A 57,204-nucleotide genomic window follows, 5' to 3' on the forward strand; every position below is an offset into this window, starting at 1 on the left:
GGTTGCTGGAGAACCCCAACCTGCTGGAGCACGATGAGTTCACCGACCTGCTCTGGGCGGTGTTCCACCTGGTGGATGAGCTGATGGCGCGCACGAATCTCGCCGAGCTGAGCCAGCCCGACCTCGATCACCTGGCCGGCGACATGCGGCGGGCTTTCGGCCACCTGTTGCGCGAGTGGGTGATCTACATGACCCATCTGAAAGCCGACTACCCGTATCTCTTTTCGCTGGCGGTCAGGATGAATCCGCTCGATCCCGAGGCCCATGCCGAGGTCGACTGATCGGCGGTGGCGGTCAGAGGTTCAGCCGGGCGGCGGCCTCTTCGAGCAGGGCACGAATTGCCCCGGCACTCTCCAGGGCGACGACCTGGCGGGCGATTTCTTGCGCGGTCGCGGAGTCGACCAGGCGGAACGCCCGTTTGACTGCGGGAATGGAAGGTGCGGCCAGACTGAATTCATCGATGCCCATGCCGAAGAGGAGGATGGCGTTGATTGGCTCCGCGGCCATCTCGCCGCAGATGCAGACCGGTTTCCCTGCCGCATGGGCAACGTCAGCCACCCGCTTGATCGAGTGGATGACCGCCGGCTGGTAGGGGTCGTAATACTTGCGGACCTTGGGATTATTGCGATCGGCGGCCATCGTGTACTGGATCAGGTCGTTGGTGCCGATACTGAAGAAATCCACCTCCTTGATCAGGATGTGGGCGGTCTGCACGGCGGCGGGCAGTTCCACCATGATACCGAACTGGATGTCGTCGGCGACCGGTTGCCCCTCGCGGATCAGTTCTTCCCGGACTTCGCCGAGAATGTTCTTGATCTGCCAGATTTCGCCGATGCTCGAAACCATCGGGAACATCAATCGCATCTTCCCGTAGGGGGAGGCCAGCAGCACGCCCGCCAGCTGGACCCGGAAGATATCTTCCCGTTCGAGCGATACCCGGATGGAACGCCAGCCCATGAACGGGTTGTCTTCTTTGGGAGTGGTGAAATAGGGGAGCGTCTTATCGCCGCCGATGTCGAGGGTCCTGATGGTCACCGATTGGGGGGCAAAACCTTCGAGGACCTTCCGGTAGAGGGAGAAGAGTTCTTCGCGCGTTGGGAAACAGGCCCTGGCCATGTATGGGAACTCGGACCGGTAGAGGCCAACCCCGTCCGCGCCGTTGGCATGGGCGATGCGGATGTCGCTCAACAGCCCGATGTTGGCCCGCAGAATCACCTTGTGGCCATCATGGGTGACCGCCGGCAGATCGCGCAGTTCCTCCAGTTCCCGCTGCTTGATGCTGAAATCCGCCTCCAGCCGTTCGTATTCCCCCTTTACCTTGGCCGTCGGATTGATCAGCACGTGCCCCGAATTGCCATCGACAATCACTTCGTCCTTCATGCCGATGTTCTGGAATAGGCCGTTGACGCCGACGATGGCTGGAATGCCGAGCGACTTGGCCATGATGGCGCCGTGGGAGTTGACGTCCCCCTTTTCGGTGATGATGGCGAGAATCTTGTCGTGTTCGAGGGTAGCCATGTCGGAGGGGAGGATCTCCCGGGCGACGATGATCCTCTTCTCCCGCAGCTTTCGCTGGTTCAGCTTTGCCCCGTCAAGGCAATCGATGAGCCGGCGGCGGATATCTTCCATATCGGCGGAGCGCTGGCGAAGGTAGGGGTCTTCCATTCGGGCGAAGGCTTCCACGTAGTGGGCAACCGTTTCGTTGGTGGCGCGCACCGCGCCGTAATCCTGGTCGATCAGGTCGAGGACCCGGCCGGTGAAGCCGCGATCTTCCAAGATCATCAGGTGGGTGTGGAAAATGGCGGCGTCTTCCTTAGAGAGAATTTCCGCTACCCGTTTTTCCATGCAGAGGGTCTCGATCTTTGCTTTTTCCAGGGCGATCAGGAACCGGTTCCGCTCTTCGTGGCGCGGCATCACTTTGGTCATTTCGATCCGGTCGTCCGGCGACCGGCGATTGACAATAATTGGCTTGCCGATAGAGAAACCGGGGGAAACGGCTATCCCCATCAGCATCAGTGAGCGTTTTCCCTTGCGGCGTGAGGGACGGTCGGCGGTCTCTTCGGCAGGGGCGCCGAGCGATTTGAGCTTTTCGAGCTCCCGTTCCAGGTTGGCGCGTTCTTCCTCTTTCTGACGCACCGAATCGAGCAGCTTGGCATTGATGACAATGCTCGAGATCTGATAGGCGATGGTGGAGAGGGTGCTGACCTCGTCATGACGAAACATCCGCGGCTCCCTCGTCTGGATGACGATCACCCCGATCGGGTCATCGCGCTGCATCAGCGGCATGCCGAGGAAAGAGTGAAACCGTTCTTCGCGGGTCTCGGGGAAATATTTGTAGCGGGGATGAAGCGGGGCGTTGTCGGTGGAAACGATCCCCTTCTGCTCGATGACCATCCCGGCAAGCCCTTCAGAGATCTTCATGGTGATCCGGCCGACCGAGCTCTTCAGCAACCCTTTGGTGGCGGCCAGCCGCAAGGTTTTACCATCGTCTTCGAGCAGGTAGATGGAACAGACGTCGGTGCCGATCCGCCGGGAGACCAGATGAACTATGTTGTCGAGGGTCTCGTTAAGGTCATGGGAATGGAGGATGAGATCGCTGATATCCTCCAGGATTCTCAAACCGGTGGTTTCCAGATGTTCTTCAACCATGCGTGACGGTGCCCCAGGGAAATTTCACTCATTATAGTGTATCAACCGGTCAAAGGAAAGGGTGATTGTCTATTTTTTCCGCAGCCAGCCTGTTATGCTGGCGGGAGCAAGCTCTTTCTGCTATAGTTTTTGGCAAAAAAGCGACAAAGAGGAGGTGGTATGGCAGAGCATTTCAAGGAACTGCTGATGAAGGGGATGGGACTTGCCGAAGCCGGCGACTTTGCGGCGGCTGCCGAGCAGTTCGGTCGCTGTGTCGAACTTGAGCCGGACAATCCGGAAGGATATTTCTACCGTGGCGAGGCGTTCGTCGAGCAGGGCAAGCTGGTGGATGCCGAACGGAGCTATCAGCAGGGACTCGAGCGCGCTCCCGAAGATCTGGACGCCCTGATGGCGCTCGGCGATATCTGTTTCGAACGCGGCAAACACAAGGAAGCCCTGAAGCTCTACGCGAAGGTGGTGGAGATCGATCCGCGCAGTTCGGACGGCTATGTCAGTATCGGCCTTGTTTATAACAACATGGAACGGGCCGACGATGCCATCAAGTCGTTTGAAAGGGCGATTGAGATCGACCCGGAGAACGTCTTTGCCTATAACGGCCTCGGCGATGCCTGGTATGGCCTTGGGGAGCGCGATAAGGCGATTGCCGCATTTCGCAAGGGTATCGAGCTGGACCCGGACGATGCGGCTGCTCACTTTAATCTGGGCGAACTGTACTACGACCTCGGTGAATTTGATGAGGCGGAGAAGGAGTGTCTGGAGGCGATCCGTCTCGATCCGACCTTCACGATGTCGTATTTGACGCTTGGTAGCCTCTACATGGATGACGAGCGGGTTGCCGACGCCATCAAGTACCTGGAACTTTACCTGAAATACGAAACGTCTCCCCAGGCCCGGGAAACGGTGGATGAAGTGAAAGCGATCCTTGCCGGGCTGAAGGAGGAAACCACCGCCAAACACTGATTCTCGTTGCCGCTCCTTTTCTTTGCCGGCGAGTGCGGTATCATTGGAATGAATGATGAGAAAGGAGGGTGATGCTCATGTCAGACGAGAAAAACAACACAGTAGTGGTGGGTGCCCTGATGCTGATCGCCGGTGGGATCATGGGGGCGGGCGCCGCCCTGCTCTTCGCTCCCCAGTCGGGGAAGAAGACCCGGCGAGATCTTCGCAAGCACCTGCGCCGGGCCCGAAACGATGCGGAGGAACTGGTGGAAGATTTTTCCGACAAGGTTTCCGACCTCGTCGAGGCGATGGGTGGCAAAACCGAAGCGATCCTGGAAAAGGGGAAGGAAATTTCCACGGACGTGAAGAAGGATATTCTCAAGGCGTTCGAAGAAGGGAAGGCGCGCCTGGAAAAAGAGCGGTCGCGGGTTGCCAAGATTCTTGGTTAGCCGGCCGGCGGCCGGCCGCATCCTTGGCGTCGGACAACGGGAAAGGGGGGTCGCAGGAGCGGCGCCCCTTTTTTGTTCCATGTCAGCGGGGATCGAAGAAGATATCGCCGTACCAGGCGGTTGCCTCGCTGCCGGTGTTGTCGGTATCGGTCATTATTGCTACCGCCCCCACTTTCGGCGGTTCTTCGCCGAACAGTCTGACGTAGTCCTCGTAAACGTTTCGCTGCTCGGTCACCCATTTTCCCACCAGGGCGCTGCCGCTCTCTACCGCCACCATCATCACGTTAGCGGTATACGCGTTGGGAGTGGAGCTCCCCTTGGGCAGATGGTTGGCCCAGATATAACTGATCGCCTTGGTTCGCCAGAAAAATGTCCGGGGAAACACCACGTATATCCGGGCCGGGTAGTCGTCGCCCGCCTTGGTCCGGGCATTGCCGTTCCTGATGATGGCGCCGACTTTCCATGACCAGCGGAGAATCGGTACCTCCTTCGCTTCGATGTCGACCTTTTTCAGCAGGCCCGATGCCGCCCGGACGCTGGTTGCCCTGACGACGGAGCGATTCCCGTCCGGTACGAGCGCATAGGCGGTCTTCTGCTTGCCTCTGAAGGTCTGCTCTTCCCAGCCCGTCAAGTCACCGGCACTGAACCGACCGATGGTTATCCCGGCGGCGCCGGCCGAGGTGGCAACGAATAACAGCATCATCACGACAACTTGCATCTTCATTGTCAGTTCCTTTCACTGGTCGAGTGTAGCAGCCCTGGCCGGCCAAGGGAAGCCCGTAGCAACAATTATCTGCTACAATTGGATGACATTCCTGGATTGCAGGAGGTGCGAAGTGAATGAGCAGGGCGTTCCACCGGGGGAAGAGGGGCGGCTGGCACGGATTCTGGCGGTCGATCGTCAGGCGCTTCCGGCAGATGGCGGCGATGAGTTCAACCGGTTGATCTTTGCCTCCAGTCCCTATCTATTGCAACATGCCGACAATCCGGTTGACTGGTATCCTTGGGGCGACGAAGCTTTTGCCCGCGCCAGGAGCGAAGACCGGCCAATCTTCCTCTCGATCGGTTACGCCACCTGCCACTGGTGCCATGTGATGGCCCGTGAATCGTTTGTCGACCGGGCGGTGGCGGCAGTGATCAACCGGCATTTCGTCGCCATCAAGGTGGACCGGGAAGAGCGTCCCGACATCGATGCCCTCTATATGCGGGTGGCGCAGATGATGAACGGCAGCGGCGGCTGGCCCTTGACGATCATCATGACACCCGACCGGCAACCATTTTTCGCCGCCACTTACCTGCCGAAGGAGCCGCGGGAGGGGATGCCGGGACTGACCGAGATTCTCGACCGGATCGCAGCCGTCTGGCGTGACCACCGGGAACTGGTGCGGCAGAACTGTGCCGCCATCATGGCGGGGGTGCAGCGCGTAGCCGAGCGGCCGGCGGCTTCCGGGGCAGGAGGTGAACCGGCTTTGCACGAGGCGCGGCGCCAGCTGGCCGCCATCTGCGATCGCGAATACGGTGGCTTCGGTGCGGCGCCAAAGTTTCCCATGGCGCTTTCGGTTTCGCTGCTACTTCGCTATGCGGCACGATTTGCCGACGACGATGCCGCCGCCATGGCGGCCACTTCCCTGACCGCGATGCGCCGGGGCGGAATCTGGGACCAACTCGGCGGTGGGATCCATCGTTACTGCGTCGACCGGCAATGGCTTATTCCCCATTTCGAAAAAATGCTGTACGACCAGGCTCTCTGTGCCATGGCTTACCTGGAGATGTTCCAGTACTCCGGCCGAGTCGGGTATCGGGAGGCTGCGGTTGCCATCGGCGATTTCGTCCTTCGGGAGCTGGCGGCACCCGGGGGGGGATTTTACAGTGCCCTCGATGCCGACAGCAACGGCGAGGAAGGAGGGTATTACCTCTGGACGCCGGCCGGGATCCGCGAGGTACTGGGGACTGTCGACGGGGACCGCTGCTGCCGGCTTTTCGGGGTAACGGCACAGGGAAATTTTGCCGGCAAGAACGTGTTGCACCTTCCATTGCCGTTCGACGAAGCGGCCCGGCGGGAAGGGCTGGCGCCGGAAGCCTTTGCGGCGGCGGCCGAGGAGTGGCGACGGACTTTGCTGGCCCGACGGGAAGAGCGGCGGCGGCCCTTCCGCGACGAAAAACTGATCACCGGCTGGAACGGCCTGATGATTGGCGCTCTTGCCAGGACTTTCCTCGTGAGCGGCGATGAGCGTTTTCTTCGCGCTGCCGAGGTGGCGCTCGCGGTTATCCGGACCGAGCTGACGACGCAGTCGGGGCGGTTGCTCAGGAGCAAGCACCGGGGCGCTGGGGATGTCCCGGCGTTCCTCGATGACTACGCGGCAGTGATTTTCGGTCTTCTCGAACTGTCCGAGGCTACCCTTGACCCTGCCCGGCTGGGGGAGGCGGGCCGCCTTGCCGACGAGATGCTACGCCTGTTCGGCGGCGGTCCTGCCGGGCTTTACGATACGGGAGACGACACCGAAACGGTGCTCTTCCGGCGGGCGGATCTCTATGATGGCGCAATCCCGGCCGGCAACTCGCTGGCGGCCACCGTCCTGGTCAGGCTGGGCCGCCTTAGCGGTGAAACGCGGTTCGAAACAACCGGCTGCGGGATCGTCACGGCGTTGCTCAGTGATGCCAGCCGGCAGCCGCTCGCCTTTTCACAGTTGCTTATCGCCTCGGATATCCTTGATGGCGAGCCGATGGAATGTACCGTCGAAGGGGAGGGAGACCCCGGCGGCTTGCGGGATATGCTCCGCGTGCTGGGGGGGCGCTATCTTCCGGGACGAATTGTCCGGTTGGCCGATGCCGCCACCGGGAGTGCGCCGGGCGGCCGCAAAGCTGCCGTTCGGGTCTGCGCCCGGGGGGCCTGCCATCCAGCGGTGGAAAGCGCCGCGGAGCTGGAAGCGCTGCTCGATCGGCTGGCCGGCTGGCGCCATGTCCCCTGAACCGCCGGTTTCCCGCCTCCTGCGCCGGCCGGGCTACGGCAAAAACTTTAGCCAAAGCCGCCGGATTATGGTAAAACCCTCCCCTTGAAGAATATCGCGGGGAGGCTGCATGTCGGAGAAAAAACATATTGCCCGGGCTGCCGGAGTGCTCGGGTCGGCGACCATTATCTCCCGGATCATGGGGATGGTGCGGGATATGGTCGTTTCCCGCCTGTTCGGCGCCGGGTTCGCCACCGACGCCTTCTTTGCCGCCTTCCAGATTCCCAACATGCTGCGGCGTTTCTTTGCCGAGGGGGCGCTGACCTCCGCCTTCGTGCCGACTTTCTCCGAAAGCTACACGCTCCGCGGGGAAGATGAAGCTCGGGAACTGGCCAATATCTGTTTCACCCTGTTGACCATCGTCATGGCAGGGGTGACCCTGGCCGGGATCATCCTGTCGCCGTTGATCGTCTCGTTGATGTTTCCCGGGTTTCGCGCCGCTCCCGCCAAACTGGAGCTGACCATCTTTCTCAACCGGCTGATGTTCCCCTACATCTTTTTCATCAGCCTCGTTGCCCTTTGCATGGGGATTCTCAATACCGTCCGCCATTTCTTCACCCCTGCCATCTCCACCGTCTTTCTCAATATCTCGATGATTCTTTGTGCCGTGCTGCTGCACGACCGTTTCCAGGTACCGATCACTGCCCTGGCGTTCGGGGTCCTTCTGGGAGGAGTGCTGCAACTGCTCCTGCAACTGCCGGTCCTGGCCCGGAAAGGGTTCGTTCTCCGGCCGCGGTTCCGCTTCGACCACCCGGCGGTGCGGAAAATCGCCCTGCTGATGGGGCCGTCGGTCTTCGGCGTTGGTGTGTACTACCTGAACATTACCGTCGGCAATATCCTCGCCTCGTTCCTCCCCCAGGGGAGTGTCTCCTACCTCTATTACGCCCAAAGGCTCTTCGAGTTTCCCCAGGGTATTTTCACCGTGTCGGTGGCCCAGGCGGTCCTTCCGTCTATGAGTCGCCAGGCGGCGGCCGGCGAACTGGAGGCGCTCAAAGAGTCCCTAACCTTCGGTCTGCGCCTGACCCTCTTCGTGACCATCCCGGCCACTGTCGGCCTGATGGTCTGTTCGACCGCGATTTTCAGTCTTATTTTCATGGGGGGGGAATTCAGCTACGCCAAAGCGGTCAGTTCGGCGGAAGCCCTCTTCTATTATGCGCTCGGCCTGTCGCTGGTGGCTCTTGTTCGGGTACTTGTCCCGGCGTTCTACGCTCTGAAGGATACCAGAACCCCGGTGCTCATCGCCCTTGCCGCCTTCATTCTCAATTTTCTTTTCAGCCTCGTTCTGATGGGGCCGCTCAAACATGCCGGCCTGGCGCTTGCCTCGACCATCTCGGCGGGGGGCAACATGCTGCTGCTGCTCTACTTCCTGCGGCGCAAAATCGGCCGGTTTGGCGGGCGGGGAGTGATCGTCTGCGCGATCAAGGCCATTCTGGCTGCCTTGCCGATGGCGGTCATCGTGAACTGGGCAGTGGGGCTGGTCGACTGGTCGCTTGCCGGGCACAAGGCTGAAAAAGCAGGGGTGCTGCTCGGGGCGGTCGGTGGCGGTGTCGTGGTGTTCATGCTGTTTGCCAGCCTTGTCCGCAGCGAGGAGGCTCGGGATATGGTAGCATTGGTGAAAAGGAGGTTCGGACGATGAGCGCAATTTTGCATGATGGCGTTGTCTGGTGGTCGATTTTCGCCACGGCAGTCGGCTTCGGCGGTGTCGTGGCCAATGAAGCCGGGCTGGTCGAGGTCGATCTTCCTTTTCTGGTCCCCGATCGCGATACCATGGCGCGGCGTCTTGCGGCGCGTTATCCGGCCGCTGGCGGAGAAAATCCGCTGACGCGACAGGCGGCGCAATTGCTGGCAGATTATTTTTCCGGCAGGCCGGTCCGCTTCGACGTACCGTTGGCCGAGCGGCGCTTTACGGTATTCCAGCGTGAAGTGTATGGTTTGGTACGGCAGATTCCCCGGGGCGAAGTCCGCACTTATGGCGAAATCGCTGCGGCGCTCGGCCGGCCGGCCGCCGCCAGGGGGGTAGGGCAGGCGATGGCCCGCAATCCGTTGCCGATCATAATCCCCTGCCATCGGGTGGTCGGCGCTGCCGGGCAGCTGACCGGCTATTCCGGGGCAGGAGGGGTAGATTCGAAACGGTGGCTCCTGGCTTTGGAACGATCGGCCCCGGCAAAGGACGATAAGGGAATTCAGTAGGTTATGCACAGGCGGCGGATTCGTCCCGGCCGTTTTTGCCCCAGTGACGATATCCGGCCTTTGGGTGGGCAGATAGTAGAGGTGGGAGTGCTAAAGTTTAATAAAAACAGCATGTTGAAGTCTGGCTAAAAAATAGGCAGAAGGTAAAAACCCCCTAATCCCGTATCTGTTTGATTTTTTATCCACACTGTTATGCACAGGTTTTCCACAAGATTTGTGGAAAATTGGTTACAGTATTGAAAAGTTTCGTGGATTACCTCGCCTCCCCACTCAACCCTCCAGCCGTTCGAGCCCTTTTGCCTCCTCCCAGAGTCGCTCCATCTCCTCCAGCGATGCCTCTTTCATGGTCGTGCCACGGTTGTGCAACGCTTGTTCAATGTGGGTGAACCGCCGGGTGAAGCGCGCAATCGTTTTGCGCAATGCCTCCTCGGGGTCGATGGAAAGAAACCGGCCGAGGTTGACGAGCGCAAAGAGCAGATCGCCGAGTTCCGCCTCCATCCGTTCCTGATCGCCAGCGAGCATTGTTTCCTCGAACTCTCGCAGTTCCTCCATTACTTTGGCAAAGACTTCATCGACATGGGCCCAGTCGAAGCCAACCCGGGCGGCCTTTTCGGTAATTTTTTGGGCTTTCATCAGCGCGGGGAGGTGTGGTGGGATGCCGGCCAGGGCGGATTTACGCTCGTTTGCCTTTTCCTGTTGTTTGAGCCGTTCCCAGTTTTCCGACTGCTCGTCGCTGGTCCTGATGATCTGTTCGCCGAAGACGTGGGGGTGCCGGCTGACCAATTTCCCCGCCAGCGCTGCCAGTACCTCGTCCATCGAGAATGCGTGCTGCTCTTCGGCAATCACCGCATGGAACACCGGTTGAAGGAGCAGGTCCCCCAACTCTTCCTTGAGCATTGCCGGTGACCGGGCGTCGATCGCCTCGATCACCTCATACGCCTCTTCAAGCAGGTAGCGCTTCAGACTGTCGTGGGTCTGCTCTGCATCCCACGGACAACCGCCCGGACCCCGCAGACGGCGCATTATCGCCATGATTCGGTCGAAACCTTGTTGCTCATTGTTCATTGGATCGCCTCCGGGCGGTAGTGGCGGCCGGCGTCGGATATCACCCGGTCGGCGCAGGCGCCTTGTGCCAGTGTTATTTCCCCTTCAGATACGAATCGAGAAATGTCCGTTTGTATTCGGAAAAGCGCTCTTCCTCGATCGCGCGGCGGATTTCAGCCATCATGTTCAGATAAAAATGAACATTGTGGATGCTGGACAGGATGGCGGAGAGGACCTCATTGGCGTTGAAAAGATGGTGCAGATAGGCGCGGGTAAAATTGCGGCAGGTGTAACAACTGCAGTTGGGGTCAACGGGGTAGAAATCGCGACGATATTTCCGGTTGGTCAGCCTGATTCTGCCGCGATTGGTGAAGAGCGTGGCGCTCCGGGCATAGCGGGTTGGGATTACGCAGTCGAACATGTCGATGCCCCGTTCGACGCTTTCGAGGATATCCTCCGGCAAGCCTACGCCCATCAGGTAGCGAGGCTTATCGTCGGGAAGGAAAGGAGCGGTGTATTCGACAACCCGCTTGAGCAGTTCGAGCCCTTCGCCGACCGACACCCCGCCGATAGCGTAGCCCGGAAAGTCCATCTGGACGAGTTCCTTGGCGCACAGTGCCCGCAGGTCCTCGAAAACGCTTCCCTGGACAATGCCGAAGAGCGCTTGGTCTTTTCTGGTATGGGCTTTCTTGCACAGTTCCGCCCAGCGGAGGGTTTTCCGGGTCGAGATGGCGGCGTATTTCCGGTCGCACGGATAGGGGATGCACTCGTCAAACGCCATGATGATATCGGCGCCGAGCGCTTCCTGGATCGCCATCGCCCGGGCCGGATCGAGGAAAATTTCCTCGCCGGTGATTTCGTGGCGGAAATAAGCCCCGTCGTCGGTGATCCGCTTGTTGGGGAGTGAGAATACCTGGAAGCCGCCGGAATCGGTCAGTATCGGCCCGTCCCACGCCATGAAGGCGTGAAGGCCGCCGGCTTTGGCAACAAGATCTTCGCCGGGGCGAAGGTGGAGGTGATACGTGTTGCTGAGGATGATCTGCGCCCCGGTTTCCCTCACCTGGGTGGGGGTCATCGCTTTCATGGCGGCGTGGGTGCCGACCGGCATGAAGATTGGGGTTTCGATCACCCCGTGGGGGGTGACGAGCGTCCCCCGACGGGCACTGGTGTTTCGCTCCCTTTTCTTGAGAGTAAATTTCATATTGCCTTTTCGGGACGGGTGGATTACAACAATCGGAAAATATTAAAAACGACTTAGACGACGTCCCGCCTTCCCGCATGTTTGGCCACGGTTTTAACAGAACGGGTGTGAAAAAGCAACCTTGCAGACAGAACAGAACTGCAGCGCCTCCTTGGCGCTCCGGTCCTGAAGCCCTGTCGGCAGATATCTATCCACTGCTGTTAATGAGACGATGGCTGTCTGACTCTGCCACTAGAAAAATATTGTAGGAAAAGTACCGATCGAGCGGTCGGACAAACGGAAGCCTCTGCGATGGAGGTGATGTGCCGAATGCGGATGGATGCCGGATTTGCGCCTCATCCCGTGTGAAATTTTTATTGCAATTTCCTAAAACGATGTTTAGTATACAGTATACAGTATGAAATCTTAGAAAATATTCATTACTCGTGGTGTTTGACTGCTGCTGATGGCTGGAAATAAATCCTTGCAGGGAGGGAACTATGGACAATTGTAAGGAGTGGCGGGCGCCGCCCGTGAGAGAGCTGAGTTTTCCCGTAAGGTTGTCATGAGCCGGCTGCTGTCGCGGTGACAGCGGCGGTCCATAGCCCAGTGACCAAGCCTGTATCCTAGAAAACACGACTTCACGTAAAGGGACACCATTATGCAATTGTTAACGAGCAATGTGGGAAGAAAAGTTTTGATGGCGATTACGGGACAGTTCCTCGTACTGTTCATCGTCATCCATATGCTTGGGAATTCTTCCATCTTCATCCCGGGGGGGATCAACGCGTATGCCGAGCATCTGCATAGCCTGCCGCCTCTCGTGTGGGGGTTCCGCGGCATCATCCTTGTTGTTGCGGCAATCCACATTATTTTCGGTGTGCAGCTGAGCCTCGAGAACCGGGCCGCTAATGCCGACAGCTATGCGGTGAAGAACCTGAAACGGGCCACGCTGTCCAGCCTGAGCATGCTCTATACCGGGCTGCTGCTGCTTACCTTCATCATCTATCACTTGCTCCAGTTTACCATCCATGCTACTCCCGATGTCGTTATGGGGATTGATGCACAGGGCCGCCCCGACGTCTTCCATATGGTGGTCGGCAGCTTCCAGCATGGCATCATCGCCTTCATCTACATTGCTGCCATGGTGACGTTGTTCATGCATCTTGCCCACGGCATCCAGAGCTTCTTTCAGACGATGGGGTGGAACAACGACAAGACACTTCCGGTTATCGGCAAGATCGGCAAGGTTGTGGCGGTAGTCCTGCTGCTGGGCTATGCGTCGATCCCGCTCTTCATCGTTTCCGGCATTCTGAAAGGTTAGGGGGTTCATAGTGATACTCGACGGTAAATGTCCGACAGGACCAATTGAGAAAACGTGGGATAAGCACCGCTTTGACATGAAGCTGGTAAACCCCGCGAACAAGCGTAAGTATAAAATCATCGTCGTTGGTACCGGCCTTGCCGGTGGCGCTGCCGCTGCATCCCTCGGGGAGCTCGGCTACAACGTCGAAGCTTTCTGCTATCAGGACAGCCCGCGGCGTGCCCACAGTATCGCCGCCCAGGGTGGGATCAACGCCGCCAAGAACTATCCCAATGACGGTGACAGCATCTACCGGTTGTTCTACGACACGATCAAGGGTGGCGACTTCCGCGCCCGTGAGGCTGACGTCTGGCGTCTGGCCCAGGTGTCGAACAACATTATCGACCAATGCGTCGCCCAGGGTGTTCCCTTCGCCCGCGATTATGCCGGTTACCTCGATAACCGCTCCTTCGGTGGCGCTCAGGTGTCCCGGACGTTCTACGCCCGCGGGCAGACGGGCCAGCAGCTGCTGCTCGGCGCCTATTCGGCCCTGGCCCGCCAGATCAAGGCCGGAACGGTCAAGATGTTCCCCCGGACCGAGATGCTCGATCTGATCGTTGTCGATGGTGAGGCCAAAGGGATTACCATCCGCGACATGATCACCGGCGAAATCCGTACCCATGTTGCTGACGCCGTCGTACTCTGCACCGGCGGTTACGTCAACGTGTTCTACCTCTCCACCAACGCCATGGGGTGCAGCGTTACCGCCATCTGGAAAGCGCACAAGAAAGGGGCGTTCTTAGCCAACCCCTGCTACACCCAGATCCACCCGACCTGCATTCCGCAGCACGGCGAGCATCAGTCGAAACTGACGCTGATGTCCGAGTCGCTTCGGAACGACGGCCGTTGCTGGGTGCCGAAAAAGCATGGCGATCATCGGGCGCCGGGCGAAATCCCCGAAGAGGACCGCGACTACTATCTTGAGCGGAAGTATCCTTCCTTCGGTAACCTCGCACCTCGTGACATCGCCTCCCGGGCAGCTAAAGAGCAGTGCGACGACAACCGTGGTGTCGGACCGGGCGGCCGGGGCGTGTACCTCGACTTTGCCGCCTCCATCAAGCGCCTCAGCGAGGACACCATCCGCGAGCGGTACGGCAACCTGTTCGAAATGTATGAGAAGATCACCGACGAGAACGCCTACAAGGTGCCGATGCGCATTTACCCTGCACCGCACTACTCGATGGGTGGCCTCTGGGTCGACTACAACTGCGAAAGCAACGTCCCCGGTCTGTTCGTCCTCGGTGAGGCGAACTTCTCGGTCCACGGGGCGAACCGCCTCGGCGCCAGCGCCCTCATGCAGGGCCTTGCCGACGGTTACTTCGTCATTCCGTACACCATCGCCAACTATCTGGCGAAGACCTCTCCGGGCAAGGTGAAGGCCGATAATGCCGAGTGCAAGAAGTCGGTTGAGGATGTTAACAACAACCTCAAGAGACTGATGTCGATGAACGGCAAGCGGACCCCCAGCGATTTCCACCGTGAGCTGGGCAAGATCATGTGGGAAAACGTCGGGATGGCCCGTAGCGAGCAAAGCCTCAAGACCGCCCTGCAGGAGATTCCGAAACTCCGCGAAGAGTTCTGGAAGAACCTCAAGGTCAGCGGCAGCGGCGCCGACTTCAACCAGCAGCTGGAAAATGCCGGCCGGGTGGCGGATTTCTTCGAATTTGCCGAACTGATGACACGCGACGCGCTCCATCGCAACGAGTCGTGCGGCGGCCACTTCCGTGTCGAACACCAGATGCCTGATGGCGAAGCCAAGCGGGACGACGAGAACTACTGCTACGTCGGGGCCTGGGAGTTCAAAGGGGTCGACAAGGAGCCTGAACTGCACAAGGAGCCGCTGAAATTCGATAATGTCCATCTGGCGATAAGGAGCTACAAATAATGAGCCACGAAAATACAATGACTCTTACTCTCCATGTTTGGCGGCAGAAGGGGCCGAAGGAACCGGGAAAGTTCGAAACCTACGAGGCGAAGAACGTCAGCCCGGACCAGTCGTTCCTCGAAATGCTCGATGAGGTCAACGAAGAACTGATCCTGAAAGGCCAGGAGCCGATCGCGTTTGACCACGACTGCCGGGAAGGGATCTGCGGCATGTGTTCCCAGGTCATCAACGGCATCCCTCATGGCGGCCTGGAGCGGACCACGGTCTGCCAGCTGCACATGCGGATGTTCAAGAACGGTGATGCCATCTATATTGAGCCGTGGCGTGCCCGTGCCTTCCCCGTCATCAAGGACTTGGTCGTCGACCGGGGTGCCCTTGACAAGATCATCCAGGCTGGGGGCTACACCTCGGCGCATACGGGTGGTGTTGCCGACGGCAATGCACTGCTCATTCCGAAGGACGTGGCTGATTACGCCATGGACGCCGCCGAGTGCATCGGCTGCGGGGCCTGCGTTGCCGCCTGCCCCAACGGTTCGGCAATGCTCTTCACCTCGGCCAAGGTGGCCCAGCTTGCGGTGCAGCCGCAAGGGAAGGCCGAAGCTGCTCGCCGTGTAACGGCGATGACCGAGGAGCTCAAGGACCAGGGCTTCGGCAACTGTACGAACCACTATGAGTGCCAGGCTGCCTGCCCCAAAGGGGTTGACGTGAAGTTCATTGCTAAGTTGAACAGGGAATATCTGAAAGCATTGTTCAAATAGCATGGCTTCCCGAATGTTCGGAAAACATTCGGTACTGTGGTAGAGTGAATGGGGCGGATTTGTTGATCCGCCCCATTCTTCTTTTGGCGGTGCGCACCTCTAAACCGGTACCCCGTGCCGAGTTGTCGCGCCGCCTCTCTTCTGCGCGAGAGGTGAGGCGGTCGCTTGCAGCCGTGGCAAAGGACCGAAGGGGAGGGCGTCGCCAGGTCGACGGTCTGCTGTTCAGTCGGCAAGGGGAGCGCCGTGCCAATTTCGTTTGTCCGACTCCGCATTACTGCCACCCTCACCCAGGACATGGCTGACCCTTGGGCGTTGTTCCGCTGTCGAGAGCCGTTCGCTGAAGCGTTCCGCCGCTCTTCAGCCTGCGCCGGTATCGGGAGCTGTCCCTCCTGCGCCGCGGGCGGAGATTGTCCATATCCCCAGTTGTTCTCCCAGCAATTGAGTGCCGATCCCGCCGGAGTCAAGCGCCACCAAAAGCCTCCGCTTCCTTTTGCATTTTCTTTCCCGACCCTTCCCGCTACGCCAAATAAGAGTGCGATGTTCACGTTTGAGCTGGCAGTTCTCGGTGGGGCAATCCAACATCTCGATGCCTTTGTGGCTGCGCTGCATGCCCTCTTGCCGGGGCGCACGGAGCAGGAAGGCCGGGGCATCGCGCTGGAGAAAATCGTCACGGTCGGTTGTTCCGGGGAAGAGCAGGAGTTGGCTTGGGATAAGCTGGGAAGGCGTTTGCGGACCCCGCCGATACTCCTGACGCTGGCCGACCTCCTTGCTGCCCGAATTGGCGGCGGTGACCGCCTGCAACTTGAATGGCTGACGCCAGCGAAGCTGCAACACGAAGGAGCGGTATTGCGGGAGTTTGCCGTCTCAGTATTCTTCAGGGCCTTGCTGCGCCGAATTTCGTCTTTGGCTTTTCATTATTGCGACGGTGAGTTCGCTGTCGATTACAAGTGGCTTGCCGCGCAAAGTGCGAAGATCGTCGAGCGCGACGACACAATCCGCTGGACCGCTTGGGGCGGCGGGCGGGACGCAAAATTAAGCGGCCTGCTCGGTACTACGGTTCTGTGTGGAGAATTAGAGGAGTTCCTGCCTTTTCTCGTGGCCGGCGAGTTATTCCACCTCGGCAAAGGAGCGTCGTTCGGCCTCGGCCAGTACCGGCTCCGGGATTGCTCCCGGTAATGTGCTACACTAGTTTTCATGTGGGGATGCCGGATGGACAGCCGGCGGGCTCCGGCACGGCGGGGACGATGATTTTGTCCTGGCAGGAGCTCGGAGACTTGGAGTAGTTGTGCTTCAGCCCGTTGCCAATGTCGCTTGCCGGAATTGGTTACCGAATTGGCGCTGCCGGAGCAAAATGAACCTTCTTCAGCCGAAAACTGCATCTTGAGCGGATAACACACCATGTAATGGACACTGTGCCGGAACAAAAGCCGGCTGGTGCGCCGGAAGGAGCTGCTGATGGGACAGTCGGTCTGGAAACCGATGTTGTGGGTGTTCATCCTGATTCTGGCGTTTAATGTCATTTATGGCTATGTCGCACAACAGGGCACGGCGGAATCCTTGGCAATTTCCTACAGCCGGTTTCGCGATGAACTGGCCGCAGACAATGTCAAGAGCGTTACCCTGAAAGGGAACGCCCTCAGCGGCGAATTCAAGAACAAGATCAGCGTCGGCGGACCGCCGGAGGGAAAAGGTCCGGCACGGCAACTGAACCGTTTCACCACCGTTAAACCGAGCATTGATGACCCGACATTGATGGCCGATCTGCAGGCGAAAAAGGTGGAGGTGACTGCCCAGTCGACGGAGACATCGCCTTTTGTTAGCGGTTTGATCTATCTGCTTCCGTGGCTGCTGATCATCGGCATCTGGTGGTTTGCCATGCGTGGGGTAAAAGGTCAGGGGCCCGGTTCGGTAATGGGGAGTTTTTCCAAGTCGGGCGCCAAAATTTATGGGCAAACGGAAAAGATGTCGGTGACCTTCGACGATGTTGCCGGGATGGAAAATCCGAAAACCGAGCTACGGGAAATCGTCGACTACCTGCGCGATCCGAAGCGGTTCCAGCGCATCGGCGGCAAGGTACCGAAGGGGGTGTTGCTCGTCGGCCCGCCGGGAACGGGGAAGACACTCCTGGCCCGGGCGGTCGCCGGAGAGGCCGGCGTAATGTTCCTCAGTATTTCGGCCTCCCAGTTCATTGAAATGTTTGTCGGCGTCGGGGCGGGCCGGGTCCGCGACCTTTTTGCCACGGCCAAGAAATCGGCCCCGAGCATTATCTTCATCGACGAGCTGGATGCGGTCGGTCGGAGCCGGGGGGCCGGCCTCGGTGGCGGGCACGACGAGCGGGAGCAGACCCTCAATCAGCTCCTCTCCGAAATGGATGGCTTCGATTCCCATGACGAGGTGATCGTCATGGCGGCGACCAACCGCCCCGATGTCCTCGACCCTGCCCTGCTGCGACCCGGCCGCTTTGATCGGCACGTGGTCATTGATCGTCCCGATTGGCGCGACCGGGAGAAGATCCTGCAGGTCCATACGCGAAAAGTCCCCCTCGACAAGGATGTTGATCTGGCGGTGATTGCCCGGGGAACTCCGGGGATGACCGGCGCCGATCTGGAAAACCTCGTTAACGAGGCGGCGATCCTGGCGGCCAGGGAAAATGCCCCGACGGTCACCATGTTCCATATGGAGCAGGCCAAGGACAAGATCCTGATGGGCGGCGAGCGGAAGATGTACATTACCGATCAGGAAAAGCGGATCACTGCCTATCACGAGGCGGGGCACACCCTGGTTGCCAAATGTCTGCCGGGGACCGACCCGGTGCATAAGGTGACCATCATCCCGCGCGGCCAGGCACTCGGGGTTACCCAGCAACTTCCCGAGGACGACCGTTACCATTACTCCCGGACTTACCTGATGAACCGGCTTGCCGTCGCCCTCGGCGGCAGAATTGCCGAACGGCTCGTGTTCGGCGATCTGTCGACGGGGGCGCAGAACGACCTGAAAATGGTCAACGACTTGGCTGAGAAAATGGTTTGTCAGTGGGGAATGAGTGAAAAAATCGGCGCTATGACCTTCAGCCGGGGAGAAGAGCATCCTTTCCTCGGCCGCAAACTGGCCGAAGAAAAGACCTTTTCGGAACAGATGGCCTGGCTGATCGATCAGGAAATTGCCGCTATCATCAAGGAGGCCGAACTGAAGGCCGAAGAGGTGATCGCGGCAAACCGGCCAAAGCTCGACGCCCTGGTCGACGCTTTACTGGAGGAGGAAACCCTCGACGGTGCCCGGATCGATCAAGTGATCGACGCCACGCTCAATAAATGATGATGTAGCCGTGTTGCTGGGCGATCTTGGAGATTTCCAGGGTGTCCTGGATATGGTAGGTCTTCCCTTCGAGGGTGAAAGTGTAACCTCCGGTTTCGTCCGGGGTTGCGCTTTCAACAAGCGTCTCGAACAGCGCGGTCTTGATCGTTTCCATGGTAATGCTGCTCCTTGAATGGAATACGGTTGGTAGCGGCCCGCTGACCGGTCGCCGAACGATACCTGTATACACTATTTTCCCGTCCGGGGCTAACATTTTCCGTGTGGCCCTCTGCCTCGGTCCTGCTTTGCCGGGTGGACTTGCCGGCGCTCCCGGCAGAAAGAGAGTCGTTCATGAATCGCAATCGCCGGTGCGGCATTCTGCTGCATCCCACCTCGCTGCCCTGCCCCGGGGGGATCGGCACCCTGGGGCAGGAGTGCCGTTATTTTCTCGATTATCTCGAGCGGGCCGGCCAGCGCCTGTGGCAGGTACTGCCGCTTGGGCCGGCTGCCTATGGCAATTCACCCTATTCATGCTATTCGGCGTTTGCCGGCAATCCACTGCTGATCGACCTCGAACAGCTGGTGGCAGATGGCGATCTCGATGCGCTGGTCGATGACGTCGATTTCCCTGCCGGCCGGGTCGATTTCGCACTGGTTGAAGCCGGCAAACTGACGGCGCTGCGAACGGCGGCGGCCTGCTTCCACGGTCAGGCCGAACGCGAACGCAAGGAGGAATTCTGGCGTTTTTGCGATACGACGCCGTGGCTGCACGATTACGCCCTGTTCATGGCTCTCAAGGATCATTTCAAAGGAAAGAGCTGGAATGCTTGGCCCGCTGAAATCGCTCACCGGGAACCGGCCGCGCTGGAAAAGTACTCAATCAGGCTTGGGCCCGCCATTGGCGAGCAGAAGTACATGCAATGGCAGTTTTTTCGCCAATGGCAGAAGATCAGGGACTACGCGGCAGGCAAGGAGATCGAGATCCTCGGCGATATCCCGATCTTTGTCGCCTTCGATTCGGCTGATGTCTGGGCATATCCACAACTCTTCCATCTCGACGAGAAGGGGCGTCCAACGGTGGTAGCCGGCGTTCCTCCCGATTATTTCAGTGCGACGGGCCAGCGATGGGGAAATCCGCTCTACAACTGGGAGGCGTTGGCAAGCAGTGGTTACCGGTGGTGGATCGACCGTTTCCGGGGGGCATTCGAGCTGTACGATAGCGTGCGGGTCGACCATTTTCGGGGCTTTGCCGCCTACTGGGAGGTACCGGCCAAGGAAAAGACCGCGGTCAATGGTCGCTGGGTTCCCGGTCCGGGAGCACAGTTGTTCGATACCGTGATCGGCGAGCTCGGCCAATTGCCGCTCGTCGCCGAAGATCTGGGCCTGATTACCCCTGATGTGGAAGAGTTGCGGGACCGGTACCGCTTCCCGGGGATGAAGATTCTTCAGTTCGCCTTCGATTCCGGTGCCGGCAACCCTTACCTTCCCCATAATTATTGCCATGATTGTGTCGTTTATACTGGCACCCATGACAACGATACCTCGATAGGCTGGTTCTCTTCACTGGCCGCGCAGCAAAAGAAGAAAGTGCTCGCCTATACCGGCACCGCCGGCACCGATATCGCCTGGGAGATGATCCGGCTTGCTCTCTCGTCGGTTGCCGATATGGCGATCTTGCCGCTCCAGGATGTGTTGCGGCTCGACGGCTCGGCCCGCATGAACCTGCCGGGGACCCCGCAGGGAAACTGGTCATGGCGTTATGCCGGTGATCAGCTGACCGACAAGGGGGCCCATGCGCTGGCGGATCTTGTTAAGTTGTACGGCCGATAGGAGAACTTTTTTGCCGGATTGGAATAAACTTGACAGCCGAGGTAGTAAACAATATTCTTGTCTGAAAAATTCTTTACTATAGCCATGTGGTTTTGTGGCGTAGAAAGGAGCGTACCATGTCAGATCCGAAAACGGGTTTTGCTACCCAGGCGCTGCACGCGGGACAAGTTCCGGACCCGGCGACGCTGTCACGAGCGGTTCCCATCTATCAGACTTCATCCTATGTCTTCACCAGTTCCGACCACGCGGCCAACCTTTTTGGCCTCAAGGAATTCGGCAATATCTATACGAGGATCATGAACCCCACCTGCGATGTGCTGGAAAAGCGCCTGGCAGAGCTCGACGGCGGCGTCGGTGCGCTGGCCCTGGCGTCAGGGCAGGCGGCCATCACCTATGCGGTGCTCAATATCACCCGGGCGGGGCAGAATATTGTCTCGACCAACAGTCTTTACGGCGGCACCTATAACCTCTTCCACTACACGTTGCCAAAGCTCGGGATTACGGTGAAGTTCGTCGATACTGCCGATCCGGAGAACGTGCGCCGGGCCATCGACAGCGAGACCCGGCTCGTCTACCTGGAGACGATCGGCAACCCGAAAAACAACGTCGACGATTTTAAGGCGATCGCAGCAGTCGCCCATGGCGCCGGCGTGCCGTTCATGGTCGACAATACGGTGGCGACACCGTATCTGTTCAAGCCGCTTGACCATGGTGCCGACATTGTCATCTACTCGTTGACCAAGTTCATCGGCGGTCACGGGACGAGCATCGGCGGAGCAGTGGTCGATGGCGGCACCTTCCCGTGGAACAACGGCCGGTTTCCCGAGTTCACCGAGCCCGATCCCTCTTACCACGGCCTGCAGTACTGGGAGGCGCTGGGGAATCTTTCCTACATCCTCAAAATGCGGGTGACGCTGCTGCGGGATATGGGGGCTTGCCTGGCGCCGTTCAATGCCTTTCTCTTCCTCCAGGGACTGGAGACCCTGCCGGTCCGGATGGCGCGGCATGTCGAAAATGCCGCCGCTGTGGCAGCGTGGCTCGACAACCATCCGCTGGTCAGCTGGGTGAATTACCCCGGTTTGCCAAGTCATCCCGATTTCGTTCGGGCCAGCCAATACCTGCCCAAGGGAGCGGGGGCGATTGTGGGTTTTGGCATCAAGGGCGGGCTTGAAGCGGGGAAAAAATTCATCGACAACGTCAAACTGTTGTCGCACCTGGCAAATATCGGCGACGCCAAGTCACTGGTGATCCACCCGGCTTCCACTACCCACCAGCAGTTGAGCGAAGAGGAGCAGGCTTCGGCCGGGGTCTCGGCCGACTTTATCCGCCTGTCGGTCGGCATCGAAGACGTCGCAGACATTATTGCCGATATCGAGCAGGCGCTTAGCGCCTCCCAACGGTAGGCTACCGATCACTGCCTGCGGGAACGGGCGACCTTTGACGGTCGCCCGTTTTTTTTGCTGGCTATTGTACGGTAGGGATAAATGTATTACCTTTATTAGGCCGGCTGGCGGCCCGTGGTTTGCCGCGAGCGGGAATGAAAGGAGGGTTTCATGGTCAGACTGGGCGCGAAATTGATCGGTATCATTGTGGCGGCGGGATTCGGCCTGCTGGTTCTTATCCAGCTGGTGCCCTATGGGAGAAACCATGCCGATCCGTCGGTAATGAACGAGCTGCCGTTTAATTCGCCGGAGACGAAAGCGCTGGTCCGCCGGGCCTGTTTCAATTGTCACAGTAACGAAACAGTTTGGCCTTGGTACGCGTCGATAGCACCGGTTTCCTGGCTGGTCCAGCACGATGTGGACGAGGGGAGGAGCAAGCTGAATTTCTCCGATTGGCTGGGGACCAGGGAAGGGGAAAGGATCAACAAGATCAAGGACGAAGTTGAGGAGGGGGAAATGCCGCCTTTCGTCTACCGGCTCGCCCACCCCGAAGCACGCCTGAGCGACCGGGAACGGCAGCAGCTTCTTGATGGTCTGGCCGTGACGATCAGGCGGTAATTCTCCCGAGCGGCCGGCAGCGGGGCCGGTCGGGGAGGCGTCGATGCCGTGGCAACCCGAGCAGTATCTCAAATTTCAGGATGAGCGTTATTTGCCGTTCGAGGATCTCTTTCCCCTGATCCGGGTGCGTGCCGGCTTGTCGGTGGTCGATCTCGGCTGCGGCAACGGCGAGCTGACGCGTCGGCTGGCGGATCGCCTGCCGGAGAGTACGGTGCTCGGCGTTGACAGTTCGCCGACAATGCTGGGAAAAGCCCAACCGTTTGTCCGCCCCGGTCTTGATTTCGCCCTCCGGGAGATCGCCGCACTCCGGGGTACGTGGGACCTGGTTTTCTCGCATGCCGCGCTCCACTGGCTTGACGATCACCGGCGGCTGATTCCCCGTTTACTGGCGCTGGTCAGGCCCGGTGGGCAGGTGGCGGTCCAGGTCCCGTCCAATCACCGCCATCTCGCCCATCTGCTGATCATCGAGACGGCCAGCGAAGAGCCGTTCCGCAGCGCACTTGGCGGCTGGCTGCGCCATTCGCCGGTGCTGGAGATCGACCAGTATGCCGAACTGCTCCATCGGGCGGGCGGCACCGATCTGACCGTCTTTGAAAAGGTCTACCCCCACCGGTTGGCCGATGCCGATGCCATTGCCGAGTGGACGGCAGGGAGTACGCTGGTACCGTATTTCGAGCGGTTGCCGCAAGAGCTGCACGAGCCGTTCCGGGAGCGCTACCGTGGCAAACTGCGGCGGGCCTATCCTCCCGGTCCCGTCCTCTATACCTTTCGCCGCATCTTCTTTGCGGCCACGGTCAAGGGGCCCGACCGGTGAATTTTCTCGCCCACTTAGCGCTTTCCGGCAACGAGCCGGAAATCCTCGTCGGCAATCTGATGGGCGATTTCGTCAAGGGCCGGCTTGGTGGACGATATTCGGGCCGGCTGCTGGCGGGACTGGAACTGCACCGGAAGATCGACTCTTTTGCCGAGAATCATCCGGGCTTCGTCCGCAGCAAACGCCGCCTTGACTCGTCGCTCGGCCACTACCGGGGGATTCTGGTCGACCTGTTCTTCGACCATTTCCTTGCCAGTGAGTGGGATGCATGGTACGGCGAGCCGCTCCCTTCGTTTATCCGCGCCGCCGAGGAGACGGCTCGGCGATATACGGCGCTGCTCCCGGCGCGCCTTCAGCAGCTTCTGCCCGCCATTTTCGGCGAGTGGCTGCCGGTTTACGAACAACTCGCCGGAATCGACCTGGTACTCGCCCGGATGGCACGCCGGGTTGGGGGGAGCAATCCCCTCGCTGCGGGGAGTGCCGAGCTGCGCCGCCATTATCGCGAGCTGCAGGACGATTTCCGTTCGTTTTATCCGGATGCCTGTACCTTCGCTGCTGCCTTTATTGCCGAACGGGCAGCCCTCGACCGCGAACGATTGTTGTCGCCTGAGACGTGAAACGCCCCGGGCTGTGATATAATCTGAGCAGTGGGCGACGGCAGTCCGCTGAAGGCCCGGTTGCCCGGTGAGGGGCTTCGATGCGGTGGTTCCTCTGGTTATACGTGGCCAGTGTCGACGTGGCGCTGTTTTCGGTGATGTACCTGATCTTCCGGTCGATGCGGCCCAAATAGCGAGCCTGCATCTGCAGGCAGCAAAAAGGGACATTGAGCTTGTTCCAAATCAATGTCCCTTTTTGCTGCCTGCTGTCGTTGTATACGGTGTACTGCCGAACCTAGCGTTTGTAACCGATATTCCTGAGAAATTCCCGCCGCTGCCGTCGGTCTTCGTCTGTCTCCACTCCTTTTGGGGGAAAGCCGTCGATGACCCCGAGCACGCCCCACCCCTGATCGGTGGAGGCGACAATTACCTGCAACGGATTGGCGGTGGCACAGAAAATCCGGCAAACCTCCGGGCAGGCTTTGAGCTGGTTGAGGATGTTGATCGGGTACGCTTCACGGAGGAGGATGCAGAAAACATGGCCGGCACCGATGGCCTGCAGGTTCGAGACACAGTTCTGTACCAGTCCGTCGTCATTTCCTTCGGTGCGAATCAGGCACGGCCCCGATGCTTCGGTGAAGGCGATGCCGAACTGCGCCCGGGGGACGGTGGTGACGATGATCTCGTATAGATCTTCGGCCGTCTTGATGAAATGGGTCTGACCGAGAATGAGGTTGCATCCTTCGGGAATGGTTACGGAAATAGCATGGATCTCCAGGTTCATCACTCTCCCCTCCTGACGGTGGTGCCGGCTATTCGTCCTTTGGCCAGCGGTGCATACAGTAGGGGCATTCCTTCACGTCGGTGGGAATGGTATCCCGCAGTTGTTCCTTTTCACGGCTCGCCGTGCAGTTTGCTGAAGGGGGGAATGTGTGGATGGTGCCGTCTTTGACGAAGTAGAGCATGGGACAACTCCTTTCCTGGAATGGCTAGCGGCGAGTTGTGAGGGCGCTTGAAACACGAGTGCTGCTTTCGCCGTTTGATAGCTTACCCTCAAATATATGCTCCACAGAGAGCGTTTCGTCAAGAGCGAGGACCAAAATACAAAAAACCCGGAAAATCCGGGTTTTTTGTAAAGCGGGTGTCGCGTCGGGGTTCTTTATCCCAATCCGTCGGTGAAGGGGGCGCAGGCCTCGCTACCGCGCTCCTTGCGGGCCGCGGCACCTGGTGACTGTTTCCGCTTCCCTTTTTCAAGAGGTATTACGCTCCTGGCGGATGGAATCGACACGGCGTCTTCAGCGTGACCTCACGCGACACTCAAACTGTCAGAGAACATCTTTTGTAATTATAATACTCCTTTGTCGGCAAGCTGTCAAAAAGGCTGCCGCCGCCAAGTCGCATGGGGCGGGCGTTTAAAGCCGATTCGTCCGATGCGCTTTTCAGGGATGGCTGCCATCGCTTGCAGTGTTGCCCGTTCCACGGTAGGATACGCTCACCGGTGACGGCCAGCGCTCCATGAGCAGCATCGAGGCCCGGCGGTTCAATCCCTGCTGAGAGGACTTTCCATGACCGAAACCGAGCGTCGCTCGCTCCTTTGTCCCAACTGCCACCGACTTATCAGTCGCGATGAACCGCTTTGCCCCTACTGCGGGACCAAACGTCCCGGTTCGTGGTTGAAAAACAACCCGTTCACCCGGGCCGCCGGCAATGCCGACTGGCTCATTTCGGCGATTATTACCGTCAACGTGATCATGTACGTGATCTCGCTGGTTATCAGTCGCGGGCTTCCCGGACATGGCTACGGGCTGCTTTCCGCGCTTTCACCCGACGAATACAGCCTGTTGATCCTCGGCTCCACAGGGGTTGTGCCGATCGACCGTTACGATCGTCTCTGGACCCTTCTTACCGCCAATTACCTCCATGGCGGAATTTTTCATATCCTCTTCAACATGATGGCGCTGCGCCAGATTGCCCCGCTGGTCGCCCGGGAGTATGGGCCGTGGCGGATGTTCTCGATCTACACGATCGGCGGCGTCATCGGCTACCTGGTGTCCTACTGGGCCGGCGTGGGCTATACCATCGGCGCTTCGGCGGCCATCTGCGCCCTGATCGGCGCCATGCTCTACTATGGCAAAAGCCGGGGGGGGGTATATGGACAAGCAGTTTTTCGCGAGGTCGGAGGCTGGGTGGTCGGGTTGTTTCTCTTCGGGCTGATCGTTCCGGGAATCAATAACTGGGGGCACGGCGGCGGCATTGTCGGCGGGGTCCTGATCGGCTTGGCACTCGGCTACAGCGAAAAGCGGCGCGAAAATCTTTTTCACCGGTTCCTTGCCGGATTCTGCATCCTGGCAACCATCGCCGCACTGGTGCTCGGTCTTTTGAGCGCCTTCTACACCGTCAATGCCACAACCCTGTGAAATGCCGGCGAGGCTTCCGGCGTATCGCCTCGGCGGCGGGAAAGCAGGGGCCGCCATCGTCGGGGCAGATCAATCGAGCGCCCGGCGGCTGCAGCTGCGCCTCGAGCGTCCGGAGGCGTTCGATCCGCTCGCCAGTGAGGGGATGGGTGCGGAGCAGCGACGGTTGTAGTTGTCCCTTGCCGAGCATCCGGCTCTGGGCGAGGAGTCGCTGCTGGTAGTCTTCCAGCTTCGCCAGGGCGGCCGCAAGACCGGCCGGGTCGCCGGAAATCCGCGAGCCGTCAAGGTCGGCCTCGTATTCGCGGGTCCGGGAAAGGGATAGCTGGAGCAGGGCGCTAGCCGTCGGAGCGAGCATCATCAGCAGCAGGGGAATCCAGGGGAGCGAATTCTGCCCCAGGAGGAAGAGCGGAAGGTTGACGAGTACCAGGAGCTGACCGAACAGCGACAGCATGCGGGTTACCCGGCTCATGACGTCGGCCAGGCTCATTACCCAGGTATCGCTGTTGCGGATATGGCTCAGCTCGTGGCCCAGCACTCCCACCAGTTCCCGGTAGGTGAGCAGTCGCAATAGTCCGTCCGCCACGGCAATGGCGGCGTTATCTCCCTGGCCGACCGAGAAGATGAGGGGGGCAGCGCTCGGGATGTAGTAGAGCTGGGGTAGCCTGGCAAGATCGGCCTGTGCAGCAAGCTGCCGGACGCTTCGATGGAGTTGCGGAGCCTCCTCGGCGGTAATGGGGCGGGCCCGGTACATCCTGAGGATGAGGGTGGGGAAAACCCGAACACTGACTACCAGCGGGATAACGCCGACCAGCAGTACCCAGATCATGCCGTAAATTCCGGCGAAGAGCCAGCCGAGAGCCAATAAGAGCGCCATCATCCCGGTCACCAGGAGAATCGAGCGCAGTAGATTGTGCCAATGGAGGCTGCTCACGGATTTTTCCTAGGCGGCATGCGGCGGCCCGGGAACGGAACCGGCTGCCGGGAAGTACCTCGCGAGAAACTGCGTCAGCTGACGGGTGGCGTCGGCAAAATCTTCCAGGGTGATGGTTGTTTCAGGGGCCCACTCCCGGGTCTTGTAATAAAGCTTGTCGTAATAGTGGTGGATCAGCCCCTCCATGAACGGCTCCAGTTCCCATCGCTCCAGGTAGCCGCCGATTTCTCCCCCCTTGTCCCCCAGTTTTTTCCTGATCCGGCCCAGCGCTTCCACCATCCCGGCGCGATATTCCGGCCGGCCGTACTCTTCGATCAGCCGGGCAACGCGTGTGGCGAGCGATGCCTCGCACCAGATTTTCACGCTGTTGGCCATCGTTTCGTAGAGATTGCCCGGTAGCGACATCTTGCCGATCCGGCGGCTTTCTCCTTCGAGGATGATCGGGCTGGTTGCCGGCAGCAGGCGAAAGGCATTCCAGAGCAGGGTCTCGAACCGCTTCTGGGAAAGCTGCTGTTTGAGACCCAGCTCGCCGAAGGCCGAGCCCCGATGACAGGCGAGCCCTTCCAGGTCGATCACGGAAAACCCTTGTTCGGCCAGGCCGAGAATGAAGGTGGTTTTGCCGATCCCGGTCATGCCGTGGAGCACCACCAGCGGGGCGGGGGGTGAAAAGGGGCTGAAAAAGGAAACCACTGCGTTGCGGAACGATTTGTATCCCCCTTCGAGTTGGAGGGCGTAATGACCGGTAAGGTCGAGAATGGAGACGACGGTCTTGCTTCTGAGGCCGCCGCGCCAGCAGTAGACGAGAATCGGCCGCCCGGCCGCGGCGGCGGCGATCGTCTCGACCAGTTGCGGAAAGCGGGGGGCAGTCAACTCCAGACCGCGACGGCGGGCCTCGTGGGGCCCGGTCTGCTTGTAGAGGGTGCCGATCTCGACCCGCTCCTCGTTGGTGAGCAGGGGAACGTTGATTGCGCCGGGGATATGGTCTTCTTCGTACTCAAGCGGGGTGCGCACGTCGACAATCAGGTGGCTGTCGACGAGGGCGGGGCTGAAAGGGACGGTTTTGATCACACTCTTCTCCTTGCAAAGCATTTCATTATACGACCGGATAGCGTCCGAATGCAAGACTGGCGGTGACGGACGTTCCCCTTCCGACTTGCTTTGCCGAGGGTTACATGGTAATAATGGAAAAATTTTTGTCTACTCAAATAATTTCACTTCGACTAAAGGAGGATGCAATGACTGCACAGTACTCAGCCGATTTCGAAAAGGCCCTCCAGGTTGGCCGTCCCCCCAACATCCAGCAGCTGTTCCCCAACTCGAAGGCGTTGATCGTTAGCGGCAAAGTGATCGACCGGGCCATGCTCGCCAAGGGGAAAGCCATCGCCATGGCCGCCAACGGCCGGAACTACTTTGTCGTCCGGGGCGTGCTACAGGCGGCACAACGGGCCAATTGCCCGGTTATCATCGAGATCGCCAAGTCCGAGGGGGGACAGAAGGCATACTGTGCCGTCAATTACTGGAATATGGCGCGGATCGTCGACGCGCTCTGCAACGAACTCGGCATTACCGTGCCGGTCGCCATCCACGCCGATCATTATGGGATCAAGGGCGACAAGGACCTTGCCGCCGCCAAGGTGGAGATCCCGACGATGTTCGAGGCGGGGATCACCTCAATTGCCATCGATGCCTCCCATCTCCCCGACGACCAGAACCTGCTGGCCAACCTGGCAATCAACCCCTTTATCCCGAAATGGGCCGGCCTGGAGACAGAAGTAGGGGAAATCAAGGGCAACCAGGGGCTCTCAACCGTCGACGAGGCGAAATTCCTGATCCAGGGGCTCAATGCCTATGAAATCTTCCCCGACTGGATCGCCCTCAATAACGGTACCACTCACGGGCTTGAGGCGTCCGATGCCGGCATCCAGGTCGGTCTGACCGCCGAGATTCACCATGCTCTTATGCCCTACAAGGTGAACGGCGCTCAGCATGGCACTTCCGGCAATAGTTCCGAGCGGTTGCGCGAGATTGCCGGCAAGACGGCCACCACCAAGGCCAACGTTGCTACGGCGCTGCAGATGATCTCCTGGGGGCTGGAAGTCAACGATTACGGCAATGCCCAGCTGGATGCCGCCGGCAATTTCATCAAGGTGCCGGGCGAGGGGATGAGCGAAGAGCTATGGGCCGAGATGGTCGCCTATGCCACCGAGAAGGGATGGAAAAAGGGCGACTACAAGAACCTCAACCTCCCCTTCGAGAACAAGCTGCTGGCCCAGCCGCGGGAGATCCGCGAGCGGATGGCCGCCCGGGTCGAGGCGTTCGCCTACAAAATGATGACCGAGGTGCTCAATGCCGCCGACACCGCACCGTTGGCGCTTGCGGCGATCCTCAATGCCAATTCGGCCGATGTGGGGCCGAAAGGGAGCCTCCTTGAGGACCCGGCGTACTGGACCAAGGAGCATATCCTCGAGCGGGCGAAACAACTTGCTGGCGACAAAGGTCCATCCGGCAATTTCGACGATTAAGTTCAACGGAGGATGACAGGAGGGGGCGGCGACGTCCCCTCCTGCCGTATCGAGCCCATGAAACTTTACCGCAGGGAAAACTCCCCCCTTAAACGCCCCTTCGTGACCGTCGGCGCCGTCATCGGCCTCCTGGCGAGCGGCTGGTATCTTTACTGCGATTCCCAAGGCACAACTCTCTTTGGGGCGGCAAAGGCCGCCGAGCCGGCCTGGAAACTGGCCATGAACGTGCTTTTGATCGTCTTCGCCTGTAGCTACGTCGCCAATCTGCTCCGCCGTTACCTCGAACTGCTGCGCGGCGCCAAGCGGGGCTGACCGGGCGCGTTATGGAACCGAGCCGTCTGGACAGCTTCAGGGCGTGGTTCGCCGACTATTGCCGCTCCTTCTACAGTGCCGATGAGGCGGACAATCGCAATATCCGCCTCAAAGAGATGCATACCTACCAGGTCTGCGCCATCATGGAGCGGCTGGCCGTTGCTCTTGCCCTGCCGGAAGACGACCGGCTGCTGGCGGCGGCGGTTGCCCTGTTCCACGATCTCGGCCGCTTCGAGCAGTATCGCCGGTACAAGACCTTCAAGGACGCCGCCTCCCTCAACCATGCGACCCTCGGTGCGCGTATCCTGACCGAGCAGCGGGTGCTCGAACCTCTTTCCCCGGAAGAGCGGCTGCTGATCGGCAAAGCGGTGGCGCTGCATAATGTCTTCCGCCTGCCGGATGCTCTTGACGAACGGAGCCTCCTTCACCTCAAACTGATCCGTGATGCCGACAAGCTCGATATCTGGCGGGTCTTTTGCGAGTATTTCGACCTGCCGGCCGGGGAGCGGCCATCGGCGGTGGGGCTTGGCTTTGCCGATCTGCCGGAATGTTCGGCGGCGGTGATCGATGCGGTTAGTCGGGGGGAGCTGGTGAACCTGACGGCGTTGCGAACACTCAACGACTTCACGCTGCTCCAGTTGTCGTGGGTCTACGATCTGAACTTCGGGGAATCGAGCCGGCTGCTGATCGAGCGCCATTACCTGGAGCGGCTGGCGGCAACCTTGCCGGACAGCGCCGAGGTGCGGCAGGCGGTGGCGGCGGTGCGGACGTATGCCCGACGGTTCGGCGGAGTGGCCGGCTAGCGGTGGCGTTGGCGCCGGGGGAGAAACCGCAGCCGAACGTCACTCCTAGTCGAGTCTGCCGATCTGGCGCAGTGCCTCGTAGAGGACGATGCCGGCAGCGGTGGAGAGATTGAGACTACGAACCTTGCCGAAGATCGGAATCCGGATCGTGTTCTCCCTGTTCGCCCGGAGCAGTTCCTCGGGCAGTCCCTGAGTTTCCTTGCCGAAGACGATGAAGTCCCCTTCCCGGAATCCTGCCTGAATGTGCGTCTTATCCCCTTTTTTGCTTGTGTAGATGAAACGGCTGTCGGGGTAGCTCTGTTGCAGGGCGGCGAGGTCGTCCCAATAGCGGATTTCCACCTCGCTCCAGTAGTCGAGTCCGGCCCGCTTCAGTTGCCGGTCGTCGGTGGAGAAGCCGAGTTTTCCCACCAGATGCAGGACGGTGCCGGTGGCGCCGCAGAGACGGGCGATATTGCCGGTATTCGGCGGGATTTCCGGTTCGACGAGGACGATGTGGAACGGTTTTTCGTGGGGCATGGTTCTTTCCTGAGACGGCCGGTGTGTATACCGGACGCCGGGGGTCGCTGGCCTTGCATTTTTCGCACGGCGGGTCTATTATTATCGCTTCCGTTCGTTCCGACAAGGCATTTTATTCCCACCGCGGGGTTCATGCGGGCATAAATCCGGAAAATTCACTCTGACAAGGGAGCAACAATGAAAGTCATCGTTACCGACGAGGTGGCCCAGGAAGGCCTGGCGCTTTTGGCCCAGGATCCGCGGGTCGAGATCGATGTGAAGCTGGGGCTGAAAAAGGACGAATTGCTGGCGATCATCGGCGAATATGACGTTATCATCACCCGAAGCGGCACCACCGTCGACAAGGACCTGCTCGATGCTGGGAAAAAACTGCGCATGGTTGCCCGCGCCGGTGTCGGGATCGACAATGTCGATGTGGATTATGCCAGCTCCCGCGGAGTGATCGTGGTTAACGCCCCGTTCGGCAACACCAACAGCGCGGCGGAGCACGCCATGGCCCTCCTTTTGTCGTTCTGCCGCAATGTCACCAAGGCTAACGCGAGTCTCAAGGGGGGGGAATGGAAGCGTGCCCCGTTTACCGGCGTCGAGCTGAAGGGGAAAACGGCGGGGGTCATCGGCCTCGGCAAGGTCGGCGGCCGGGTGGCGACCCGCCTGAAAGCCTTCGAATGCGAGGTCCTTGCCTGTGACCCGTACATTTCCGTCAAACGGGCCCACGACCTGGGGGTCAAGCTGGTTTCCCACGAGGAAGTCTACAAAAATTGCGATATCATCACTCTCCATACCCCGTTGAACGACGAAACCCGCAACATGATCGGCGAGCGGGAGATTGCGCTGATGAAGGATGGGGTGATTCTGATCAACGCCGCCCGGGGAGGGATCATCAACGAAGCGGCGCTGCTGGCGGCATTGAAGAGCAATAAGGTCTATGGCGCCGCCGTCGATGTCTTCAGTCAGGAACCGCCCCGGACCGAGGTCCTGACCGAGCTGATCGCCCAGGAGCGGCTGGTTGTGACGCCGCACCTCGGGGCCAATACGTTTGAGGCCCAGGTGAACGTGGCGGTGGACGTTTCCAAGGAGATCCTCCATTACCTGGACGATCAGCCGCTGGAAAATGCCGTCAATATTCCCCGCTTCGACATGGCACTGATGGACCAGATGCGGCCGTTCCTCAACCTGATGAGCATTATGTGCGATTTCGGCATCCAACTGGTCGACGCCAACCTGGAAAAAGTGACCTTCGGTTATGCTGGCAATATCGCCCATTACGACTGCTCGCCGCTGACCGTCTGCGGGCTGTCGGCGCTCCTCAACCGGCGGGTCGACCAGGACGTCAATATGGTTAACGCCACGCTGGTAGCGGAGGGGATGGGGATTGCCGTCGAGGAAACCAAGAGTACCCAGACCGATGCCTTCTCCAACCTGATCACCCTGATCATTGAAGGGCAGGGCGGGAAGCGGCGCACGGTTTCCGGCACCCTCTTCGAAGGGGCGCCGCGAATCGTCCGCCTCCGGGACTACTCGATGGACTTCGCTCCTGCCGAACACATGCTGCTTCTCAACTACAGCGACCGGCCGGGGATGATCGGCAAAATCGGCACCATCATGGGCGAGCACGACATCAATATCGCCTCGATGAACCTGGGCCGGCGGGAGGAAAAGGGCGAGGCGATGGTTATTCTTTCCCTTGATTCCGCGGTTCCGGCCGAGGTTGTCGAACTGGTGCGCACCGCCACCGAAGCCACGTTCATTAAGGCGTTGCACATGCCAGGAGCGAAATGCCAGCGTGGCTGCGGCTGCGGCATCTGAGGCGAACGCCAACGCCTGCCAGTCGGTCCGGGAGCGTTGGGGGACGAGTCGTACCGTGGTCAGGGTGGTTTTGCCGGCACGGAAAAATTACCACGAGAACGATGGCGGTCGGTGCATTGGCACCGCCATGTCGAGATGATCACCAAGGGGCCGCATTATGTGGCCCTTTCTTTTTGCGACGTTGTGTCGGTCGGTGCAAAAAAAACACTGTTGCTGCATATTTTGCACTTGTCGGGACGCGGCTGGTGGCCGACCGGCCACGGTACGACGTGTAATCTTCACAAGTTGACGCCAGCCCGCCCAACGGCACGGTCTTTGACTCTTCTCCGATATATCGATTTACAGGGGGAGGGCGATGGGACGTACGGTTGGGGTAGGATTGGTTTTGGGAATGGTGCTGCAGGCAGCCGTTGCCGCCGCTGGCAGCGGAGATCGTTTGGTTTCACCCGTCAGACTCGCGGTTGCCGGCAAGGGAACGCTGCTCGTTTCCGACTATCGACAGAAAGCGGTGCTGGTGATTGATGACCGCTCCCTGGCAGTCAGACGGCGGCTTGCGGTGACAGGTCGGCCGTTGGCGGTCGGTTGGGCAGCGGGACGTCTCTATGTCGGCAACGAAACGACCGGGTTGGTAGAGGTCTATAATGAGGGGGGGAAACTGTTGACCCGTTTCGGTGAGACGGGGGCGGTCCCCAGTGACCTGGCGGTAGATGCCGGAAGCGGGGCGGTGTTTGTGGTCGACAGCGCCGCGCGACTGGTCCGCGTCTATGACGGCGCGGGGAACATCCTCCGCTTCATTGGTGGGCCGGCGGCGGACAACCGGCTGTATCGACCGACCGGCATCGTGCTGGATGAAGCGGGACAACAGGTGCTGGTGAGCGACTTCGGCTCCCCGGAGGCCGGCATCGCCCCGCGGGTGATGGTTTACGATTATGCCGGCGCTTTCCGGCGGCTCATCCCCGGGACGGTGAACAGCGGCATGCTTGGTTCCATCTCCCTCTTTTCCCGGCCGCAGGGGATGGCCCTGGACGGCCGGGGCCATCTTTACCTGGTCGATAGTCTGTTGGGGCAAGTGCTGGTGCTCGATCTTCAGAGCGGCGCCCTGGTGAAGACGATCGGCAGTTTCGGCACCGCGCCCGGCGAATTGCAGCTTCCCCTCGATGTGATCATTGACGGCGACGGGGCAGATCTGCTCGTCACCAACAACCGTTCGGGACGGATCGAACGGTTCTACGGGGGGGCGCTATGAAACGTTGGCGGGCACTATTCCCGGGCGTCGGCATATTCTTCTTTACAGCTCTGCCGGGACTCGTGACGGCGGACCGGGCGGAGGCGCTCCTTCCCTCCCACAACTGCGCTTACTGCCATGCGATCCATAACGCGGCCGGCGAGACCCTGCTGAACAGCGACGTCGTTGAGACGCTCTGCTTGACCTGCCACGGACCGGCCGGCATCTCGTCCCTCAAGGCCGACATTCATACTGACAGCACGACGGCGCCGACCTTCCGGCAGAGCTGCCGCGATTGCCACGATCCCCACGACAACCTGCCGAACTGGTTGGGGGGGACCAATATCAAACTGACCGGCACCGTGCAGGATGAGTCGGGGCTGGCGTTGATCGCCACGCCCAACAGCGGCATACGCAACGTCATCTTCGAAAACCGGACTTCATTCATCCAGGGCGCCCCCTATTACGACGGCGTCTGCGAAACCTGCCACACTCTGACGGCCTTCCATCGCAACAATCCCAGTGGCGTCCATAACCACAAACTTGGCACCACCTGTACGACGTGTCATGATCACGCCAACTATTTTCTTCCCCGCTAGTTATTCCGGACCGGTTGCCCGCATATAAAAAAAGCCCCGCTTAGGCGGGGCTTTTTTTATATGCGGGGGAAAAGCCGTGATCAGGTGTGGAGCGGCCGGCCGCCACACGCTTTGAGCCGGTCGTGGGCCTCGCGGAGAATCAGTTCCGTTGTCGGCCAGTCGATGCATTTGTCGGTGATGGAGACGCCGTATTTCAACTGCGAGAGGTCCTTGGGGATCGGCTGGTTTCCCTCTTCGAGGAAGCTTTCGATCATGACGCCGGAAATGGAACGATTGCCGGCCACGATCTGGTCGACGACCGACTGGAGGACCTCCGGTTGTTTCTCGTGACGTTTTTCCGAGTTGCCATGGCTGCAGTCGACCATGATGGTTGGGAACAGGCCGCCTTTCTCCAGCAGTTCTTCGGATTTCTTGATGTCTTCGGGGAAGTAGTTGGGTTTTTTTCCTCCCCGGAGCACGATATGGACGTCGGGGTTGCCGGTGGTCTGGATAATGGAGCTCTTGCCCTCCCGGTTGATGCCGAGGAAACTGTGCGAATGAAGCGCCGAATTCATGGCGTCGATGGCGATCTGCAGGTTGCCGTCGGTGCCGTTCTTGAAACCGATCGGGAAGGAGAGGCCGCTGGCCATCTCCCGATGGGTCTGGGATTCAGTGGTGCGGGCGCCGATCGCACCCCAGGAGATGAAATCGGCCAGGTAGTCCGGCGTAATCGGATCGAGCATCTCGGTGGCGATCGGAAGGAGCTGTTCGGTGATTTCGGAGAGAATCCGTCGGGCAATGCCGAGCCCTTTGGAAATCTGGTGGGTGCCGTTCATATCCGGATCGTTGATCAATCCTTTCCAACCGATGGTGGTCCGGGGTTTTTCGAAGTAGACCCGCATCACGATGAAGAGCTGGTTGGATAGTTCATTGGCCAGCCTGGCCAGCCGGCCGGCATAGTCGAGAGCTGAGGCCGGGTCGTGGATCGAACAGGGGCCTACCACAACCATCAGCCGGGGGTCTTTCCCGCGAAGAATGTTCTTGACGTGAGTCCGGCTGGCGTTGACGAACTCCGCACCCTCTTCCGACTGGGGAAACACTTGCCGCAGGTCCGCCGGGGCGATGATGGGGGTGATGCTCTTGATTTTCAGGTTGCTGGTTCTGACCATGGTCGACATTCCCTCGTTCACGCTGATAGTTCCTTTAAATGCGCAAATCTAGCGCTTTCACCGGGAAAAGTCAAAAGGAATGTGGGTGATCACTCATCTCCCGGGTGGGGGGGGCAGGTCTACGGCGCCAGGTTGCTCTCGACCTGGGCATACGTGGCCCGCGCCGCTCCGGCCGCGACCATCTGCTCGATTGCCTTGTTCGAGTCGCCCGGCGCGAGGTCGACCCCGCGGACGGCGTCTTCCAGGAGCGTCACCGACAAACCGTAATGCAACCCTTCGAGAACCGTTTCCTTGACGCAGTAATCGGTGGCGAGGCCGCCAACGTAGATTCTGGTGATGCCGCGCTTCTCCAGTGCTGCCGTCAGGGGCTCGCCCTGTTCCGTCATCGCCTGGAATGCCGAATAGTCGTCGCGGCTCGGGTCCATTCCCTTTGACAGGACGATGGCTTCGGCGGGCAGCTGCAACCCCCCGTGAAAACGGGCTCCATCGGAATGCTGAATGCAGTGGACGGGCCAGATGCCGCCGAAATCCCGGAAATGAGCGGTGACAGCGGGGTGCCAATCGCGGGAGGAAAAAACCGGGGCTCCCAGCCGGTGGAACAAGTCGATGTACCGGTTGAGTACCGGGACGACCGCATCTCCGTCCGGTACGGCCAGACTGCCGCCGGGGCAGAAATCGTTCTGCACGTCGACGATGATCAGGGCGAAAGCGTTATGCATGGCCGAATCTCCTTCAGCGGTTTGTCGTTTGTGCTTCTTCCATCAGCCGTTGTCGCAGCTCATTGAGGCCCCGGCTGATGGAAACCTTGTATTTATGCGGATTGATGAAACGGAGGCACCCCTGGGGGAGGTGGGCCAGCTGGGCGACGGAACGGTCGGCCAGTTCGTCAAGACTGTGAGCTGGCACGGCAGTTTTACGCCCCCCTTCCATGACAACATCCCGCAGTTCGATGAGGCGGGCGTTCGGGGCGATGGTGACATGCTGGAGCGGATTGGTCGGGTCGTAGACGGTGTCCCCCGGCGCAATCTCCTCACCGGCGAGGCAGATGATGTCCTGGATGAACGAGCCGTCGGACGCTACCGCCCGCAACAGGCGCTTGCGGTCGGGGAGGGTGGCTTTGGCCACGTCGCTGGTCACCTTTAGTTTCGGCCGGTCGCCGATCCGCACCAGTTTGTAGACTCCCCCCAGTGCGCCCCCCCCCTCGCCCGAGCAGGTGGCAAGCTTGGTGCCGACGCCGTATATGTCGACTTGGCCTCCTTCGCTGCGGATCGATTCGATCACCAGTTCGTCCAGCTCGTTGGAGGCGACGACCTTTACCGCCGGAAAGCCCGCTGCATCGAACATCCGCCGGGCTTCGCGGCTGAGGTAGGCGAGGTCGCCGGAATCGATTCTGATTCCCAATAGCTCATACCCCTGTTCACGCAGTTCGCGGGCTACGGTGATGGCGTTGGGGATGCCGCTCTTCAGGGTGTCGTAGGTGTCGACGAGCAGGACGCATTCAGCGGGGAAGACCTCGGCGTATTTGCGGAAAGCGGTCAGTTCGTCGGGGAAGGCCATGATCCAGCTATGGGCGTGGGTTCCCTTGACCGGTATCCCGAGAAGTTTCCCGGCGAGCACGTTGCTCGTGCTCCGCACCCCGCCCACGTAAGCGGCCCGGGCAACGCTCAGTCCTCCATCGGGGCCCTGGGCGCGGCGCAGACCGAATTCGAGGACGGTGGCGCCGGCGGCCGCGTGATTGACCCGGGCCGCCTTGGTGGCGACCAGGGTCTGGAAATTGAGGATATTGAGCAGCGCCGTCTCGACCAGTTGGGCCTGGGCGAGCGGCGCTTCGACTGTTACCAGCGGCTCATGGGCAAAGACGGCTGTTCCTTCCGGCACAGCCGTGATCGTACCGGTGAACCGGAAGCCGCGGAGAAAGTCGATGAACCGTGGGCGGAATATGCCGAGGCCCTGGAGATATTCGAGTTCGTCCTCGGAGAACTGGAGATTTTCCAGATAGTCGAGGGCGGAAGCGAGCCCGGCGAAAATCGTGTAACCGCCATTGAACGGGTTGTGGCGGAAGAACAGGTCGAAGACGGCCGGTTCGTCGGTCATCCCTTCTTCCAGGTAGCCCGCGAGCATGGTTAGTTCATAAAAGTCGGTCAACAGCGGTGAATAACGCATGAATCCTCCTCGGCCCGTCCCCCCGGTCCGCCTGCGCCATGCCGGCCGGCAGCCCGGTAACAGTATAACAAATTTCCCAAAATGAAAAAAACGGGGGAGCTGCGGCTGCAGCTCCCCCGTTGGCGCTGAATGCGTTCCGGGCGGTTTAGCCCGGGCGCGGACCTACTTCTTCAGGTTGTAAAACACCCCCGACCCGCCAAAGATGGCGGTGCTGCCGAGTTCATCCTCAATTCGCAGCAGCTGGTTGTACTTGGCGACCCGGTCGGTGCGGCAGAGGGAGCCGGTCTTGATCTGCCCGGCGTTGACCGCTACGGCAAGATCGGCCAGGGTCGTGTCCTCGGTCTCTCCGGAACGGTGCGAGATGACGGTGGTATAACCGGCCCGCTTGGCCGTTTCGATCGCATCGAGGGTTTCGGTGAGGCTGCCGATCTGGTTCAGCTTGATCAGGATCGAGTTGGCGACCCCTTTGGCGATCCCTTCCTTGAGAATCTTGGTATTGGTGACGAACAGGTCGTCGCCGACCAGCTGGATTCGCTTGCCAAGCCGCTCGGTAAGCTTTTTCCAGCCGTCCCAATCGTTCTCCGCCATCCCGTCCTCGATGGAAACGATCGGGTACTTGTTCACCAGGTTCTCGTAGAAGTCGACCATCTGGTCGGCGGTCTTTTCCGGCTGGGCCTCGTTCTCCAGGAGGTATTTGCCATCCTTGAAGAGCTCCGAGGAGGCGACATCCAGGGCCAGGAGCACGTCTTCGCCCGGCCGGTAGCCGGCCTTGGCGATCGCCTCCATGATAACTTCAAGGGCCTCTTCGTTCGACTTGAGGTTCGGGGCGAAGCCGCCTTCGTCGCCGACGGCGGTGTTGTAGCCCTTCCCTTTGAGGACGGCTTTCAGGGCATGGAAGATTTCGGCGCCCATCCGCAGCGCTTCCGAGAAGCTCTTCGCGCCGGCCGGCATGATCATGAATTCCTGGATATCGACGTTGTTGTCGGCGTGGGCGCCGCCGTTGAGGATATTCATCATCGGCAGGGGGAGTTCCTTGGCATTGCAGCCGCCGATATACTGGTAGAGGGGGAGGCCGATCTCTTCGGCAGCCGCTTTGGCGACGGCCAGCGAGACGCCGAGGATGGCGTTGGCACCGAGGTTGCTCTTGTATTCGGTCCCGTCCAGGTCGAGCATCTTCTGATCGACGCCGACCTGGTCGGTGGCCTCCATGCCGATAATCTGCTCGGCAATGATGTTGTTCACGTTATCGACCGCCTTGAGAACTCCCTTGCCCAGGTAGCGCCCCTTGTCCCCGTCCCGCAACTCGAGCGCTTCGCGCTCGCCGGTGGACGCCCCGGAGGGAACGGCCGCTCTTCCCATGGCTCCGGACTCGAGGAACACCTCGACCTCAAGGGTCGGGTTACCCCGGGAATCCAGGATTTCCCTGGCGTAAATATCGGTAATTTCGCTCATTTCTGCCCCCTTTCACGCAATGTTAGCACCGGTGCGCCGTTGCACCGAAACAGCGAAGATATATAACAGACCCGGGCAAAAATGGGAATACCTTTAATTTCCCGCCCCTCCCGGCCGGGGGCTGATTGACCGGCATCGTGCGAATAAGTTGACAGCGTGTAAATATGAAAGCTATAGTAAAATTTTCAGAATTGCGAGAGACGCCGACGCGCGCCGGATTGGCCCGTCGAACCAGGAATAAACAGACTCAATCATGCCCTCCCCAAGCGGCAAAACTGATCAGGATTCACGGGGCTCCCTGGCCCTTCCCCTCGGGCGCATGCTGGACAATCTCCTCGAGCGATTTTCCAGTTCGCGTCATGAGGTGAGAAATCGCCGCATCCTGCTGCTCCTTACCGCCCTGTTGCTGACCCTGTTCATTCTTCCCCGCCAGGAATTCCGTTCCGTCCATTACAAGACCGGCGACATCGCTTCCTCCGATATCCGGGCTACTCAGGATTACCTGCTCGAAGACCGGGGCCTCACCGAAAAGAAGCGTAAAGAGGCTGAAGTTGCAGTGCCGTACGTTTACAGCTTCGACAGCCGGGGAGTTGAAGAGGTGGTGGGGCGGTTTCAACAGGCGCTCTCCCTGCTCAAGGAGTCAGCGACCGGCACTGCCCCGCCGGACCGGCCGATCGGCGCTGCCCTGAAGGGCATTTTCGGCGACGAGCTTTCGCCGACGGAAGTCGCCGTCCTGATGCATCTCGGCGCGGATAGCAATTTCTTCGATCAGGTACGGCTCTTGGCCGAACGGTTTGCCGGGCAGAAAATCGTTGCCGACAAGCGCACCTTCGATGCCGATAGCGCCCATGGCATCACCATTGTTGACTCTGCTACCGGCAATCCGCTCGAGATGAACGATTTGACCGTTTCGCCGCTCGATCCCGCCGACGTGGCGGCGAAGATCAGGACGCTGAAAGTTGTCGTCAACGGGATCCCGGCCCACGAGATAGCCACTCTCAAGGAGTTGGTCGTGAAGGCGGTCCGGCCGACACTGGTCTTCAACCGCGATTTGACCGACCGGGCAGTCAAGCGGGCCCGGGACGATGTCCGGCCGGTGCTGCTCCAAGTGAAGCGGGGCGAGATGATTGTCCGGGTTGGCGAGCGGGTGACGGAGGACCAGGCGCAGAAACTGGAGATGATCTTCGCCGCCCGTCACGGCATCAATAATTTTTTCTCCAGTTTCGGCCTGTTCGGCTTGATCCTGGTGCTGTTCTACTTCCCTTACCGGTTTGCGCGCAAGAATATCCGCAAATTCAATCCGAGTACCAAGGACCTGCTGCTCGTTTCGCTGATCACGATCGGCGTCTTCGTGCTGCACAAGATCGCCCTGGCCGTTTCCGCGGCGATGGGGACCCCGTTCCCCGCCATCGATACCAACGACTATTTCTACATCTTCCCCTTCGCTGTGGGGCCGATGATCATCCGGATCATCCTCAATTCCGAAGTGGCGATGGTCTATGCCGCCATTACCGCACCGCTGCTCGGAGTGATGTTCGGCAACAGCCTCTTCGTGGTCATTTACGCCCTGCTCGGCGGGGTGGTTGGCGCCCACGGCGTCCGGCACTGCAAGGACCGCGGCCGGATCTATACCGCCGGCCTCAAGGTAAGTGTGGTCAATTTCGCCATGGCGCTGTCGTTCCAGACGATGAACGAGAGTTTTCTCTCGATGCAGACGTTCTACTGCGCCGCCTTTGCCCTGGTCGGGGGGATCGTCTGTGCGGCCATTGTTATCGGGATCATCCCGATGATCGAAACGGTTTTCCACTATACTACCGATATCAAGCTGCTCGAACTTTCTAACCTCAATTCGCCGATCCTTCGGGAACTGATGATCCGCGCTCCCGGTACCTATCATCACAGCGTGCTGGTCGGCAATCTGGTGGAAGCCGCCGCCGAGGCGATCAACGCCAATCCGCTTCTGGCGCGGGTGGCGGCCTATTACCACGATATCGGCAAGATCAGCAAGCCGCAGTATTTTATCGAAAACGTCGGCGGCGGTGAGAACCGTCATGATAAGCTGTCGCCGAACATGAGCGCCCTGATCCTGATCTCCCACGTCAAGGAAGGGGTGGAGCTCGCCCGGGAACACCGCCTCGGCCGGTCGATCATCGATATTATCCGTCAGTCGCACGGTACGGCGCTGATCAAGTTTTTCTACCAGAAAGCCCAGAACTGCACCGCTGAAGGCCAGGCCCTGGACGATCGCGATTTCCGTTACCCGGGCCCGAAGCCCCAGACCAGGGAAGCGGGGTTGGTGATGCTGGCCGACTGCGTCGAAGCGGCGTCCCGGACCCTTACCGATCCGACGCCGTCCCGGATTCAGGGGATGGTGCAGAAGATCATCAATAACGTGTTTATCGACGGCCAACTGGACGAGTGCGAGCTGACCCTGCACAACCTCCACGAAATCGCCAAGAGCTTCAACCAGATACTGGCCGGAATCTATCACCATCGGATCGACTATCCGGAACCGGCCTACAAGGAAAAGGAAAAACAGCCTGGAGGCAAAAAAGTCAGTGAAAGTAGCGATAACGAACCGGCAAAGGCGCCACCCGGTCCCGACGAAGGCCCTAAGAAAGGTAGCGGAGAGGATCTTAAGCGCCTTGGGATATCCCGATAGCGAGCTGTCGCTGGTGATTACCGGCGACCGCGGCATCCGGCGCGTCAACCGCGAGTACCTGGGGAAGGACCGGCCGACCAATGTCATTTCCTTTGCCATGAACGAGGGGGAGTTTGGCGGGGTCAATCCCGAACTGCTCGGCGATGTGATCATCTCGGCGGATACGACGGCCCGCGAGGCGGAAGAAGGGGGGCTTCCCTTCTGGCATCGGCTTTGTTTCCTGGTGATCCACGGCGTGCTTCACATTACCGGTTATGACCACGAGCGGAGCGGAGAAGCGGAGGCCCGCCGGATGGAGGCGAAAGAGCGGGAACTTTTCGCCCTGCTGGAGGATGAAGCGCTTGTCTGATGCCGAAATGCCCGATAGCGGCGCGGGATGTGGCAATCCCGGCGCGGGCAGGGCAGGGGCTCCGGAGAAGCCGACCCGGTTCATCGATTCGGTCAACTGCGCCATTGAGGGAATTCTGTACGCGTCGCGGACGCAGCGGCACATGCGCCGCCATTTTCTCGCCGCCCTGGTGCTGCTGGTTGCGGTTCTCTTCCTGCGGGTTTCGGCGCTGGAGTTCACCCTGCTGGCGATCTCCGTTGCCTTCGTCTTGTTCGCCGAGCTGATGAATACCTCGATCGAAGTAGTTGTCGACCTGGTTTCGCCGGATTATCATCCGCTGGCGAAGATTGCCAAGGACGTGGCGGCCGGGGGCGTGCTGGTTGCAGCGATCGGCGCCGCCGTAATGGGCTACCTGATCCTTTCGCAGTATATTTTTCCCGTTTACAAGGAACTGCTCGACATGATAGGAAGCCCGACGGAGATGGGAACGGTAGTGGCGCTCCTGATGGTGGTGATCGTGGTGGTGATCCTGAAATCCATCTCCGGCAAGGGAACACCGCTGGAGGGGGGCCTGCCGAGCGGTCACGCGGCGGTCGCCTTTTCGATCGCCACCATCGTGTCGCTGACAACCCGGGATCCGCTGATCTCGATCCTGACCATCTGTCTGGCGGTGATGGTAAGCCATTCGCGGCTGCTGCTCCGCATCCATTCCCCCCGGGAAGTGGTGCTTGGCGCCTTGACCGGCACGGCGATCACCATCGCCGTCATGTTGCTGTTCCGGCTGCTGAATTGACCAGACTATACCGGGGGCATCTGCCCGACGGAATAAAAAGCCGAAAAACATCAAGAGGGGGAAAGCCTTGGAAGAAGGCCCAGGTAGGAAAGGGAGCGGACTGATCGAAATGTTCAACCGGTTTCTCTCGGGAAGAAAACGGATCACCGAGGAGGAAATCCAGGAAATCATCGATGCCAGCGAAGAAGAAGGGCTGATCAACCAGGAAGAAAACGAGATGATCCGCTCCATCTTCGAGCTGCGCGATACCGTGGTCCGGGAGATCATGGTGCCGCGGACCGACATGGCCAGCGTGCCGGCCGATGCCTCTGTCGGCCAGGTGCTCAACACCATTATCGGCTGCGGGCATTCGCGCATTCCGGTCTACGACGGCACGGTCGACAATATCGTCGGCCTCATCTACGCCAAGGACCTGCTCAAGTACTGGGGGATCGGCGATGCGACGATCACCCTGCGCCGGATCATGCGCCCCCCCTATTTCATCCCGGAAACCAAGAATCTCGAGGAACTGCTCCAGGAGTTCAAGCGGAAACGGGTCCATATCGCCATCGTCATCGACGAATATGGTGGGACCTCCGGGCTGGTGACCATCGAGGACCTGCTCGAACAGATCGTCGGTGACATCCAGGACGAATACGATGTCGAAGAGGAGTGGCTCGTCGAGGAGACCGGCGGCTCGGTGGTGGTCGATGCCCGGTTGCCGATCGAGGAGTTGGAGGAGCACTTCGGCATCGAAATCGAGCGGGACAAGTTCGATACGGTGGCCGGGCTGATTTTTCATCTCACCGGCAGGATTCCGCAGATCGGCGAAGAGATCGAGAGCGAGGAGCTGCGGATGACCGTGCTGGAGGCTAGCGAGCGGACCATCAAGAAAGTGCGGATCGTCCGCCGGTCGCCGGCCGCCGAGGAGGCTGAAGCGTAGTGGATTACCAGCGGTTTCGGATGCCGGACTTTTCCGCCGTCCCGCGGCGGGACTACCTGCTGGCGGCGATCGCCGGCGGGCTCTTGGCGCTCTCCTTCCCCAGCCCCGGCTTTTCGGCCTTCGCCTGGGTGGCGTTTGTCCCGCTGCTGCTCGCCTGCGGCAAGAAGACGCCCCGACAGGCGTTCCGGCTCGGTCTGGTGACCGGACTCGTCGGTTACGGCGGCATTCTGTACTGGATCAACATCGTTGTCACCCTGTACGGCAAGCTTTCCTGGCCGATCAGCCTGTCGCTCTATGCGATGCTGGTGACCTATCTGGCACTTTATCCGGCGGCAATTGCCTGGCTGGTCCGGGCAGGGGAGGAGCGGGGGATTTCGCTGCTCGTCTCATTTCCGGTGCTGTGGGTTGGCCTTGAGTATCTGCGGGCCTTCGTCCTCACCGGCTTTCCGTGGGCCAGCCTCGGCTATTCCCAGTATCGTACCCTGCCGCTGATCCAGATCGCCGACATTACCGGCGTCTACGGGTTGAGCTTTCTCATCGCCCTGACAAATGTGGTGATTTACCGGATCATCCGGGGCTTTGCCGGGCGGGAACGACCTCCCTATCCGCTGAAGAGCGCGGCGCTGCTCGTCGTATTGCTGGTTGCCACGGTTGCCTACGGTTTCAACCGGCTGAATCGTCCCGAGACCGGCACCCCGTTCCGGGTCGCCCTGATACAGGGGGATATCGATCAGAACCTCAAGTGGGACCCGGCGTTCCAGGAGGCGACGGTCGCCATTTACGAGCGGCTGTCGCGCCAGGCCTGCGCAACGGGACCGACCGATTTGCTGGTCTGGCCCGAGAGTGCGGCGCCGTTTTATTTCCAGGACGACGAAAAGTATGCCGCCCGGATTCGCAACCTGGCCCGGGAACTGAAAACCTGTGCGGTGATCGGCAGCCCCGCCTACATCCGGGCAGACGGTGCCACCAAATATCTGAACAGCGCGTTTCTCCTGTCGCCGTGGGGAGATGTCCTGGGACGGAGCGACAAGATCCACCTCGTACCCTTCGGCGAATACGTGCCGATGGCCAAGCTGCTTCCCTTCGTCAACAAGATGGTCGCCGGCATCGGCGACTTTTCGCCGGGGGCGAAAGTTGCCTCGCTGGAGACCGGCAAGGGGCCGATCGGTATCCTGATCTGCTTCGAGGGGATCTTCCCCGAGCTGTCGCGGGCCTATGTCCGGGCCGGCAGCCGCTTGCTGGTCAATATCACCAACGACGCTTGGTTTGGCCGCTCGTCCGCGCCGTACCAGCACCTGTCGATGACGGTATTCCGAGCGGTGGAAAATCGCGTGCCGCTCGTCCGGGCCGCCAATACCGGCATAACCGCCATTGTCGACACCAAAGGGCATATTCGGGGGATGACCCATATTTTCGAGGAGGCGGTCCTGACCGGCGAGGTTAAGCTGGGAACCGACCGAACCTTCTATACCCGCCATGGCGACTGGTTTGCCGGGCTCTGCCTGGCGGCTTCCGGAGTCGTGGCCCTGCTGGCGTTCCGGAAGCGAAAAAGCCACTAGCAGCCGGGCGTTGCCGCGGCGCACCATTAACAACACTATGCAAGGAGTTGCCAATGTTTAGAGAAGAAGTTGCCCGGATCGACAATTTCGGGGAGAGAATCGCCAAGCTTCGGGGGTCTCTTTGACATAGATCGGAAACGGGAGGACATTCAGGAACTGGAGGCGAAGATCGCCGTTCCCGGTTTCTGGGACGATAACGAGGAGGCCCAGAAGGTCCTCCGGGAGAGGACCCGGCTGGAGAAGCTGGTGGAGCTTTGGGACCGGCTCGTCCGGGAGATGGAGGACGTCAAGACGCTGATCGAGCTCGGGGAGGAAGCGGGGGACGAGACGGTGGTCGCCGAGGTCCACGCGCTCAACGATGCCCTAGAGGAGAACCTGGCGAAGGCCGAGTTCCAGCGGATGCTGTCCGGGCCGCACGACAAGAATGCCTGTTTTTTCTCCATCAATGCCGGCGCCGGCGGGACGGAGGCCCAGGACTGGGCGGAGATGCTGCTCCGGATGTACCTCCGCTACTGTGAACGGAAGGGATGGAAAACCGAGATCACCGACTATCAGGCCGGTGACGAGGCGGGTGTCAAATCGGTAACCTTTACGGTTGACGGTGAGTACAGTTACGGCTATCTTAAGGCCGAAGCCGGCATCCACCGGCTGGTGCGCATTTCGCCGTTCGACAGCAACGCCCGGCGGCATACCTCCTTCGCTTCGGTGTTCGTGTTCCCCGAGATCGAGGACGACATCGAAGTCAAGATCGCCGATTCCGATCTGCGGATCGATACCTACCGCTCGAGCGGTGCCGGTGGCCAGCACGTCAATACCACCGATTCGGCGGTCCGGCTCACCCATCTGGCGACCGGCATTGTCGTCGCCTGCCAGTGCGAGCGGAGCCAGCACATGAACAAGGCGACCGCCATGAGGATGCTCCGGGCCAAGCTCTATGAGCGGGAACTGCAGGAGCGGGAGTCCCAGGCGGCCGAACTGGCGGGGGAAAAGAAGGATATCGGCTGGGGTAGCCAGATCCGCTCCTATGTCCTTCATCCCTACAAGATGGTCAAAGACCTGCGGACGGGGGTGGAGAGCGGCAATCCCGACGCGGTGCTCGACGGCGAACTGGAAAACTTCATCGTGCCGTATCTGATGGGGGTACGGCGGGACGTAAAGGATACGATCGACTGATGGCGCGTTCGGCAGTTCATTGCGTGGTTTTTGCCCTCCTTTCCCTCGTGGCGGCGGCGACAGGCTGTGCGACCACCCGGGCCGGACTCTCCCAGGTCGGTTATTCGATCCAGGTTGGGGCATTTTCGGAGGTGGGGAATGCGGAGCGCCTGACGGCGAAACTGCAGGTGCGGGGAGTGGAGGCGTTCTACTTCAAGCGCGATAACGGCCTGTATGCGGTCCGCTTCGGCGATTTCCCCTCCCGGGAGGAGGCCAGCCGGACTGCCCGGAAGCTGGTTGCCGACCGGATCATCGGTTCGTATTTCATCGCCCTGCCGCAACATATCGACGGTGAAAAACGGTCCGCCGCATCCCGTAAAACAACGGCCCCGGCCATGCCCCGCCCGGACACTGCGCCACACCCCAGCCACGACAGCGTCGTCAAGAACGACCGGGACATGGGCTATATCGCTGCCCGGACTGCCGAGCGGTTTGTCGGCATCCCCTATCGGTGGGGGGGGGATACGGTTGTCGACGGGATGGATTGCAGCGGCTTTGTCCGCGCCGTCTATAATCTGTGCGGCGTCAATATCCCCCGGACGTCCCGGGAGCAGTTCCGGGTGGGCGATACAGTGGATCGCGGCCAGTTGCAGGACGGCGATCTGGTCTTTTTCGGTTCCTCCCCCGACACGATCAACCATGTCGGTATTTACGTCGGGAACGGCAGGTTCGTCCATGCGCCGAAACGGGGCGACGATATCAAGGTGTCGTCCCTTGACGACAGCTATTTCAGCCAGCGTTTCATGGGCGGCCGCCGGTATTTCTAAGCGATTTTTTTACGAGGTAGTGCATGGCATTGATCAGACCGTTCCGGGCGCTTCGCCCTCCGCGAAACCTCGCCGAGAAGGTGGCGGCGCTCCCCTATGACGTTATGAATGTCGCCGAGGCCCGGGCGATGGCCACGGGGAATCCCTACAGCTTCCTCCATGTGTCACGGCCGGAAATTGACCTGGCGTCCGATGTTGACCCTTACGCCGAAGCGGTCTATCTCCAGGGGCGGGAAAACCTCCGCCGGTTCGTTGCCGAAGGGGTGCTGGTCCAGGAGCAGGAGGCGTGCTACTACGTCTACCGGCAGCGGATGGGCGCGCTCGTCCAGACCGGCCTGGTGGTCTGCGCCGGGGTCGACGATTACGAGAGCGGTTTGATCAAGAAGCACGAGCTGACCAGGGCCGATAAGGAAGAGGACCGGATCCGGCACATCGATTACCTCGATGCCAACGACGAGCCGGTATTCTACACCTACCGCAACGAGCCGGCCATTACCGCCATCGTTGCCCGGGTTGCCGCCGGCGCGCCCGCGTACGACTTTACCACCGACGACGGGGTGTCCCATACCCTGTGGGTGGTCGATGACCGGCAGTTGATCGAGGAACTGACCACCCGTTTCGCCGCGATCGGGACGCTTTATGTCGCCGATGGTCATCATCGCAGTGCCGCTGCCGGCCGGGTGCGCGACCTGCGCAAGGGGCAGAATCCGCGGCATGACGGCACCGAGGAGTACAATTTCTTCCTGACGGTGATCTTTCCCGACAGCGAAATGAACATCCTTCCCTACAACCGGGTGGTCAAGGACCTGAACGGCCTGTCGGTCGCCGAGTTCATGACCCGGGTCGGCGAGCGCTTCGCCATTACCCCGGCCGAAGCGGATTTTGCGCCGATCACGCGGCATACCTTCGGGATGTTTCTTGAGGGGCGCTGGTACCAGTTGACCGCCAAAGCGGGGACCTTCGACGAGCAGGAGCCGGTTTCGCGGCTGGATGTCTCGATCCTGCAGAATAACCTGCTGAGTCCGGTCCTGGCGATTCGTAATCCGCGCACCGATCAGCGAATCCATTTCGTTGGCGGCATTCGCGGCGTCGACGAGCTGGAACGGTTGGTGAAAGGGGGCGACTACCGGGTGGCGTTCTCGCTCTATCCGACCTCGATGGAAGAGCTGATCCGCCTGGCCGATGCCGATAAGATCATGCCGCCCAAATCGACCTGGTTCGAGCCGAAGCTGCGCAGCGGGCTGTTTGTCCACCTGCTGTCGTAACCCGGCTGATCTTGTGCCTCGCGACCGCCGTTATTGGTTGTTCAAATCCGAACCTTCCTGCTTCTCCTTCGCCGACCTGCAGAGTCGTCCCGATGGAACCGAGCATTGGGACGGAGTGCGCAATTTCCAGGCGCGGAATTTCCTCAGGGATGAAATTGCCGTCGGCGATGGCGTGCTGTTTTACCACAGCAATATCGCCGAACCGGCGGTGGTGGGGCTTGCCGAGGTGGTGCGCGGCGGCTATCCCGACTGGACGGCGTTCGATCCGGCAGCCGAGCACTTCGATCCGCAGAGCCGTCGCGAGGAGCCCCGCTGGTACATGGTTGATGTTCGCTACGTCCGGCCGTTGTTGCGCCCGGTGACCCTCGCCGAGATGAAACTGCATCCGGCGCTTGCCGGGATGGCGCTCCTGCACCGAAGCCGACTGTCGGTTCAGCCGGTGACAGGTGCCGAGTGGACGTACATTCTGCAGTTGGGTGGAGTAGCTGGATAGCCGGCCGGTGTCGGAGAAATATACTGCTGCGTCCGGCCGTGGTCCGGACCGCGGCGGAGTATGGAGGAACAGGTGAGATCGGTAGAGAAGTTGCTGGTACTGCTTTTGGTGGTCGTAGGGTTGGCTATTGCCGCCTGTTCCGACAAGGAAGTCAAGTCGACGTCGGCGCCTGCCCAGGCGACGGAGGCGAACGAAGTGACGACCCCGTCCGGGCTTTCCTACGTCGATCTGGTTGTCGGGAAGGGGGCGCAGCCGGTTGCCGGCAAAGCGGTCAAGGTGCATTACACCGGCTGGCTGGAGAACGGGACTAAGTTCGACAGTTCCGTCGACCGTGGCGAGCCCTTTGTCTTTACCATCGGTGCCGGTGAAGTGATCCCCGGCTGGGACGAAGGGGTGATGACGATGCGGGTTGGCGGCAAGCGTCGGCTGATCGTCCCGCCGCAGCTCGGTTACGGTGCGGCCGGAGCCGGCGGGGTGATCCCGCCGAACGCCACCCTGATCTTCGAGGTGGAACTGCTCGACGTTGCCAAGTAACGCCCCTCTGCCGGCGAGGTGGGCGAAACGATGATATTTCTGCGGCCAGGGAGGGCATATGCGGATTATCCTGATCGGGCTCTGCTGCTTTTGCAGTGTTCAAACGGCCATGGCGGCCGAGCGGAGTATTACCTGGTATCTCGACGGGGCCCGGATTGAAGGTCGGGCTGTGCCGGCCGGCCGGTCGAGCCGACGAGTCGAGGTATCGCTGCCTCCGGAGGCAATTCCAGAGACCTTGCGACTGCGGCCGCTGGCTGGCGATGAGATCGTCAGGGTTGAAATCGGTCCCGCGCCGACTGCCGGCGAGCACGACAAAGAATTGACCGCGCTGCTCCGGAAAAAGGCGGCTGTTGAAGAACGCATCAGGGCTCTTGATGCCCGCGAGGAAATCTTTAAGGCTGCGGCTAAATCTCAGAGCAGCAAGGCTCCGCGCCGGACCAAGACCAACCCGGAACCCCTGGCGGCGATCCGTCAGGGGACCGATTTCGCCATCGCCCAGCTGGAGGACGTCTATCGCCAACGGCGCCGTGCCACTGGTGAGTTGCAGATGATTGACGACCGGCTGAGCAATCTTGGTCGCGCAGTTGGTGGGCGGGGGAACGTTGCCCGGGTCCGGACCAGGGCGGGCAAAGGTGTTCGCTATAGTTACCTGGTGCGCGGGACTGGCTGGAAACCGTTCTATGATTTCAGGCTCGAGCATGGCACCGTCGCGCTGACGCTTCGCGCCATTCTTCCTCCAGTGGCGGCCGGGACGAAGGTGGCGGTGGCGACCGGTCGGCTGGCCGAAGCCGGATCGGTCCGGGCGGTGGTCGTGCCGGAGGATTTTGCGCCTCTTCGCCGCGACCTTTTCGCGCTGGAGCGGGAAGAGTCGATCGATTCGCCGCAGGGCGGGGTGAGTTTTGCCTTCCGGAACGATTCCGCCGCAGGCCTGCCCGGCGGTGAGGCGGCATGCTACCGAAATGGCGAGTATCTCGGCCGGGTCAGTTTCCCTGGCCTCAAGCCGGGAGCGCGTGGTGAACTGGTCGCCGGACAATGATCCGGCTGGGATGGCCGCGTTGCCGTAACTGTGGCGGCGGCGCCGGCCTGCAACATATTAACGTGGAGAGATACCGATGAAACGATTGTTCGCAATGACCGCAGTTTTGCTGTCGTTCCTGATTCTTGCCGCCTGTGGCAACGGCTCGTTGCCGTTCCAGGACTCCTCCACCTTTACCTCCCCCTACAGCGCCTTTACGGTGATTTTCAGGAACAACAGCACGGTGGTCGACACCGGTCTCAATTCCTCCGGGCAGCTCGGTGACGGGACGACCAGCAACTATAGCAGTTTCCGGTTGAACAATCTCAGTTTTCATCCGCAGGGACTTGCCACCGGCAGTGCCCATACTGTAGCCTTTGCGACGCCGGTCCTCGGGAACTACAGTACCGTCTACTGCTGGGGGAGCAACGGCTACGGCCAGCTTGGGACGAATCCGAGCTCCACCTCGTACACCGGCACGCCGGTGAAGGTCGGTGGCTTCGGCGATCAGGTGGCGGCGGTGGCTGCTGGGGGAGGCCACTCGATGGCCCTTACTGCCGGCGGGCTGGTCTGGGCGTGGGGGAATAATGCCTCCGGCCAGCTCGGCTTCAACAACATCACCACGCTGCGCTACCGGCCGACGCAGGTTGCCGGTCTGCCGACCGCGGCGAAAATTGCCGCCGGGGCCGGTTACAGCATCGCTATCGATGCTGCGGGCAACGTCTGGGCCTGGGGGGACAACAGTAACCGGCAGCTGGGCTTCAGCAACATTACCACCCCCTACCGCTACCAGCCCCGCCTGGTGCCGCTGATCAGCGGCGTCAGCCAGCTCGCCGCCGGCGGCAGTCACGTGCTGGCGCTGATTGGGAGCGATGTCTATGCCTGGGGGTACAACGGCTATGGCGAGCTGGGCGATGGCACGCAGCTCGACCGGGCGACACCGCAAAAAATCATCTTCCCGACGGCGACGGCAGTGGTTGCGATTGCCGCCGGTGCAGCCCATTCGGTGGCGATCGATTCGCTGGGGAACGTCTGGACCTGGGGGTACAACCTGGGTGACCAGCTCGGCTACGACACCGGTTCGAAATCGTACCAGGCGACGCCGCGGATGATCCAAACGGCTGCGGATGGCACGCCGTTTACCGGCATCGCGCAGATCGTCTTCATCGGCGGCAACCACACGATTGTTAAGAAAACGGATGGTACCTACTGGGCCTGGGGGTACAATGGCTATGGCCAACTCGGCATCGGCACCACTACCAACCAGCTCGCACCGGTCCAGATCACCATCCCCTAGCGTTCAGGAAATGGTTGCCGGTTTGTAACTGTACGAAATCAAGTGGAAAATTGGACGGGGAGCGTGGCGGCGCTCCCCGTTTTTGCCTTGACTTGATGCGGTCGTTTGGGCTAAGTTGCACGTTTGGAAAATCAGCCGGCATGCCGGTTCAGAGAAAGGGTTGAGCGGGTCAATGGAAGAACTGAGCGAATTGTTGCTCCAGAGAAGGCGGAAGGTCGATGCCCTCTGGGAAGCGGGGATCAATCCCTATCCGAACGATTTCAAACCGCTGCATACCTCGGCCGATCTGACCGAGTCTTTCGGTACAGTACAGACCATTGCCGAGGACGCCCCGGAGTTCACGGTTGCCGGCCGTATCATCGCCCGCCGCTCGTTCGGCAAGGCAGCGTTCATCCAGCTCCAGGACCGCAAGGGCCGGATGCAGCTCTATGTCCGGAAGGACATGATCGGCGACGAGGCTTTCGAGAACTTCGAAACCTTCGATATCGGCGATATCGTCGGCGTAATCGGCAAGCCGTTCCGGACCAAGACCGGCGAACTCTCGCTCAACGTCAGCAGCATCCGGCTGTTGACCAAGTCGCTGTTGCCGCTGCCGGAGAAATTCCACGGTCTCACCGATGTGGAAACCCGTTACCGGCAGCGTTATGTGGATCTTATCGTCAACCCGGAAGTGCGGGAGGTGTTCGCCAAGCGGTCGCGGATCATCAACCTGATCCGGGCGTTCATGATGAATCACGATTTCCTCGAAGTGGAAACGCCGATGATGCAGCCGATCCCCGGCGGTGCGACGGCGCGTCCCTTCGTGACCCACCACAATGCCCTCGATATGCAGCTCTACCTCCGGATCGCCCCTGAGCTCTACCTGAAGCGGTTGGTAGTCGGCGGTTTCGAGCGGGTCTTCGAGATCAACCGCAATTTCCGGAACGAGGGGATTTCGATCCGTCATAATCCCGAGTTCACGATGATGGAGTTCTACCGGGCTTACGCGACGTACGAAGACCTGATGGATTTCACCGAGGAACTGCTCTGCCACGTCGCCGAAGAGACGCTCGGCACCCTCGACTTCCCCTATCAGGGGATGGAAATCAGCTTTCAGCGCCCCTGGAAGCGGCTGACCGTCGTCGAGGCGATCCTCGAATACGGCGATATCGATGCCAAGTCGCTGGCGGATCGGGACCTCGCCTACGCCTATGCCCAGCGGATCGGCCTGGACCTGCCGGCCGACATCGGCTACGGCAAGCTGATCACCGAGATTTTCGAAGAGGTGGCGGAGGAGAAGTTGATCCAGCCGACCTTTATCACCGCCTACCCGACCGAGGTGTCGCCGCTCTCCCGCAAGAGCGACCGCGATCCCGAAATCGTCGATCGTTTCGAACTGTTCATTGCCGGTCGGGAGCTTGCCAACGCCTTCTCCGAGCTGAACGACCCGGTCGACCAGAAGGAGCGCTTTCTTGCCCAGGTGGCGCAAAAGGCCAAGGGGGACGAGGAAGCCCACTACATGGACGAAGATTACGTCCGGGCGCTGGAATTCGGCCTGCCGCCGACGGCAGGCGAGGGAATCGGCATCGATCGGCTGGTGATGCTGCTGACCGATTCGCCATCGATTCGGGACGTAATTCTCTTCCCGCAGCTGCGCAAGGAAAAATAAACCGACAGCGGCATTCCCGCCGCCCGGCAACGGGGCGGCGGGGAAGTTACTGCCCACGAGTCGCGGATTATCATGCCCTACGAGCTCTTTATCGGCCTTCGCTATCTGAAGGCGAAGCGAAAATCGACCTTCATCTCCATCATTACCTTTATCTCGACGGCCGGCGTGACCCTCGGAGTGATGGCCCTGATCATCGTGCTGGCAGTGATGACCGGCTTCGAGGAGGATCTCAAGGACAAGATCCTCGGCACCAATGCCCATGTCGTGGTATTGAAGAGCGTTGGCACCATCGACAATTACCAGTCGCTGATGACCCGCTTGAAGAAGGTGCCGGGCGTGGTTGCCGCCACTCCGTTCATCTACAGCCAGGTGATGCTTTCGGGGGGACACAATGTCTCGGGGGTAGTGCTGCGCGGTGTCGACCCGACCACCGATCCCCTCGTCACCAACCTGAAGCGCTCCATGGTGGAGGGCCGGCTTGCCGACCTGGAGCGGGTTCCACCACCATTGGCCAGTCAGGCGCCGCCCCCGCCGGGGATCATTATCGGCCGGGAGTTGGCTAAAAGTCTCAATCTCTATCTGGGCGACACGATCAACGTCATTTCGCCGCTCGGCAATCTCACCCCCCTCGGCATGGTGCCGAAGATGCGCACTTTCCGAGTGGTCGGCATCTTCAACACCGGCATGTTCGAATACGACTCCACGCTGGCTTACGTCGATCTGACTGAGGCCCAGCAGTTTCTGTCGCTCGGCAATGTCGTCACCGGCATCCAATTGAAAGTCAAAGATGTTTACCAGACCGGCGCAATGGTCAGGGAGATCAACCGGTTGCTCGGTTTCCCGTACTATGCGCGGGACTGGATGCAGATGAACAAGAACATTCTTTTTGCCTTGAAGACGGAAAAGATGGTAATGTTCATCATTCTGACACTGATCGTCCTGGTGGCCGCTTTCGGCATCGCTTCGACCCTTTTCATGGTGGTGATGGAAAAGACCAAGGATATCGCTATCCTCAAGTCGATGGGGGCGACCGGGCGGAGCATCATGAAGATTTTCGTCCTCGAGGGACTGATCATCGGGGTTTCCGGCACCGTCTTCGGTGTGCTCAGCGGGCTGCTCATCGCTTGCAACCTGCAGCCGATCGTCGATTTCATCCAGCGGTGGACCGGTTTCGAGCTGTTCAGCAAAGACGTGTACTACCTGGATCATTTTCCGTCCCGGGTTGAGCCGACCGACGTGATCATGGTTTCGGTGACTGCGGTGATCATCTCCCTGCTGGCCACCTTGTACCCGTCCTGGCAGGCGTCGCGCCTTCCTCCGGCAGAGGCGATCCGTTATGAGTAGCCTCCTGGAGGTAGTGGACCTGCACAAATCGTACGGCGCCGGCACTGGCCGGGTCGACGTGCTGAAAGGGATCGACCTGACGGTGGTCGAAGGTGAAACCATTGCCCTCGTCGGGGCCTCGGGAGCGGGGAAAAGTACGCTGCTCCATGTCATGGGGACGCTCGATCGGCCGACGTCGGGGACGGTCCGGTTTTGCGGCGAGGATGTCTTCAAAAAGAGCGATGCGGCCCTGGCAGTTTTTCGCAATCGCTCCATCGGCTTCGTTTTCCAGTTCCATCATCTGTTGCCGGAATTTTCCGCCCTGGAGAATGTCATGATGCCGGCCCTGATCGGCGGTCAGAGCCGTGCGGCAGCGGCCGCTCCTGCTCGGGAGCTTCTTGGCGAAGTCGGTCTGGCACACCGGCTCAATCACAAGCCGGGGGAACTTTCCGGCGGCGAGCAGCAGCGGGTGGCAATTGCCCGGGCGCTTGTCCTGGCACCGAAACTGCTGCTGGCCGACGAACCGACCGGCAATCTCGATATGAAAACGAGCGACGAAGTTCACGAAACCCTGGACAATATCCATCGGAAGACAGGGGTGACGCTCGTCATCGTTACGCACAATGAGCGGCTGGCGGCCCGGATGGCGCGGACGATCCGGCTCGTTGATGGTCGCATCGAGACCGTTTAGAACTGTTCTGTATTTCAATTCAACGATGATCTCCCGGGGGAGATGTGACACGGTTACACGCGACAACTATCGGAATCATGGCGGCGTTGGTGCTGAACGCGCAGGCCTCTTTCGCCGAAGGAGAGAAGATCGTCGGGGTGCAGATCAAGGGGAACCGACGGGTCGAGACGGCTGCGATTCAGAACGCCATCAAGCTCAAGGCCGGCGATCTGCTCTATGCCGACAAGGTCGATGCCGACATCCTCGCCATCTACCAGCTCGGCCAGTTTCAGGATGTGAAGGTCGAAACGGAGGCTGCCACTGGCGGTGTCAACCTAGTGTACGTGGTTGCCGAGAAGCCGATCGTTCGCGAAATCAGGATTGAGGGGAACAAGGAACTTTCGACCGACAAGATCCGTGACGCCCTCGGCCTGAAGACCAGTACGATCTTTTCCCAGAAGGCCTTGGCTGAAAGCGTCAAGAAAGTCAGGAAGCTTTACAACGATGATGGCTACTATCTCGCCGAAATAACCACCCGTACCGAGAAACGTTCGGATACGGACATCAAGGTGACCTATTCCATTACCGAAGGGAAGAAGGTCCTGATCAAGACCATCCGCTTTGAAGGGAACAAGGCGTTTGACGCCCGCAAGCTCAAGAGCGTGATGGAAACCAAGGAGAAGTGGTTCCTCTCCTGGCTCACCGGCGCCGGTACCTACAAGGACGAGGTGATCAAGAACGATGCGGCCCTGATCACCGACCTCTACTACAACAACGGTTACGTCAACGTCAAGGTTGGCGAGCCGGAAGTGAAGCTGCTTGACGA

Annotated in this window: 53 protein-coding genes (2 of these 53 only partly in view); 39 read left to right on the forward strand and 14 right to left on the reverse strand. The window is 60.1% G+C overall.

Going from position 1 to position 57,204, the window contains the following annotated elements:
* Positions 1-281 carry the final stretch of a hypothetical protein gene (locus tag QMN23_RS07145; protein ID WP_282002961.1) on the forward strand. 460 nt of this gene lie to the left of the window's left edge, so only the last 281 of its 741 coding nucleotides appear in the window; the start codon falls outside the window, past its left edge; it ends in the stop codon at positions 279-281.
* Positions 282-294: 13 nt separating this feature from the next.
* Here the strand turns inward: QMN23_RS07145 and ptsP are convergent, their stop codons facing one another.
* Positions 295-2,649, reverse strand: a complete 2,355-nt coding sequence (gene ptsP / locus QMN23_RS07150; RefSeq protein ID WP_282002963.1) for a phosphoenolpyruvate--protein phosphotransferase — start codon at positions 2,647-2,649, stop codon at positions 295-297.
* A 159-nt stretch (positions 2,650-2,808) separates the two neighbouring features.
* Between ptsP and QMN23_RS07155 the strand changes: the two genes are divergently transcribed.
* Positions 2,809-3,609 (forward strand): tetratricopeptide repeat protein, encoded by an 801-nt coding sequence (locus QMN23_RS07155; RefSeq protein ID WP_282002965.1) that lies wholly within the window; start codon positions 2,809-2,811, stop codon positions 3,607-3,609.
* A 77-nt stretch (positions 3,610-3,686) separates the two neighbouring features.
* A complete protein-coding gene (locus QMN23_RS07160; RefSeq protein WP_282002967.1) occupies positions 3,687-4,037 on the forward strand; it encodes a YtxH domain-containing protein in 351 nt (116 codons plus the stop codon).
* Between the two features lie 82 nt (positions 4,038-4,119).
* Here the strand turns inward: QMN23_RS07160 and QMN23_RS07165 are convergent, their stop codons facing one another.
* Complete coding sequence (locus QMN23_RS07165) at positions 4,120-4,761, reverse strand: DUF3047 domain-containing protein (protein WP_282002969.1); 642 nt, start codon at positions 4,759-4,761, stop codon at positions 4,120-4,122.
* A 112-nt stretch (positions 4,762-4,873) separates the two neighbouring features.
* On the opposite strand from QMN23_RS07165, the gene QMN23_RS07170 reads away from it, so the two are divergent.
* The 3 genes from QMN23_RS07170 (at position 4,874) to QMN23_RS07180 (ending at position 9,235) form a co-directional block, all read left to right on the forward strand.
* The gene (locus tag QMN23_RS07170) at positions 4,874-7,006 is read left to right on the forward strand and encodes a thioredoxin domain-containing protein (RefSeq protein ID WP_282002971.1); all 2,133 of its coding nucleotides are present in this window, start codon (positions 4,874-4,876) and stop codon (positions 7,004-7,006) included.
* Positions 7,007-7,115: 109 nt separating this feature from the next.
* Positions 7,116-8,681: a murein biosynthesis integral membrane protein MurJ gene (gene murJ / locus QMN23_RS07175; protein WP_282002972.1), complete on the forward strand. Its 1,566-nt coding sequence runs from the start codon at positions 7,116-7,118 to the stop codon at positions 8,679-8,681.
* Positions 8,678-9,235 carry a methylated-DNA--[protein]-cysteine S-methyltransferase gene (locus QMN23_RS07180; protein ID WP_282002973.1) on the forward strand — a complete coding sequence of 186 codons (558 nt, stop codon included), beginning with the start codon at positions 8,678-8,680 and terminating at the stop codon, positions 9,233-9,235. The genes murJ and QMN23_RS07180 overlap by 4 nt, the downstream gene beginning before the upstream one ends.
* 270 nt (positions 9,236-9,505) lie before the next feature.
* Here the strand turns inward: QMN23_RS07180 and mazG are convergent, their stop codons facing one another.
* Both mazG and tgt read right to left on the reverse strand, forming a co-directional pair.
* Positions 9,506-10,300, reverse strand: coding sequence for a nucleoside triphosphate pyrophosphohydrolase (gene mazG, locus QMN23_RS07185; protein ID WP_282002975.1), 795 nt, complete (start codon positions 10,298-10,300; stop codon positions 9,506-9,508).
* 73 nt (positions 10,301-10,373) lie between these two features.
* Entirely contained in the window at positions 10,374-11,480 is a 1,107-nt protein-coding gene (gene tgt / locus QMN23_RS07190) for a tRNA guanosine(34) transglycosylase Tgt (protein ID WP_282002977.1), read from the reverse strand.
* A gap of 640 nt (positions 11,481-12,120) precedes the next feature.
* On the opposite strand from tgt, the gene QMN23_RS07195 reads away from it, so the two are divergent.
* The 5 genes from QMN23_RS07195 (at position 12,121) to ftsH (ending at position 18,780) form a co-directional block, all read left to right on the forward strand.
* Positions 12,121-12,783: a succinate dehydrogenase cytochrome b subunit gene (locus QMN23_RS07195; RefSeq protein WP_282002978.1), complete on the forward strand. Its 663-nt coding sequence runs from the start codon at positions 12,121-12,123 to the stop codon at positions 12,781-12,783.
* A gap of 10 nt (positions 12,784-12,793) precedes the next feature.
* Positions 12,794-14,707, forward strand: a complete 1,914-nt coding sequence (locus QMN23_RS07200; protein ID WP_282002980.1) for a fumarate reductase/succinate dehydrogenase flavoprotein subunit — start codon at positions 12,794-12,796, stop codon at positions 14,705-14,707.
* On the forward strand, positions 14,707-15,465 hold the full coding sequence (locus QMN23_RS07205; protein ID WP_282002982.1) for a succinate dehydrogenase/fumarate reductase iron-sulfur subunit: 759 nt from the start codon (positions 14,707-14,709) through the stop codon (positions 15,463-15,465). The genes QMN23_RS07200 and QMN23_RS07205 overlap by 1 nt, the downstream gene beginning before the upstream one ends.
* Before the next feature lie 537 nt (positions 15,466-16,002).
* Complete coding sequence (gene cas6 / locus QMN23_RS07210) at positions 16,003-16,641, forward strand: CRISPR system precrRNA processing endoribonuclease RAMP protein Cas6 (protein ID WP_282002983.1); 639 nt, start codon at positions 16,003-16,005, stop codon at positions 16,639-16,641.
* 279 nt (positions 16,642-16,920) lie between these two features.
* A complete protein-coding gene (gene ftsH, locus QMN23_RS07215) occupies positions 16,921-18,780 on the forward strand; it encodes an ATP-dependent zinc metalloprotease FtsH (RefSeq protein ID WP_282002985.1) in 1,860 nt (619 codons plus the stop codon).
* Here the strand turns inward: ftsH and QMN23_RS07220 are convergent.
* Positions 18,770-18,934: a hypothetical protein gene (locus QMN23_RS07220; protein WP_282002986.1), complete on the reverse strand. Its 165-nt coding sequence runs from the start codon at positions 18,932-18,934 to the stop codon at positions 18,770-18,772. The two genes, ftsH and QMN23_RS07220, sit on opposite strands and share 11 nt — an antisense overlap.
* Positions 18,935-19,110: 176 nt before the next feature.
* On the opposite strand from QMN23_RS07220, the gene malQ reads away from it, so the two are divergent.
* From malQ to QMN23_RS07245, 5 genes are all read left to right on the forward strand, one after another.
* Entirely contained in the window at positions 19,111-20,589 is a 1,479-nt protein-coding gene (gene malQ / locus QMN23_RS07225; protein ID WP_282002988.1) for a 4-alpha-glucanotransferase, read from the forward strand.
* A 116-nt stretch (positions 20,590-20,705) separates the two neighbouring features.
* Entirely contained in the window at positions 20,706-21,992 is a 1,287-nt protein-coding gene (locus QMN23_RS07230; protein ID WP_282002990.1) for an O-acetylhomoserine aminocarboxypropyltransferase/cysteine synthase family protein, read from the forward strand.
* Between the two features lie 150 nt (positions 21,993-22,142).
* Positions 22,143-22,589 (forward strand): heme-binding domain-containing protein, encoded by a 447-nt coding sequence (locus QMN23_RS07235; RefSeq protein WP_282002992.1) that lies wholly within the window; start codon positions 22,143-22,145, stop codon positions 22,587-22,589.
* Between the two features lie 43 nt (positions 22,590-22,632).
* A complete protein-coding gene (locus QMN23_RS07240) occupies positions 22,633-23,403 on the forward strand; it encodes a methyltransferase domain-containing protein (protein ID WP_282002993.1) in 771 nt (256 codons plus the stop codon).
* Positions 23,400-24,020: an ACP phosphodiesterase gene (locus QMN23_RS07245; protein ID WP_282002995.1), complete on the forward strand. Its 621-nt coding sequence runs from the start codon at positions 23,400-23,402 to the stop codon at positions 24,018-24,020. Before QMN23_RS07240 ends, QMN23_RS07245 begins: the two co-directional genes overlap by 4 nt.
* 274 nt (positions 24,021-24,294) lie before the next feature.
* Here the strand turns inward: QMN23_RS07245 and QMN23_RS07250 are convergent, their stop codons facing one another.
* Together QMN23_RS07250 and QMN23_RS07255 are read right to left on the reverse strand one after the other, a co-directional pair.
* On the reverse strand, positions 24,295-24,783 hold the full coding sequence (locus QMN23_RS07250; RefSeq protein WP_282002996.1) for an adenosine-specific kinase: 489 nt from the start codon (positions 24,781-24,783) through the stop codon (positions 24,295-24,297).
* A 28-nt stretch (positions 24,784-24,811) separates the two neighbouring features.
* Positions 24,812-24,964, reverse strand: coding sequence for a hypothetical protein (locus QMN23_RS07255; RefSeq protein ID WP_282002998.1), 153 nt, complete (start codon positions 24,962-24,964; stop codon positions 24,812-24,814).
* Positions 24,965-25,564: 600 nt separating this feature from the next.
* Between QMN23_RS07255 and QMN23_RS07260 the strand changes: the two genes are divergently transcribed.
* Positions 25,565-26,416 (forward strand): rhomboid family intramembrane serine protease, encoded by an 852-nt coding sequence (locus QMN23_RS07260; RefSeq protein WP_282003000.1) that lies wholly within the window; start codon positions 25,565-25,567, stop codon positions 26,414-26,416.
* Here QMN23_RS07260 and QMN23_RS07265 read toward each other — a convergent pair.
* Both QMN23_RS07265 and mnmH read right to left on the reverse strand, forming a co-directional pair.
* Positions 26,397-27,344, reverse strand: a complete 948-nt coding sequence (locus QMN23_RS07265) for a zinc metalloprotease HtpX (protein WP_282003002.1) — start codon at positions 27,342-27,344, stop codon at positions 26,397-26,399. The two genes, QMN23_RS07260 and QMN23_RS07265, sit on opposite strands and share 20 nt — an antisense overlap.
* 9 nt (positions 27,345-27,353) lie before the next feature.
* Complete coding sequence (gene mnmH, locus QMN23_RS07270; RefSeq protein WP_282003003.1) at positions 27,354-28,412, reverse strand: tRNA 2-selenouridine(34) synthase MnmH; 1,059 nt, start codon at positions 28,410-28,412, stop codon at positions 27,354-27,356.
* A gap of 167 nt (positions 28,413-28,579) precedes the next feature.
* Between mnmH and QMN23_RS07275 the strand changes: the two genes are divergently transcribed.
* The 3 genes from QMN23_RS07275 to QMN23_RS07285 are packed head-to-tail and all read left to right on the forward strand — an operon-like array spanning position 28,580 to position 30,981.
* Complete coding sequence (locus QMN23_RS07275) at positions 28,580-29,866, forward strand: class II fructose-bisphosphate aldolase (protein WP_282003005.1); 1,287 nt, start codon at positions 28,580-28,582, stop codon at positions 29,864-29,866.
* 57 nt (positions 29,867-29,923) lie between these two features.
* Positions 29,924-30,178: a hypothetical protein gene (locus QMN23_RS07280; RefSeq protein WP_282003007.1), complete on the forward strand. Its 255-nt coding sequence runs from the start codon at positions 29,924-29,926 to the stop codon at positions 30,176-30,178.
* An 11-nt stretch (positions 30,179-30,189) separates the two neighbouring features.
* Positions 30,190-30,981, forward strand: coding sequence for an HD domain-containing protein (locus QMN23_RS07285; protein ID WP_282003009.1), 792 nt, complete (start codon positions 30,190-30,192; stop codon positions 30,979-30,981).
* A gap of 45 nt (positions 30,982-31,026) precedes the next feature.
* Here the strand turns inward: QMN23_RS07285 and QMN23_RS07290 are convergent, their stop codons facing one another.
* Positions 31,027-31,497 carry a tRNA (cytidine(34)-2'-O)-methyltransferase gene (locus QMN23_RS07290; RefSeq protein WP_282003011.1) on the reverse strand — a complete coding sequence of 157 codons (471 nt, stop codon included), beginning with the start codon at positions 31,495-31,497 and terminating at the stop codon, positions 31,027-31,029.
* A 177-nt stretch (positions 31,498-31,674) separates the two neighbouring features.
* Here QMN23_RS07290 and serA point away from each other — a divergent pair, with 177 nt between their 5' ends.
* The 3 genes from serA (at position 31,675) to QMN23_RS07305 (ending at position 35,127) form a co-directional block, all read left to right on the forward strand.
* Positions 31,675-33,303: a phosphoglycerate dehydrogenase gene (gene serA / locus QMN23_RS07295; RefSeq protein WP_282003012.1), complete on the forward strand. Its 1,629-nt coding sequence runs from the start codon at positions 31,675-31,677 to the stop codon at positions 33,301-33,303.
* 355 nt (positions 33,304-33,658) lie between these two features.
* Positions 33,659-34,549 carry a hypothetical protein gene (locus QMN23_RS07300; protein ID WP_282003014.1) on the forward strand — a complete coding sequence of 297 codons (891 nt, stop codon included), beginning with the start codon at positions 33,659-33,661 and terminating at the stop codon, positions 34,547-34,549.
* A complete protein-coding gene (locus tag QMN23_RS07305) occupies positions 34,546-35,127 on the forward strand; it encodes a cytochrome c3 family protein (protein ID WP_282003016.1) in 582 nt (193 codons plus the stop codon). The genes QMN23_RS07300 and QMN23_RS07305 overlap by 4 nt, the downstream gene beginning before the upstream one ends.
* Positions 35,128-35,207: 80 nt before the next feature.
* On the opposite strand, the gene QMN23_RS07310 is transcribed toward QMN23_RS07305, so the two are convergent.
* From QMN23_RS07310 to eno, 4 genes are all read right to left on the reverse strand, one after another.
* On the reverse strand, positions 35,208-36,275 hold the full coding sequence (locus tag QMN23_RS07310) for a 3-deoxy-7-phosphoheptulonate synthase (RefSeq protein WP_282003833.1): 1,068 nt from the start codon (positions 36,273-36,275) through the stop codon (positions 35,208-35,210).
* Between the two features lie 119 nt (positions 36,276-36,394).
* Positions 36,395-36,994, reverse strand: a complete 600-nt coding sequence (gene pncA / locus QMN23_RS07315; protein WP_282003018.1) for a bifunctional nicotinamidase/pyrazinamidase — start codon at positions 36,992-36,994, stop codon at positions 36,395-36,397.
* 13 nt (positions 36,995-37,007) lie between these two features.
* Positions 37,008-38,438 carry a nicotinate phosphoribosyltransferase gene (locus QMN23_RS07320; protein ID WP_282003020.1) on the reverse strand — a complete coding sequence of 477 codons (1,431 nt, stop codon included), beginning with the start codon at positions 38,436-38,438 and terminating at the stop codon, positions 37,008-37,010.
* A gap of 162 nt (positions 38,439-38,600) precedes the next feature.
* The gene (gene eno, locus QMN23_RS07325; protein ID WP_282003022.1) at positions 38,601-39,890 is read right to left on the reverse strand and encodes a phosphopyruvate hydratase; all 1,290 of its coding nucleotides are present in this window, start codon (positions 39,888-39,890) and stop codon (positions 38,601-38,603) included.
* A 253-nt stretch (positions 39,891-40,143) separates the two neighbouring features.
* Between eno and QMN23_RS07330 the strand changes: the two genes are divergently transcribed.
* The 16 genes from QMN23_RS07330 to bamA form a co-directional block, all read left to right on the forward strand.
* Positions 40,144-42,552 (forward strand): HD family phosphohydrolase, encoded by a 2,409-nt coding sequence (locus QMN23_RS07330; RefSeq protein WP_282003024.1) that lies wholly within the window; start codon positions 40,144-40,146, stop codon positions 42,550-42,552.
* Entirely contained in the window at positions 42,449-42,901 is a 453-nt protein-coding gene (gene ybeY / locus QMN23_RS07335) for an rRNA maturation RNase YbeY (protein WP_282003026.1), read from the forward strand. Before QMN23_RS07330 ends, ybeY begins: the two co-directional genes overlap by 104 nt.
* 7 nt (positions 42,902-42,908) lie before the next feature.
* On the forward strand, positions 42,909-43,673 hold the full coding sequence (locus QMN23_RS07340; protein WP_282003835.1) for a diacylglycerol kinase: 765 nt from the start codon (positions 42,909-42,911) through the stop codon (positions 43,671-43,673).
* Positions 43,674-43,740: 67 nt separating this feature from the next.
* Positions 43,741-44,595: a hemolysin family protein gene (locus tag QMN23_RS07345; RefSeq protein WP_282003027.1), complete on the forward strand. Its 855-nt coding sequence runs from the start codon at positions 43,741-43,743 to the stop codon at positions 44,593-44,595.
* Entirely contained in the window at positions 44,595-46,154 is a 1,560-nt protein-coding gene (lnt, locus tag QMN23_RS07350) for an apolipoprotein N-acyltransferase (RefSeq protein WP_282003028.1), read from the forward strand. The genes QMN23_RS07345 and lnt overlap by 1 nt, the downstream gene beginning before the upstream one ends.
* A 53-nt stretch (positions 46,155-46,207) precedes the next feature.
* A protein-coding gene (prfB, locus tag QMN23_RS07355; RefSeq protein WP_282003029.1) for a peptide chain release factor 2 occupies positions 46,208-47,327 on the forward strand; the annotation gives its coding sequence in 2 pieces (ribosomal slippage) (positions 46,208-46,276 and positions 46,278-47,327; 1,119 coding nt in all).
* Positions 47,327-48,133 (forward strand): C40 family peptidase, encoded by an 807-nt coding sequence (locus QMN23_RS07360; RefSeq protein ID WP_282003030.1) that lies wholly within the window; start codon positions 47,327-47,329, stop codon positions 48,131-48,133. Before prfB ends, QMN23_RS07360 begins: the two co-directional genes overlap by 1 nt.
* Positions 48,134-48,156: 23 nt before the next feature.
* Complete coding sequence (locus QMN23_RS07365) at positions 48,157-49,398, forward strand: DUF1015 domain-containing protein (RefSeq protein ID WP_282003031.1); 1,242 nt, start codon at positions 48,157-48,159, stop codon at positions 49,396-49,398.
* Between the two features lie 13 nt (positions 49,399-49,411).
* Complete coding sequence (locus QMN23_RS07370) at positions 49,412-49,891, forward strand: EVE domain-containing protein (protein ID WP_282003033.1); 480 nt, start codon at positions 49,412-49,414, stop codon at positions 49,889-49,891.
* Between the two features lie 72 nt (positions 49,892-49,963).
* The gene (locus QMN23_RS07375; protein WP_282003035.1) at positions 49,964-50,425 is read left to right on the forward strand and encodes an FKBP-type peptidyl-prolyl cis-trans isomerase; all 462 of its coding nucleotides are present in this window, start codon (positions 49,964-49,966) and stop codon (positions 50,423-50,425) included.
* Positions 50,426-50,483: 58 nt separating this feature from the next.
* A complete protein-coding gene (locus QMN23_RS07380) occupies positions 50,484-51,461 on the forward strand; it encodes a hypothetical protein (protein WP_282003036.1) in 978 nt (325 codons plus the stop codon).
* A gap of 76 nt (positions 51,462-51,537) precedes the next feature.
* A complete protein-coding gene (locus QMN23_RS07385) occupies positions 51,538-52,737 on the forward strand; it encodes a hypothetical protein (RefSeq protein WP_282003038.1) in 1,200 nt (399 codons plus the stop codon).
* Positions 52,738-52,909: 172 nt separating this feature from the next.
* Positions 52,910-54,385 (forward strand): lysine--tRNA ligase, encoded by a 1,476-nt coding sequence (gene lysS / locus QMN23_RS07390; protein WP_282003040.1) that lies wholly within the window; start codon positions 52,910-52,912, stop codon positions 54,383-54,385.
* Between the two features lie 72 nt (positions 54,386-54,457).
* Positions 54,458-55,729, forward strand: coding sequence for a lipoprotein-releasing ABC transporter permease subunit (locus tag QMN23_RS07395; RefSeq protein ID WP_282003042.1), 1,272 nt, complete (start codon positions 54,458-54,460; stop codon positions 55,727-55,729).
* The gene (locus tag QMN23_RS07400; protein WP_282003043.1) at positions 55,722-56,399 is read left to right on the forward strand and encodes an ABC transporter ATP-binding protein; all 678 of its coding nucleotides are present in this window, start codon (positions 55,722-55,724) and stop codon (positions 56,397-56,399) included. The genes QMN23_RS07395 and QMN23_RS07400 overlap by 8 nt, the downstream gene beginning before the upstream one ends.
* 44 nt (positions 56,400-56,443) lie before the next feature.
* Positions 56,444-57,204: the beginning of an outer membrane protein assembly factor BamA gene (bamA, locus tag QMN23_RS07405; RefSeq protein ID WP_282003045.1), read on the forward strand. Its footprint extends 1,534 nt past the window's final position; 761 of the gene's 2,295 nt are visible here — the first part of the coding sequence; it begins with the start codon at positions 56,444-56,446; its stop codon lies off the right edge, out of view.

The sequence above is a fragment of the Geotalea uraniireducens genome (assembly GCF_027943965.1).
GTDB classification, from domain to species: Bacteria; Desulfobacterota; Desulfuromonadia; order Geobacterales; family Geobacteraceae; genus Geobacter; species Geobacter uraniireducens.

Excerpts from the sequence above, each read along its gene's own strand:
- ptsP (WP_282002963.1), bottom strand. The coding sequence starts at position 2,649 with ATGGTTGAAGAACATCTGGAAACCACCGGTTTGAGAATCCTGGAGGAT.
- QMN23_RS07155 (WP_282002965.1), top strand. The coding sequence starts at position 2,809 with ATGGCAGAGCATTTCAAGGAACTGCTGATGAAGGGGATGGGACTTGCC.
- QMN23_RS07160 (WP_282002967.1), top strand. The coding sequence starts at position 3,687 with ATGTCAGACGAGAAAAACAACACAGTAGTGGTGGGTGCCCTGATGCTG.
- QMN23_RS07165 (WP_282002969.1), bottom strand. The coding sequence starts at position 4,761 with ATGAAGATGCAAGTTGTCGTGATGATGCTGTTATTCGTTGCCACCTCG.
- murJ (WP_282002972.1), top strand. The coding sequence starts at position 7,116 with ATGTCGGAGAAAAAACATATTGCCCGGGCTGCCGGAGTGCTCGGGTCG.
- QMN23_RS07180 (WP_282002973.1), top strand. The coding sequence starts at position 8,678 with ATGAGCGCAATTTTGCATGATGGCGTTGTCTGGTGGTCGATTTTCGCC.
- mazG (WP_282002975.1), bottom strand. The coding sequence starts at position 10,300 with ATGAACAATGAGCAACAAGGTTTCGACCGAATCATGGCGATAATGCGC.
- tgt (WP_282002977.1), bottom strand. The coding sequence starts at position 11,480 with ATGAAATTTACTCTCAAGAAAAGGGAGCGAAACACCAGTGCCCGTCGG.
- QMN23_RS07195 (WP_282002978.1), top strand. The coding sequence starts at position 12,121 with ATGCAATTGTTAACGAGCAATGTGGGAAGAAAAGTTTTGATGGCGATT.
- QMN23_RS07205 (WP_282002982.1), top strand. The coding sequence starts at position 14,707 with ATGAGCCACGAAAATACAATGACTCTTACTCTCCATGTTTGGCGGCAG.
- cas6 (WP_282002983.1), top strand. The coding sequence starts at position 16,003 with ATGTTCACGTTTGAGCTGGCAGTTCTCGGTGGGGCAATCCAACATCTC.
- ftsH (WP_282002985.1), top strand. The coding sequence starts at position 16,921 with ATGGGACAGTCGGTCTGGAAACCGATGTTGTGGGTGTTCATCCTGATT.
- QMN23_RS07220 (WP_282002986.1), bottom strand. The coding sequence starts at position 18,934 with ATGGAAACGATCAAGACCGCGCTGTTCGAGACGCTTGTTGAAAGCGCA.
- malQ (WP_282002988.1), top strand. The coding sequence starts at position 19,111 with ATGAATCGCAATCGCCGGTGCGGCATTCTGCTGCATCCCACCTCGCTG.
- QMN23_RS07230 (WP_282002990.1), top strand. The coding sequence starts at position 20,706 with ATGTCAGATCCGAAAACGGGTTTTGCTACCCAGGCGCTGCACGCGGGA.
- QMN23_RS07235 (WP_282002992.1), top strand. The coding sequence starts at position 22,143 with ATGGTCAGACTGGGCGCGAAATTGATCGGTATCATTGTGGCGGCGGGA.
- QMN23_RS07240 (WP_282002993.1), top strand. The coding sequence starts at position 22,633 with ATGCCGTGGCAACCCGAGCAGTATCTCAAATTTCAGGATGAGCGTTAT.
- QMN23_RS07250 (WP_282002996.1), bottom strand. The coding sequence starts at position 24,783 with ATGAACCTGGAGATCCATGCTATTTCCGTAACCATTCCCGAAGGATGC.
- QMN23_RS07255 (WP_282002998.1), bottom strand. The coding sequence starts at position 24,964 with ATGCTCTACTTCGTCAAAGACGGCACCATCCACACATTCCCCCCTTCA.
- QMN23_RS07260 (WP_282003000.1), top strand. The coding sequence starts at position 25,565 with ATGACCGAAACCGAGCGTCGCTCGCTCCTTTGTCCCAACTGCCACCGA.
- QMN23_RS07275 (WP_282003005.1), top strand. The coding sequence starts at position 28,580 with ATGACTGCACAGTACTCAGCCGATTTCGAAAAGGCCCTCCAGGTTGGC.
- QMN23_RS07280 (WP_282003007.1), top strand. The coding sequence starts at position 29,924 with ATGAAACTTTACCGCAGGGAAAACTCCCCCCTTAAACGCCCCTTCGTG.
- QMN23_RS07285 (WP_282003009.1), top strand. The coding sequence starts at position 30,190 with ATGGAACCGAGCCGTCTGGACAGCTTCAGGGCGTGGTTCGCCGACTAT.
- QMN23_RS07290 (WP_282003011.1), bottom strand. The coding sequence starts at position 31,497 with ATGCCCCACGAAAAACCGTTCCACATCGTCCTCGTCGAACCGGAAATC.
- serA (WP_282003012.1), top strand. The coding sequence starts at position 31,675 with ATGAAAGTCATCGTTACCGACGAGGTGGCCCAGGAAGGCCTGGCGCTT.
- QMN23_RS07300 (WP_282003014.1), top strand. The coding sequence starts at position 33,659 with ATGGGACGTACGGTTGGGGTAGGATTGGTTTTGGGAATGGTGCTGCAG.
- QMN23_RS07305 (WP_282003016.1), top strand. The coding sequence starts at position 34,546 with ATGAAACGTTGGCGGGCACTATTCCCGGGCGTCGGCATATTCTTCTTT.
- QMN23_RS07310 (WP_282003833.1), bottom strand. The coding sequence starts at position 36,275 with ATGGTCAGAACCAGCAACCTGAAAATCAAGAGCATCACCCCCATCATC.
- pncA (WP_282003018.1), bottom strand. The coding sequence starts at position 36,994 with ATGCATAACGCTTTCGCCCTGATCATCGTCGACGTGCAGAACGATTTC.
- QMN23_RS07320 (WP_282003020.1), bottom strand. The coding sequence starts at position 38,438 with ATGCGTTATTCACCGCTGTTGACCGACTTTTATGAACTAACCATGCTC.
- eno (WP_282003022.1), bottom strand. The coding sequence starts at position 39,890 with ATGAGCGAAATTACCGATATTTACGCCAGGGAAATCCTGGATTCCCGG.
- QMN23_RS07330 (WP_282003024.1), top strand. The coding sequence starts at position 40,144 with ATGCCCTCCCCAAGCGGCAAAACTGATCAGGATTCACGGGGCTCCCTG.
- QMN23_RS07340 (WP_282003835.1), top strand. The coding sequence starts at position 42,909 with ATGCCCGATAGCGGCGCGGGATGTGGCAATCCCGGCGCGGGCAGGGCA.
- QMN23_RS07360 (WP_282003030.1), top strand. The coding sequence starts at position 47,327 with ATGGCGCGTTCGGCAGTTCATTGCGTGGTTTTTGCCCTCCTTTCCCTC.
- QMN23_RS07365 (WP_282003031.1), top strand. The coding sequence starts at position 48,157 with ATGGCATTGATCAGACCGTTCCGGGCGCTTCGCCCTCCGCGAAACCTC.
- QMN23_RS07380 (WP_282003036.1), top strand. The coding sequence starts at position 50,484 with ATGCGGATTATCCTGATCGGGCTCTGCTGCTTTTGCAGTGTTCAAACG.
- QMN23_RS07385 (WP_282003038.1), top strand. The coding sequence starts at position 51,538 with ATGAAACGATTGTTCGCAATGACCGCAGTTTTGCTGTCGTTCCTGATT.
- lysS (WP_282003040.1), top strand. The coding sequence starts at position 52,910 with ATGGAAGAACTGAGCGAATTGTTGCTCCAGAGAAGGCGGAAGGTCGAT.
- QMN23_RS07395 (WP_282003042.1), top strand. The coding sequence starts at position 54,458 with ATGCCCTACGAGCTCTTTATCGGCCTTCGCTATCTGAAGGCGAAGCGA.
- QMN23_RS07400 (WP_282003043.1), top strand. The coding sequence starts at position 55,722 with ATGAGTAGCCTCCTGGAGGTAGTGGACCTGCACAAATCGTACGGCGCC.